At 59.8% G+C, this 57671-nt stretch carries 43 protein-coding genes and 2 pseudogenes (1 of these 45 running past the window's edge); 15 read left to right on the top strand and 30 right to left on the bottom strand.

The window, feature by feature from the left end:
- From AB4Y35_RS35200 to AB4Y35_RS35175, 6 genes are all read right to left on the bottom strand, one after another.
- Positions 1 to 978, bottom strand: partial view of an NAD(P)/FAD-dependent oxidoreductase gene (locus AB4Y35_RS35200; RefSeq protein WP_368708024.1) — the 5' portion only. It extends 291 nt beyond the left edge of the window; 978 of the gene's 1269 nt are visible here — the first part of the coding sequence; the start codon lies at positions 976 to 978; its stop codon lies off the left edge, out of view.
- A 63-nt stretch (positions 979 to 1041) separates the two neighbouring features.
- Positions 1042 to 2631, bottom strand: coding sequence for an amino acid permease (locus AB4Y35_RS35195; RefSeq protein WP_368708023.1), 1590 nt, complete (start codon positions 2629 to 2631; stop codon positions 1042 to 1044).
- Between the two features lie 256 nt (positions 2632 to 2887).
- Positions 2888 to 4123, bottom strand: a complete 1236-nt coding sequence (locus AB4Y35_RS35190; protein ID WP_368708022.1) for an SRPBCC family protein — start codon at positions 4121 to 4123, stop codon at positions 2888 to 2890.
- A gap of 15 nt (positions 4124 to 4138) precedes the next feature.
- Complete coding sequence (locus AB4Y35_RS35185) at positions 4139 to 5134, bottom strand: LysR substrate-binding domain-containing protein (RefSeq protein ID WP_368708021.1); 996 nt, start codon at positions 5132 to 5134, stop codon at positions 4139 to 4141.
- Positions 5134 to 6267, bottom strand: coding sequence for a porin (locus tag AB4Y35_RS35180; RefSeq protein ID WP_368708204.1), 1134 nt, complete (start codon positions 6265 to 6267; stop codon positions 5134 to 5136). Before AB4Y35_RS35180 ends, AB4Y35_RS35185 begins: the two co-directional genes overlap by 1 nt.
- Positions 6268 to 6309: 42 nt before the next feature.
- Positions 6310 to 7755, bottom strand: a complete 1446-nt coding sequence (locus AB4Y35_RS35175) for a cytosine permease (RefSeq protein ID WP_368708020.1) — start codon at positions 7753 to 7755, stop codon at positions 6310 to 6312.
- Positions 7756 to 8153: 398 nt separating this feature from the next.
- On the opposite strand from AB4Y35_RS35175, the gene AB4Y35_RS35170 reads away from it, so the two are divergent.
- The 4 genes from AB4Y35_RS35170 (at position 8154) to AB4Y35_RS35155 (ending at position 13141) form a co-directional block, all read left to right on the top strand.
- Positions 8154 to 9302, top strand: a complete 1149-nt coding sequence (locus AB4Y35_RS35170; protein WP_368708019.1) for an aromatic ring-hydroxylating dioxygenase subunit alpha — start codon at positions 8154 to 8156, stop codon at positions 9300 to 9302.
- Positions 9303 to 9311: 9 nt separating this feature from the next.
- Positions 9312 to 10772, top strand: a complete 1461-nt coding sequence (locus tag AB4Y35_RS35165) for an NAD-dependent succinate-semialdehyde dehydrogenase (protein ID WP_368708018.1) — start codon at positions 9312 to 9314, stop codon at positions 10770 to 10772.
- An 80-nt stretch (positions 10773 to 10852) separates the two neighbouring features.
- Positions 10853 to 11821, top strand: a complete 969-nt coding sequence (locus AB4Y35_RS35160; protein ID WP_368708017.1) for a 2Fe-2S iron-sulfur cluster-binding protein — start codon at positions 10853 to 10855, stop codon at positions 11819 to 11821.
- A 222-nt stretch (positions 11822 to 12043) separates the two neighbouring features.
- Complete coding sequence (locus AB4Y35_RS35155; RefSeq protein ID WP_368687822.1) at positions 12044 to 13141, top strand: PAS domain-containing protein; 1098 nt, start codon at positions 12044 to 12046, stop codon at positions 13139 to 13141.
- A 51-nt stretch (positions 13142 to 13192) separates the two neighbouring features.
- On the opposite strand, the gene AB4Y35_RS35150 is transcribed toward AB4Y35_RS35155, so the two are convergent.
- The 6 genes and pseudogenes from AB4Y35_RS35150 to AB4Y35_RS35125 form a co-directional block, all read right to left on the bottom strand.
- On the bottom strand, positions 13193 to 14272 hold the full coding sequence (locus tag AB4Y35_RS35150; RefSeq protein ID WP_368708016.1) for a tartrate dehydrogenase: 1080 nt from the start codon (positions 14270 to 14272) through the stop codon (positions 13193 to 13195).
- Positions 14273 to 15034: 762 nt separating this feature from the next.
- Complete coding sequence (locus AB4Y35_RS35145) at positions 15035 to 15169, bottom strand: hypothetical protein (RefSeq protein WP_368708015.1); 135 nt, start codon at positions 15167 to 15169, stop codon at positions 15035 to 15037.
- A gap of 635 nt (positions 15170 to 15804) precedes the next feature.
- Entirely contained in the window at positions 15805 to 16404 is a 600-nt protein-coding gene (locus AB4Y35_RS35140; RefSeq protein ID WP_368708220.1) for a hypothetical protein, read from the bottom strand.
- Between the two features lie 61 nt (positions 16405 to 16465).
- Positions 16466 to 16660 (bottom strand): annotated as a pseudogene (locus AB4Y35_RS35135) (PAAR domain-containing protein); the annotation flags it as partial.
- Between the two features lie 399 nt (positions 16661 to 17059).
- Positions 17060 to 18208, bottom strand: a complete 1149-nt coding sequence (locus AB4Y35_RS35130; protein WP_368708014.1) for a hypothetical protein — start codon at positions 18206 to 18208, stop codon at positions 17060 to 17062.
- 46 nt (positions 18209 to 18254) lie between these two features.
- The gene (locus AB4Y35_RS35125; RefSeq protein ID WP_368708013.1) at positions 18255 to 18743 is read right to left on the bottom strand and encodes a hypothetical protein; all 489 of its coding nucleotides are present in this window, start codon (positions 18741 to 18743) and stop codon (positions 18255 to 18257) included.
- Between the two features lie 994 nt (positions 18744 to 19737).
- On the opposite strand from AB4Y35_RS35125, the gene AB4Y35_RS35120 reads away from it, so the two are divergent.
- Entirely contained in the window at positions 19738 to 19944 is a 207-nt protein-coding gene (locus AB4Y35_RS35120; RefSeq protein WP_368708012.1) for a hypothetical protein, read from the top strand.
- A 497-nt stretch (positions 19945 to 20441) separates the two neighbouring features.
- Here AB4Y35_RS35120 and AB4Y35_RS35115 read toward each other — a convergent pair whose 3' ends face one another.
- The 5 genes from AB4Y35_RS35115 to AB4Y35_RS35095 all read right to left on the bottom strand — a co-directional run bounded on the left by AB4Y35_RS35115 (position 20442) and on the right by AB4Y35_RS35095 (position 27097).
- Entirely contained in the window at positions 20442 to 22106 is a 1665-nt protein-coding gene (locus AB4Y35_RS35115) for a phospholipase D-like domain-containing protein (RefSeq protein ID WP_368708011.1), read from the bottom strand.
- Positions 22107 to 22120: 14 nt separating this feature from the next.
- Positions 22121 to 23320, bottom strand: coding sequence for a ferritin-like domain-containing protein (locus tag AB4Y35_RS35110; protein ID WP_368708010.1), 1200 nt, complete (start codon positions 23318 to 23320; stop codon positions 22121 to 22123).
- Positions 23317 to 25020: a GMC family oxidoreductase gene (locus tag AB4Y35_RS35105; protein WP_368708009.1), complete on the bottom strand. Its 1704-nt coding sequence runs from the start codon at positions 25018 to 25020 to the stop codon at positions 23317 to 23319. The genes AB4Y35_RS35110 and AB4Y35_RS35105 overlap by 4 nt, the downstream gene beginning before the upstream one ends.
- 3 nt (positions 25021 to 25023) lie before the next feature.
- Positions 25024 to 25443, bottom strand: coding sequence for a hypothetical protein (locus AB4Y35_RS35100; RefSeq protein WP_368708008.1), 420 nt, complete (start codon positions 25441 to 25443; stop codon positions 25024 to 25026).
- Positions 25444 to 25585: 142 nt separating this feature from the next.
- Complete coding sequence (locus tag AB4Y35_RS35095) at positions 25586 to 27097, bottom strand: Dyp-type peroxidase (protein ID WP_368708007.1); 1512 nt, start codon at positions 27095 to 27097, stop codon at positions 25586 to 25588.
- Positions 27098 to 27832: 735 nt separating this feature from the next.
- Here AB4Y35_RS35095 and AB4Y35_RS35090 point away from each other — a divergent pair.
- From AB4Y35_RS35090 to AB4Y35_RS35050, 9 genes are all read left to right on the top strand, one after another.
- Positions 27833 to 28777, top strand: coding sequence for a hypothetical protein (locus AB4Y35_RS35090; protein ID WP_368708006.1), 945 nt, complete (start codon positions 27833 to 27835; stop codon positions 28775 to 28777).
- Between the two features lie 16 nt (positions 28778 to 28793).
- On the top strand, positions 28794 to 30458 hold the full coding sequence (locus AB4Y35_RS35085) for a hypothetical protein (protein ID WP_368708005.1): 1665 nt from the start codon (positions 28794 to 28796) through the stop codon (positions 30456 to 30458).
- Complete coding sequence (locus tag AB4Y35_RS35080) at positions 30458 to 31822, top strand: radical SAM protein (protein ID WP_368708004.1); 1365 nt, start codon at positions 30458 to 30460, stop codon at positions 31820 to 31822. The genes AB4Y35_RS35085 and AB4Y35_RS35080 overlap by 1 nt, the downstream gene beginning before the upstream one ends.
- Before the next feature lie 22 nt (positions 31823 to 31844).
- On the top strand, positions 31845 to 33545 hold the full coding sequence (locus AB4Y35_RS35075) for a ferritin-like domain-containing protein (RefSeq protein ID WP_368708003.1): 1701 nt from the start codon (positions 31845 to 31847) through the stop codon (positions 33543 to 33545).
- 146 nt (positions 33546 to 33691) lie between these two features.
- Positions 33692 to 34696, top strand: coding sequence for a hypothetical protein (locus tag AB4Y35_RS35070; protein WP_368708002.1), 1005 nt, complete (start codon positions 33692 to 33694; stop codon positions 34694 to 34696).
- Positions 34697 to 34813: 117 nt separating this feature from the next.
- Positions 34814 to 36055, top strand: a complete 1242-nt coding sequence (locus tag AB4Y35_RS35065; RefSeq protein ID WP_368708001.1) for a hypothetical protein — start codon at positions 34814 to 34816, stop codon at positions 36053 to 36055.
- A 1350-nt stretch (positions 36056 to 37405) separates the two neighbouring features.
- Positions 37406 to 37801, top strand: a complete 396-nt coding sequence (locus AB4Y35_RS35060) for a hypothetical protein (RefSeq protein WP_368708000.1) — start codon at positions 37406 to 37408, stop codon at positions 37799 to 37801.
- Positions 37731 to 40109: an NACHT domain-containing NTPase gene (locus AB4Y35_RS35055; RefSeq protein WP_368707999.1), complete on the top strand. Its 2379-nt coding sequence runs from the start codon at positions 37731 to 37733 to the stop codon at positions 40107 to 40109. The genes AB4Y35_RS35060 and AB4Y35_RS35055 overlap by 71 nt, the downstream gene beginning before the upstream one ends.
- 2 nt (positions 40110 to 40111) lie before the next feature.
- The gene (locus tag AB4Y35_RS35050) at positions 40112 to 40828 is read left to right on the top strand and encodes a hypothetical protein (protein ID WP_368707998.1); all 717 of its coding nucleotides are present in this window, start codon (positions 40112 to 40114) and stop codon (positions 40826 to 40828) included.
- A gap of 829 nt (positions 40829 to 41657) precedes the next feature.
- Here AB4Y35_RS35050 and AB4Y35_RS35045 read toward each other — a convergent pair.
- Genes AB4Y35_RS35045 through AB4Y35_RS35035 form a run of 3 tightly spaced genes read right to left on the bottom strand, consistent with a single transcriptional unit; the run spans position 41658 to position 45741 of the window.
- Entirely contained in the window at positions 41658 to 42506 is an 849-nt protein-coding gene (locus AB4Y35_RS35045; protein ID WP_368707997.1) for a hypothetical protein, read from the bottom strand.
- Positions 42507 to 42513: 7 nt separating this feature from the next.
- The gene (locus AB4Y35_RS35040; protein ID WP_368707996.1) at positions 42514 to 44049 is read right to left on the bottom strand and encodes a hypothetical protein; all 1536 of its coding nucleotides are present in this window, start codon (positions 44047 to 44049) and stop codon (positions 42514 to 42516) included.
- Between the two features lie 18 nt (positions 44050 to 44067).
- Positions 44068 to 45741 (bottom strand): OmpA family protein, encoded by a 1674-nt coding sequence (locus AB4Y35_RS35035; protein ID WP_368708203.1) that lies wholly within the window; start codon positions 45739 to 45741, stop codon positions 44068 to 44070.
- Positions 45742 to 46751: 1010 nt separating this feature from the next.
- Here AB4Y35_RS35035 and AB4Y35_RS35030 point away from each other — a divergent pair.
- The gene (locus tag AB4Y35_RS35030) at positions 46752 to 48356 is read left to right on the top strand and encodes a choice-of-anchor tandem repeat GloVer-containing protein (RefSeq protein ID WP_368708202.1); all 1605 of its coding nucleotides are present in this window, start codon (positions 46752 to 46754) and stop codon (positions 48354 to 48356) included.
- Between the two features lie 166 nt (positions 48357 to 48522).
- Here the strand turns inward: AB4Y35_RS35030 and AB4Y35_RS35025 are convergent, their stop codons facing one another.
- The 10 genes and pseudogenes from AB4Y35_RS35025 to AB4Y35_RS34980 form a co-directional block, all read right to left on the bottom strand.
- On the bottom strand, positions 48523 to 49194 hold the full coding sequence (locus tag AB4Y35_RS35025; protein WP_368707995.1) for a hypothetical protein: 672 nt from the start codon (positions 49192 to 49194) through the stop codon (positions 48523 to 48525).
- A gap of 31 nt (positions 49195 to 49225) precedes the next feature.
- On the bottom strand, positions 49226 to 49546 hold the full coding sequence (locus tag AB4Y35_RS35020; protein ID WP_368707994.1) for a cyclic-phosphate processing receiver domain-containing protein: 321 nt from the start codon (positions 49544 to 49546) through the stop codon (positions 49226 to 49228).
- A gap of 1297 nt (positions 49547 to 50843) precedes the next feature.
- Entirely contained in the window at positions 50844 to 51602 is a 759-nt protein-coding gene (locus AB4Y35_RS35015; RefSeq protein WP_368707993.1) for a hypothetical protein, read from the bottom strand.
- 65 nt (positions 51603 to 51667) lie between these two features.
- Positions 51668 to 52915, bottom strand: a complete 1248-nt coding sequence (locus AB4Y35_RS35010) for an MBL fold metallo-hydrolase (RefSeq protein WP_368707992.1) — start codon at positions 52913 to 52915, stop codon at positions 51668 to 51670.
- Positions 52916 to 54422: 1507 nt separating this feature from the next.
- Complete coding sequence (locus tag AB4Y35_RS35005; protein WP_368708219.1) at positions 54423 to 54896, bottom strand: hypothetical protein; 474 nt, start codon at positions 54894 to 54896, stop codon at positions 54423 to 54425.
- Positions 54832 to 55041: a rhomboid family intramembrane serine protease gene (locus tag AB4Y35_RS35000; protein ID WP_368708201.1), complete on the bottom strand. Its 210-nt coding sequence runs from the start codon at positions 55039 to 55041 to the stop codon at positions 54832 to 54834. Before AB4Y35_RS35000 ends, AB4Y35_RS35005 begins: the two co-directional genes overlap by 65 nt.
- Before the next feature lie 189 nt (positions 55042 to 55230).
- The gene (tssG, locus tag AB4Y35_RS34995; protein ID WP_368707991.1) at positions 55231 to 56313 is read right to left on the bottom strand and encodes a type VI secretion system baseplate subunit TssG; all 1083 of its coding nucleotides are present in this window, start codon (positions 56311 to 56313) and stop codon (positions 55231 to 55233) included.
- Positions 56314 to 56328: 15 nt separating this feature from the next.
- Positions 56329 to 56604, bottom strand: coding sequence for a PAAR domain-containing protein (locus tag AB4Y35_RS34990; RefSeq protein ID WP_368707990.1), 276 nt, complete (start codon positions 56602 to 56604; stop codon positions 56329 to 56331).
- Positions 56605 to 56669: 65 nt separating this feature from the next.
- Positions 56670 to 57410: a putative type VI secretion system effector gene (locus AB4Y35_RS34985; protein WP_368707989.1), complete on the bottom strand. Its 741-nt coding sequence runs from the start codon at positions 57408 to 57410 to the stop codon at positions 56670 to 56672.
- Between the two features lie 21 nt (positions 57411 to 57431).
- Positions 57432 to 57671, bottom strand: a pseudogene (locus AB4Y35_RS34980) (hypothetical protein); the annotation flags it as partial.

Genomic DNA, 57671 nt, shown 5'->3' with positions numbered 1-57671 from the left:
CTTCACGTCCGCCAGTTGCGGATACACGCGTGCGAGGTCGCGCTTGAGCAGCCGCGCGATGGCTTCCGGACCGCGGTCGAGCACCGAGATCCGGCCACCCCAAAGAATGCGCGTGTCCTTCAGCGGCCGGTAATAGTCGAACGCGAAGCGCGTGTCGTAGACCGCATAGGGCGCGTCGATCGCATCGGCGAGGCGCGCACCGAGCGGCTCGGTGGCGATCACATAGGTCGCGATCGGCAATACCGCGCGCTCGATACGCGGTGCGACGCCGCGCGCATAGCCGCCACCGGCGAACACGACATCCTTCGCGGTGACGGTGCCGTGCGGTGTGCGCACGACGAAGCCCGCGCCGTTCCGCTCGATCGCGCGCACCGGCGACTGGTCGTAGATTCGGGCGCCGCACTGCGCCGCGGCGTTCGCAACGCCGAGCACATACTTCAGCGGATGGAAATGAAAAGCGTTGGGCTCGAACAGGCCGCCGTGATAACGCGTGGTCTTCAACTGCGCGCGCAACGCGTCCTTCGTCACCGGCTCCCAGTCGACGCCAAAGTCGCGCTTCATCAGCGTGCGCGTGGCGTCGAGCCGCGACGGATCATCGAACCAGTTCGCGAGCATGACGCCACGATCGACGATCTCGCAATCGATGCCGTAGCGCGCGATGCGCGTGCGGATCAGATCCACGGCGTCGACCGTGAGCCCATACAGGGCGCGCGCCTGGCTGTGCCCGAGCGTGCGCAGCAGATCGGCATTGTCGAGGCTGTAGCCACCGAACACGAAGCCGCCGTTGCGGCCCGATGCGCCGAAGCCCACGCGCTCGGCATCGAGCACGACGACGTCGCGCACGCCGCGCTCGACCAGCCCGAGCGCGGTATTCAGGCCGGCGAGGCCGCCGCCGACAATGCAGACTTGCGTATCGGTCTTGCCGGTCAGTTGCGGGTAGGACGGGCGAGAAACGGTGGATTCGTAGTAGTTATTCATGCGATTGCAGAATTTCGATGTGCGAAAGGAAAACAGGAGAAGGTCGACGCCAGCAGCGCGGGATCACACGTCCGAAGCCGCCTTCACCTGATTCACCTGGCTGGCAATGCTCGCGGGATAGCCGGCGCTCGACGAAGTCTCGGTCGAAGCCGCCATCTGGCGTTCGATCCACGGCGCGATCTCCATGTCTTCGTAGCGAACCCGCCGGCATTTGCGCACGATCGAATAGCCCAACCAGACCACGAGAAAGAGCGGCAGGCCGATATAGGTCGCAGCCACGTCTACCCAGTCTATCTTATTGGCAAGGAAAGCCTGATAGTTCTGGCCGAGCGTGACAACGGTACACAGCACGGCGGCGAGAATCGGGCCGAACGGGAACCATTTCGCGCGATACGGCAATTGCTCGAGGCGATAGCCCTGCTTCAGGAATCCCTTGCGGAATCGATAATGGCTGACCGCAATGCCGAGCCACGTGATGAAGCCCGCCATTCCCGACAGATTCAGCAACCAAAGGTACATCGTCTTGTCGCCATAGAGCGACGAGAGAAAGCACAGTGCCCCGACCGCGGTCGTCGCGTACAGCGCGTTGCGCGGCACGCCGCCCGGCGAGAGCTTCGCAAACAGCCGCGGCGCGCGGCCTTCCATGGCGAGGTTGTACAGCATGCGGGTCGACGCGTACATGCCGGAATTGCCGGCGGACAGCACGGCGGAGAGGATGACCGCATTCATCACGCCGGCCGCGAAGGCAAGACCCGCACGCCGGAAGACGAGCGTAAACGGACTCACGCCGATATCGGTCACGTCGCTCTTCAGCAGGTTGGGATCCGTGTAGGGAACGAGCACGCCAATGACGAAAATCGCGAGCACGTAGAAAAGCAGGATGCGCCAGAAGATCTGTTTGACTGCGCGCGGAATCGTCGAGCCCGGATTTTCTGCTTCGCCCGCCGCAACGCCAATCATCTCCGTGCCCTGGAACGAAAAGCCCGCAATCATGGCAACGCCGAGCATCGCGCTCCAGCCGCCGGCAAACGGCGCGTCCTTGATCGTGAAGTTTTCCCAGCCATTGCTGGGGCCGCCATGCAGGATGCCGAAAATCATCAGGAGGCCGATCGCGATAAATGCAAGCACGGTCAGCACCTTGATCAACGCGAACCAGTACTCGGCCTCGCCGAAGCCGCGAACCGACAACGCGTTGAACGAGAAAACCACGGCGAGAAAGAGCGCGCTCCACCAGATGCCCGGCACGTGCGGGAACCAGTAGCCCATCACGAGTTGCGCCGCGACGAGTTCGACTGCGATCGTCACCGCCCAGCTATACCAGTAGTTCCAGCCAATGGCGAAACCGAAGCCCTCATCGACGAACTTTGCACCGTATGCGGCGAACGAGCCCGAAACCGGCATGAACGCCGCCATCTCGCCGAGGCTCGTCATCAGAAAATAGACCATTAGGCCGATCACCATGTACGAAAGGATCGCGCCGCCGGGGCCGGCCTGCGAAATCGATGCGCCCGTGGCCACGAACAGGCCCGTGCCGATGGAGCCGCCAATGGCGATCATGCGCAAGTGGCGCGCTTGCAGGCTGCGATGGAGTTTGGGCTTCCGGGGTCTCGAGCTGGATGGATTCTCAGAATGGTTGCCGGATTGTGAACGCATGACGTGCGCTGTCTCCATGTCGACTTTCAGAGGCGAAGCACGTCTGGCCTTCCCGCTTCCCTCTTGCGGGATTCACGCACGGGACCGACTGACGTACGTGCCGTCTTCATTTTTTTGGGGTGGCCGCACGCCTGAAACGAAGCGGCCGGGAATACGTCAGCGGTGTGCAGCACACACGCAACGCCGGACCGAGTATAGGGATGGGGAAACGCAGGCTACAAACGATATTTAAGAACTAATTGATGCACTTTTTTCATCAAGCCTGCGAAATCGCCCACCGTGCTCGCTTTACGTACTCCGCCAGCTTCCGCGCGTACCAGTTGGTGAAGTTGGTCAGCATGAACTCCGAAGGCGCATAAGGCCCCGGCGCATACGCCTTCGAACTCACGCCGCGCTGATTGTGCATCACCAGCGTGGCGTCCTGCTCGTTGGTTGCGCGCCATACCTGTGTGAGCGATGCTACGTCGTAGTCCACGCCTTCTACGGCATCCTCGTGCACGAGCCACGTCGTCTTGAGCGCCGTCTGCGTGGCCGACAGGGGCAGCACGCGAAAATGGATGATATGGTCCGAGAGGAAGTGGTTCCAGTTGTTCGGAACCCTGAACATCCGCACCGAACCGATATCGGGCTCGGTCAGACCGCCCAGCAACTTCTTGCACGCAGGGCGCCCATCGGCGGTGAACGACACCGCGCCGCGATGGAACGGCAAGCGGATGCAGCGGAATTCGGTTCCGCCGTCCGCGGGCAAATGCGGCAACGCGAGACGCTCCCAGAGCGCCGTCTTTTCCTGCATCAGAAGCTGGAAATCGCGGTTCGCGCGCGGATCGTCCGGCAGCGCGAATTCAATCAGCGTAGCGAGCAGTTCCGGGTGGCTTCCCACGCAGTGATAGCACTCGCGATTGTTCTCGATGACGAGTTTCCAGTTCGCCTCTTCCACGAGCGTCATCGAAAAGGCGACCTTGGTGCGATCCGGCCGGTGCGGCGCGATATACGGCGTGACCGCTGCCTTGAAGCGTGAGATGTCGGGTGGCGTGTCGGCGATGCAGACATAAACCATCCCGCAGATGACCTCGACATGAACCGGACGCAGGCCATGCGCCTCGCGATCGAAACCGGCGGGCATCTGGCGCGCGCTCAGCAAGCTGCCGTCGAGCTCATAGACCCACTGATGGTACGGACAGACCAGCCGCTTCGCGTGCCCCGCCGGCTCGGTGCAGAGCAGCGATCCGCGATGGCGGCAGGTGTTGAAGAACGCGCCGACCTCCCCGCCCTTCCCGCGCAGCACGACCACCGAAGTCTTGCCGATATCGAGCGTGATGTAGTCGCCTTCGCGCGGAATTTCGGCCACGTTGCACGCGAACAGCCATTCGTTCGAGAAGACCGCCTCGATGTCGAGTTCGTGCATGGCAGGGTCCGTATAGAAGTCGCCTGCGAGGCTGTAGCCTTCGCGCCGCGCCTCGAGCAACGAACGAACATGGGCAAAATCGATCACGCCAAATACTCCTTTTTAGTCGGATTCCACGAAACGTTCGCCTGCACCCACATCGCGCCAGGCGTTATCGGCGATCTCCGGCACCGGCCGCGCTGCGCCGCCGAACCCGGCCTGCGCGAACGTTTCGACCAGAAAGTCCACGCACACTTTCACTTTCGCCGACTGCGCGAGCCGCTCCGGAAACACCGCCCAGACGTTGGCGGGCTGCGTAACCTCGGGCAATACGCGCTGCAGCCGGCCTTCGGCCAGTAGCGGCCCCACGTCCCAGATCGAGCGCAACACGACGCCGCGCCCGGCCAGCGCCGCCCATTGCACCGCGGCTTCGCCATGATTCGTCGAAAGCGGGCCCGTCACCTTCACGGCAGTCGTCTTGCCTTCTGCATCGAGCCGCCAGACGCCGAACGGATGATCGCGCTCCTTGATCGCGAGGCAAGCATGCGACTCCAGTTCCGCGATGGTCTGCGGCGTGCCATGTTGCGCAAGGTACGAGGGCGCGGCGCAGAGCACCCGGTAGTTCGCCGCGAGGCGCTTCGTGATCAGATGGCCCGCGATGTCGTCGCCGATGCGCACATCGAGATCGAAGCCCTCGCCCACCACATCGATCACGCGGTCGAACAAGTCGAGCTGCACGTTCAGTTGCTGATACCGGTCCGACAACGCCGCGAGCGCCGGCGCGACGAACTTGCGCCCGAAGCCGAAGCTGCTCGACACGCGCAACGTGCCGCGCGGAATGCGCCGCGTGCTGGAGACGTCCTCGACGAGCTGGTCCACGTCGTCGAGGATCTTCTCGGCCCAGGAAAAAACGCGCTCGCCCGCCGCTGTCATCGCCACGCGGCGCGTCGAGCGATGCAGCAAACGCGTGCCGAGCCTTGCTTCGAGTATCCCGACGCGCTTGCTCACGTATGCCGCCGAGGCGGAAAGCGCGTCGGCGGCCGCACCGAAGCTCGACTTGCGGGCGACCGTGCAGAAGACCCGCAGGTCGTCCAGCTCCGGCGTGGTAGCCGCTTTCATCAGAACGTGTGGCGCATGCCGATGCGCACATCGGCCTGCGTGGTCGTGGAAGACGGCGTGAAGCTATAGCCGATCACCGCATCCACGCCTTCCGACGCCTTCAGCCAGTCGCCCGAGATATAGACGTCCGTGCTCTTCGACAGCAGATAATGCATCGCCGCCGAGAGCTGGTTCCAGTGGTGGCCGTCGAAGTGCGTGTACTGGTAGCCGCCCACGAGACTCGCTGCGGGCGTGATCTGCCAGTTCGCCCCGCCCTCGGCGACCTGCATGTGCTCGCTTTCGCCGAACGCCTTGATCTGCGTGTACGTGAACGCGCCCATCAGCGTGACCTTGTCGACTACGTAGCTCGCGCCTACGCCAAAGGCGCCCTGCTTGTCCACGGGGAACGGCGTGCTGGCATAGAGTGAGCTGACGGCGCCCGTGGCGGGATCGACACTCACGGTCGGCCTGCCGAAGAACGTGCGCACGCCGATCATGTTGTAGGGATCGAACGCGTAGATGCCCGACGGGTTGTTCAACTGCGTATAGGCCGTACCCATCGAGAACGCGCCGTGTTGATACTGCGCGCCCACGCTCCACGCGCTGCCCGTGTGGAAGTCCCCCGGCGTATTGCTGAACGAGTACATGCCGCCGAACTGGAAGCCGCCGAACGTGCTCGACATGAACTTCACGGCGTTCGGCAGATGGTCGCCGTTCATGCGGTCGAAGTCGCCCTGGTTGATGGCGTAGCCACTCGCCCATGACGAGGCGTTGTACAGGTAGACGAACTCCTGCGTCATGTCGATCTGGTTGCCGAATGTGAGCGTGCCCCAGTCGTTTTGCAGACCTACATAAGCCTGGCGGCCAAAAAGCGATCCGCCGTTCGTGAGCTTGCCGTTGCCAATGTGAAAGCCGCTCTCCAGCTTGAAGACGGCCTTCAGGCCGCCGCCCAGATCCTCGGTGCCGCGCAGGCCCCAGCGATTTCCGTACGAAACGCCGTCGTCGAACTTCACCTGATACGAGCCGCCGGCGTTGCTCACATAGGTGACGCCCGCATCAAGGACGCCGTAGAGCGTGACGCTGCTTTGTGCACGGGCTGCCACCGGAAGCGCGGCGAGCGCGAGCGCAGCCGCGTGCAGTGCGGCAAGCCGCATTGTGTTCATCGATTTCATCTTGTAGTCGCTGTGGTGGCGCAATCAGTTCAGGCCGCGGTCGGCTTCGCGCACGAGTTGGCGTTCTTTTTCAATGTCGAGCGAGCGGCAGGTCCACAGATAGACCAGCGCAGCAACAGGCAGACCCACGAGCATCGCGATGTCGGTGCCGCCAAGCGCATTGGCAACCGGGCCGGTGTAAAGCTCCGTCTTGAAGAACGGGATCATCGCGACGAAGCCCACCGCGTAGGCGGTCAGTCCACGCCAGTTCCAGCGGCCGTAGATACCGCGCGGGTTGAAGATCTCGCGCACCGAGTAATGCGAGTGACGCACGATGAAGAAATCGACCAGGTTGATCGCGGTCCACGGCGTGAACAGGTAGCCGAGAATGCCGAGGAAATCGCCGAACTTGCCCATGAAGTTGTCCGACGCCGCGAACGCGAGCGACGTCGCCGTGAGGGCTACCACGATGAGGCTCACCACGCGCTTGGTCGCGTTCGACTTGAGCGGCTTGAACGAGTCGGTGATGCTGAGCAGCGTGAGCGAGGCGCCGTAGAAGTTCAGGCCGGTAATGGCGAGCAGCCCAAGCAGCGAAAGCAGCAGCGTGACCGTGCCGAAGCCCGGAAAGATCATGTCGCCCGCGCGCTGGACCGCATCGGAAATCTCGATCTGCGCATTGAGCGCCGCCGCGGCAGTGCCCACCAGCATCATCCAGACGCCGCCGATGAACGCGCCAAGGAAGGTCCACCAGAAGGTGGCACGCACACCGGTATTGGGCGGCAAGTACCGCGAGTAGTCCGAAACGTAGATCGACCACGAAAGCTGATAAGCCGCCGCCGAAAAGAGCTGGACGAGGAACGGCGTGGTCTTGAAGCCGGCGAGGCTCAACTGGCCCGCGGGGAACGGCACCTTCACGCACATGCCGATGCTGAAGATCGTGAGCGCGGCGAGCAGCGCGAACGCGAGCCAGCGCTGCGCCTTGTGGATCAGGTCATAGCCGAATACCGCGAGCGCGACCGCAATCACGGTGAAGACGATGTAGCTCAGATGCGGTTCCGTGCCCAGCAGATGATGCGCGGTCTGCCCCGCCATCAGCTGGTTGAACGAGTTGTAGCCGATATAGGTGACGAGCGCGACCACCCACACGAGCAACGCGCCCATATAGCCGAACTGCGGGCGCGACTGGATCATCTGCGGCAGCCCGAGCTGCGGCCCCTGGCTCGAATGGAACGCCATGAAGAAGGTGCCGAGCACGTTGCCGAGCACGATGGCGATCGCGCTCCACAGCAGGTTGCCGCCCATGCTGATGCCGATCGCACCGGCCGCGATGGTCGCGAGGTTGGCATCGCCCGTGAACCATACGGGCCACAGGTGCCACGCCCGGCCCTTGCGTTCGGCGAGCGGCACGTAGTCGATCGAGCGTGATTCGATTCGCGATTTGGCGCGCGACGGCTCATTGGCCAGCGCTTCGGCTATTGCCTCTTGGGACATGTCTCCTCCAGTTGTGGGGTGGCTCGCGCGGGCCCGCATGACGCGGCTGCGCTTCCCGCGCCGGCCCCGATACCAGAGGTTCCGGTTTCCAGACACGGCGCGGTTATCCTGCGGTTAATCTAAAACCAACAGTTAACAATGGTACGCACCGTAGAGGGTTTCGTCGCACTATCGCATCCTCCTATTGACGCCCGGGGAGAAATCGATTTGCTTTGCCGAACGTCAATTGACGTTGATTTATAAGAACAAGAATAGGCCACGTGCATCAATGCAAGCCGTACATCCGACAACGTCAAGGGATAACCCTGATCCACCGTCGCCGAAATTTCACTTATATTTTCGTTAACCTTTAGTTTCATCGTAACTGTTAGTTAACCAACCCCAGTACGGCGGACCCCATGACCTACCTCCCGATCGAATTCCACAAGAAACCCGAACAGCCGAAACTGCCGGCCGACTTCTGCGCCAACCCGGAACTCGCCTGGACCATCCCGGCGAGCTACTACACCTCCGAGGCGGTATACAAGTCGGAAGAACAGAAGATCTTCGAGAACGCGTGGATCTGCGTCGCGCACCGCAGCGAGCTGGCCGAAGCGAACGCCTACGTGACGCGCGAGGTGGTGGGCGAAAACATTCTGCTCGTGCGCGGCAAGGACGGCGTCCTGCGGGCGTTCTACAACGTCTGCCCGCACCGCGGCCACCAGCTGCTCGAAGGCAGCGGCAAGGCGAAGAACGTCATCACCTGCCCGTACCACGCCTGGGCGTTCAAGCTCGACGGCGCGCTCGCGCACGCCAACAACTGCGATCATGTGGAGTCGTTCGACAAGGAGAACTCGACGCTCGTGCCGGTGCGCGTGGAGGAATACGCAGGCTTCGTGTTCATCAACCTGAACCCGAATGCAGACGGCGTGGAAGCCCAACTGCCCGGCCTCGAAGCCAGCCTGCGCAAGGCTTGCCCGGTGATCGACGACCTCAAGCTGGCTGCCCGCTTCGTGACCGAAACGCCGGCCAACTGGAAGTCGATCGTCGATAACTATCTGGAGTGCTACCACTGCGGCCCGGCTCACCCCGGCTTCTCGGACTCCGTGAAGATCGACCAGTACACGCACACGCTGCATGGCAACTGGACGGTGCAGTTCGGTCATGCGCAGTCGTCGGAGCGCTCGTTCAAGCTCGATCCGTCCGTGAAGGACCCGAGCTTCAGCGGCTACTGGGCGTGGCCGTGCACGATGTTCAACGTGCCGCCGGGCAGCGACTTCATGACCGTCATCTACGAATTCCCGATGAGCGCCGAAGTCACGCTCCAGCACTACGACATCTACTTCCTCAACGACGAGCCGACCGAAGAGCAGCAGAAGCTGATCGAGTGGTATCGCACCGTGTTCCGCCCGGAAGACCTGCGCCTCGTGGAAAGCGTGCAGAAGGGCCTGAAGTCGCGCGGCTATCGCGGCCAGGGCCGCATCATGGTCGACAAGCAGCGCAGCGGCATCAGCGAGCACGGCATCGCGCACTTCCACAATCTGCTCGCGCAGCAGTATCAGGACTAAGAGGCCAGCATGACGAACCTTCAACATCCCGGCCTGCTGCGTGAGCAGGCCTATATCGACGGCCAGTGGCGCGGCGCCGACGACGGCGCCACGCTCGAGGTGACCAACCCCGCCACGGGCGAGCGCATCGCGAACGTGCCGAACATGGGCGCGCCGGAAGCCCGCGCGGCCATCGAGGCCGCGCACCGCGCCTTCCCCGCGTGGCGCGCCACCACCGCGAAGGAGCGCGCGCGCCTGTTGCGCAACTGGTTCGACCTCATCATGGCGAACCAGGAAGCGCTGGCCCAGATCATGACATGCGAGCAAGGCAAGCCGCTCGCGGAAGCGCGCGGCGAGATCGGCTACGCGGCCTCGTTCATCGAGTGGTTCGCCGAGCAGGGCAAGCGCATCGACGGCGACGTGATCCCGAGCCCGAACCCGGACCAGCGCCTCGTCGTGACGAAGGAGCCGATCGGTGTCTGCGCCGCGATCACGCCGTGGAATTTCCCGGCCGCGATGATCACCCGCAAGGCCGCACCGGCGCTGGCCGCCGGCTGCACCATCGTCATCAAGCCCGCCAACGAGACGCCGCTGTCCGCGTTCGCACTCGCGGCACTGGCGGAACAGGCCGGCATTCCGCCCGGCGTGATCAACATCGTCACGGGCAAGTCGCGCGAGATCGGCCTCGAAATGACGTCGAGCCCGCTCGTCAGGAAGCTCACGTTCACGGGCTCGACCGAAGTGGGCCGGCTCCTGATGCGCCAGTGCTCGGACACGGTCAAGAAGGTCTCGCTGGAGCTGGGCGGCAACGCGCCGTTCATCGTGTTCGACGATGCGGATCTGGACGCCGCCATCGAAGGCGCCCTGCTCTCCAAGTATCGCAACGCCGGGCAGACCTGCGTGTGCGCAAACCGCTTCTACGTGCACGATGCGGTCTACGACGAGTTTTGCCGCCGCTTTGCCGAGCGCGTGAGCGCCTTCAAGGTGGACGACGGTTTTGCCGATGGCGTGAACATCGGCCCGCTCATTACCGAAGCCGCACGCGACAAGGTCGACGGCCTCGTGCGCGACGCCGTGGCGCAAGGCGCGCGCGTGGTCACGGGCGGCGCACCGCACGCACGCGGCGGCAACTTCTATGCGCCCACCGTGCTCGCCGATGCGAAGCCCGGCATGGCGGTGCTCGCCGAGGAGATCTTCGGACCGGTCGCGCCCATCGTGCGCTTCTCGAGCGACGCCGAAGTCGTACAGCTCGCGAACGATTCGATCTATGGCCTCGCCGCGTACTTCTACAGCCGCGACATCGGCCGTATCTGGCGCGTGGCCGAGCAGCTCGAGTACGGCATCGTCGGTATCAACACGGGACTGATCTCCAACGAGGTCGCGCCGTTCGGCGGCGTGAAGCAGTCGGGCATCGGCCGCGAAGGCTCGAAGTACGGGATCGAAGACTACCTGTCGATCAAGTACCTCTGCATGGCGGGTGTCACGCGCTAAGGCCGGCGCCCAGCTTCGAGCGGATGCGGGCCGTGCCGCATCCGCTGCTTTTTCCGGATTCAGAAGTCAAGGAAGTCAACATGAACGCCCGCGAATCGATCACTGTCGACGTCGTCGCCGTCGAACAACTCACTCCGCTCATCAAGCGCTTCACGCTCGCGCTGCCCGATGGCGCACCGCTGCCCGAATTCAGCGGCGGCGCCCACGTGCTCGTCTCGATGCAGGACGGCGAGCAGTGGCACCACAATGCGTATTCGCTCCTGAGCTCGCCGCACGACACGCGCCAGTATCAGATCGCCGTGCGCCGCGAAGAGGCGTCGCGCGGCGGCTCCGCCTTCATGCACGACAAGGTCGAGGCAGGCACGCGGCTCGCGATCGGCTCGCCCGCCAATCTGTTCGAACTCGCGAGCACGAACGGCCCCAAGCGGCATGTGTTCATCGCGGGAGGCATCGGCATTACGCCTTTTCTCGCGCAACTGGCCGAGCATCGCCCCGAAGATGTCGAGCTGGAACTGCACTACGCGTATCGCAGCCCCGAGCACGGCGCCTTCGTCGACGAGCTGAAGACCGGCCCGCACGCGGCCAGCGTGCACTGCTACGTCGACAGCGAAGGCCAGAAGCTCGATCTCTTCAAGCTGTTCCATGATCTGCCCGGCGACGCGCATGTCTACGTCTGCGGCCCGCAAGGCCTGAACGACGCCGTCTACGCGAACGCGGCGCTGCTGGGCTGGCCGAAGGCGCAGCTGCACTCGGAGCAATTCGCCGCGACGGACACCGGCGGCAAGGCGTTCACGGTCGTACTGGCGAAGTCCGGCATCGAACTCGAAGTGGGCGAAGACGAGACCATCCTCAAGGCCATCGAGCGCGCGGGCGTGACGGTCGAGTCGCTGTGCCGCGAAGGAGTATGCGGCACCTGCGAAGTCCCGATCCTCGAAGGCGAGGCGGATCACCGCGACCAGTATCTGGACGACGACGAGAAAGCCGCGCAGAAGACCATTTTGCTGTGCGTGTCGCGTGCGCGCACGCCGCGCCTCGTGATCGACCTCTAGGGCGGCTGCGTATGCGGGACACCATGAGTCGTGCGTCCGGAACGGCCCGCTTGCCGATCCGTTAAACTAGCGGGAGTTACGGAGCGGACGAAACGTCCGGGCCGCGCGCCCGATTCATCAGAGGCGGCATATGCCCGGCCCCGATCGGCGGCCCTGGGGTGTATGCCGCCCTTTTGCGCTTGATTCTTTCGACCGCGCGAGATTCGTCACAGAGGGAAATGGATGTCCGAGGATACGTTCGCGTTCCGTCTGAAAGTGCTGCTCGAGCACAAGAAGCTGAGCCTGCAGCAAGTCGCCGACGCCGTCGGCATATCACGCCCCGCCGTGCACAAGTGGACGCGCGGCGGCGAGATCGACTATTCGAACCTGCGCCGCCTCGCGGCGTTTCTCGACGTGAACTGGGTCTGGCTGCGCTACGGCGACGAAGCCGTGAAAGACCTCGGCATCGCGGGCAATACCGAGCTGCCGATGACCGACCTGCGCCGCCGCTATACCGCCGAGATCATGTCGAACGAGGCGCGCATGAAGCAGGCGCAGGAACTGGCGGGCATCGTGACGTGGGAATGGAATCTCGTCACCGACGAGCTGATCTATTCGAGCAACTGCGCGAAGCTTTATGGCCGCGAGATTCACAGCAACGCCGAATTCTGGGAAATCCTCCATCCCGAGGATTCGATCTGGCTGAACGACGAGACGCTCAGGGAGCTGGTTGCGAGCACGGCGCCGCGCGTCTGGGACTTCCGCATCATCTTGCCGGACGGGCAGATCCGCTGGATCGAGTCGCGCGTCGCCACTCTGCTGGACGACGCGGGGCGCCCGGTGCGCGTGGTGGGCACCACCATCGACATCAGTGCGCGCAAGGAAGTGGAATCCGCGGAGCAACGGCGCCTGCAACTGCTCAACGACGCCGCGCGCATTGCGGGCTTCGGCGCCTGGCGCTGGCTGCGCGCGCAGGACGAGCTGATCGTTTCGGACGAGTGGTGCCGCCTGTTCGGCGTCGATCCGGCGCACGCGCCGCGCCACTATGTCGAGCTTTCGCGGCACATTCACCCGGACGACCGCGCGGCGCGCGAAGCGGCCGTGAACGAAGCGCTCGCGCACCGCGGCGACTATCGCGTGCTGTATCGGGCGGCGCTGCCCGACGATACGTGGCGGCTGGTGGTGGAGCAAGGCTACGCGCGCGTGGCGCCGCATGGCGAGGATGTGTGGCTCACGGCACTGTGCCGTGCCGCGCAGCCTGCCGACATGGCGGCAGGCGTCTCCGCGGCTGCACAGCCGGGCGCCGAAGAAAACGCGGCCACGGGAGCCGCGCCGCACTGAGTGCGTGAGAAGTAGCGAGGTGTCCCGCCGGAACACCCCACGCCTACGTGCTTAAAGCGCGGCGGCGACTGCCCTGCCGATCTCCGTCGTGTTCGCCGTGCCGCCCATGTCGGGCGTGCGCGGGCCTTCCACCAGCACCTTCTCGATGGCCTGCATGATCGCGTCGTGCGCGGCCTTGTATTGCGCGTCGCCGTTGCCGAGGAACTCGAGCATCATCGCGCCCGACCAGATCATCGCGATCGGGTTGGCGATCTGCTTGCCGAAGATGTCGGGCGCCGAGCCGTGCACCGGCTCGAACAGCGACGGGAACTTGCGCTCGGGATTCAGGTTCGCCGAGGCCGCCAGACCGATCGTGCCCGTGCAGGCGGGGCCGAGGTCCGAAAGAATGTCGCCGAAGAGGTTCGAGGCGACGACCACGTCGAAGCGGTCCGGTTGCAGCACGAAACGCGCGCACAGAATATCGATGTGCTGCTTGTCCCATTTCACGTTGGGATACGCCTCGCCCATCGCGGCCACGCGCTCGTCCCAGTACGGCATGCTGATCGAGATGCCGTTGGACTTCGTGGCCGCCGTGAGTTTCTTGCGGCCGCGCTGGTTCGCGAGCTCGAATGCGTACTTGAGAATGCGGTCGACGCCGTGGCGCGTGAACACCGACTCCTGCAACACAAACTCGCGCTCGGTGCCTTCGAACATCTTGCCGCCCACCGAGCTGTACTCGCCCTCGGTGTTCTCGCGCACCACGAAAAAGTCGATATCGCCGGGCTTGCGGTTGGCGAGCGGGCACGGCACGCCGGGCAGCAGACGCACCGGGCGCAGGTTGACGTACTGGTCGAATTCGCGGCGGAACTTCAGGAGCGAGCCCCACAGCGAAATATGATCGGGCACCTTGTCGGGCCAGCCGACCGCGCCGAAATAGATCGCATCGAAGCCCTTGAGCGTGGCGAACCAGTCGTCGGGCATCATCTTGCCGTGCTGCAGGTAGTAGTCGCAGCTCGCCCAGTCGAAATGGGTGATTTCGAGGTTCAGACCGAACTTCGCGGCCGCCGCCTCGACCACGCGCGCGCCCTCGGGCATGACTTCCTGGCCGATACCGTCGCCGGCGATGGCGGCGATTTTTAATGTCTTGCTCATGTCGCGTTCTCCGTTGCGCGGCGCGCCGGAATGGGTGCGCGCTCGATAGGTGCAAGGATGCCGCAAAGGGTGGTGGAAATTAGCCCCTCCAGCGTTGAGGCGTTGTACACGGGGTGTGAATAATTGGGCGGGGGGTGTGGTGTTCCACGGGCATTAGGATAAGTATTCTTATCGTAATGTGTATATTTTTTAATCAAACTATTGCGCGTGAAAAACGACCTCACCGTGATGTGTCACGCGCCCGGAGGTTTATTGCGTTTCCACTCGTAGACGTAGAGCACATTAAATCTGTCAACTTTGCGACATGACATGTGTCAATTCGACATCAGGCTAAACATCCAAGTAGCCTAAGCTTTCAGCGACCAGGATTTAGCAACGCGACCAAAACTTGCCGTCGACCACATTTGGAAGCACTCCTTCTGCCGTGCAGGAGCGCAGCTAGCGTCTGCCGAGGCAGCGGCGATGCGCGCTCTATCAAGAGTTAGCTTCAGCACATTCATTCACACATCGCATCCCAGTAAATAGAAATTACTACATTTTATGAGGAACATTTTCACGCTACGAGTAGCGGGTATTCCGATCTTCTAACCTCGGGTACACGCCCTGGGGATTTTCTTTATCGCCTTACTCCGGCCTTCCGATGGGTGACGCTTTTATCGTGTTTTCAGTGGCAACAAAATTGTCAACACGTATCGCTCTGATCGCATCGGAGCAAGGCCGAGCCGGTGACAAAATTATCGAGTCTACGCCATCCCCGCGCATCTAGACCCACAAGGCAGTCGCAATCGCCCGAGCGTTATCGAAAATGCCCGAATAGGCGATCATCTCCGCGTCGACAGTGATCTCAGCCAGGTCGTGGCTGTCGTCGCAGCCTCCGGAGTTGTTCGCGAAGCTCATCGTTCTCGCCGCGAACTTGCAATAGTTGTGTTTCAAGGGCGGCGCGCCGCTGCTGTTCTGTTTCCGCGAGGGATCGCGCTTGAGCCACCTCCTGGTGAAGTTTCGTTAGCTTGGCAACAACGTGGTCGCGTAAAACCCTCTTTTTCTCGGAGGACAGGGGTGAAAACGCTGCGCTGTTCAACCACTCTCCACACAAAGACTTGTAGGTAGACAGGGCGAGGACCTTTGACGACCCCGCTGGCATGGCGGGAATGCTTGCCCCGAATTCGCATAGCTCAAGGAACACGACGCACTGTTGCACCCAATCATCCATTTCAGATCTCCGTGAAAATAAGGCAAGACCCAAGGCGAATTGGAGAATACGCGATCATGCATGCACGCCACTCTCGCGCGCGGACCGCTATGCTTTTTGTCGTTGTTCGGTGACTACTTCTATTGTTGTGGCGAAAGCGCATGAGGTGTCAAAAAAGCGGCTCACCGCGCTTCATTGAGCTTAGGCGAGTGTGCGGGATACGGCTTTCGTAGCATGGGCAATGTGTGCGGCATCACACATATTCGCCAACCCCGGTTTTCCCGAATACTGACGCGTAAAGACGACCGCACCGGCTCGCTTGCCGCAAACTATTCGGCAGCGCCTAATCGTGCGGATTTCTGACACCGCTCCGTCGAATCTCATTGATATCGAGCGCAAGCACCGATATCGCGCGCGAACTCTTCCATGACAGCGGGTCATTCCTTGCTATCCGAAGTAAAATCTTATGGATTCCTCTTTCCATGTTTGCGTCTGATCGCGCGAATGCTCGCCTCGATCGCCCGTGTTTCTGCCCAGCTCGGATCATTTTCAGGAATGTTCGGTTGTTCGTGCGCCATGCATGGATTTCCGGCATCCCGCTCACAAACTTTAGCGGGATAGTGTTCGACGGACGCAGGAAAATCGTCCACAGTCCACGGACCAGATGAAAATAAGCGATCCATGCGGCAATCGCCTTCGCTTCTGTCGACTCAAGTGAGAATCTCAACGTTGCTTGACTCATTTTGCGAAGGCTAGTCGCGCGCCATGCGCCGCAGTCTCCGTGCGTGCAATCGCTGGGAAAACCTTTGAACACGCTGCCCTCGTGAGGATCGCCAAAATGCAGCAATACCGTGCTGCGTACGCTGGTGGGCAAACAGGCCTGATTGGCATGCAGCGAACGCATGCCCCAAAAGGAGTAGAGATTGCCCGGCGTCAGGCGCACGATTTTCGCCGACAGCCATCGCTGTACACACGGCCCTGCGCCATATCCGCTTCAGCAGCTTCCCGCACGTTGCCCGGTGGCCATGGCGAGCAATTGGGACGCCGTTGTCTTTCATCGACGGATCGCCTTCCTCGACACGTTCGGCAATAGGTCGGGATGCCGCAGGCAAGGACACACGATTGCCATTTCGAGCTACATAGCGCCCCTCGGTAAGTTTAAATTGGTCACCCAGGGCGTCGGCAGTGATGAACTTGATTCGCGTCGGTGACGACACCGACCACAATGCCAAGGTAGAAACCGGCTCAGCGAGCAAGTGTACTATGCTATTGACATGAATTTACCGCCTCGCACTTGGCCCAGTCCTTGAAATTTTTTCCGCCTTTCGTCAGATACCTTACTCGCCACCCATTTGATGTATTTCGCGTTTATTTCATGTTCGTGGCAGTTTGCCGTGTACGCGGCGGTTACTGCATTACGGGTTTAGCTATCTCGACTAAATCAGACAAGGAGATAAGGCGCACATCGGTGCCGACATTTGGCCCTCATTTATCCCATTCAGTTGTGCCACGTCACCAGTACGAGGTCGTCGGGGAGACCAAGCCTGCGGCGGCACTCCCACCACTGAACGACGCACGGCCTCGGTTCGTTGAGAGCGTCAGACTGGGTCGAGGACCATGTTGTGCTTGCTCGCGGCCCAATTAAGAACGGAATCAGCGAGACATGCGTAACCACTGAAATCGTCGACCGCAACCAGCGTTCCGCAGTAGGCATAGTTCCCTGAAGCGTTGGCGCACAAAATCCATGCCCCTGAATCACCGGAGGCGGGGCGAACGGCCATCTTTTGGGGTAGCCAGGGCGAGCGGCCACTCGTGCTCAAAATCTGGAACATTTTATCGAAGCATCGATAGAAGCCGTCGTTGAAGAGGACCCGGTAGATCGCGCAGTATGCGCCAACGTAGTAGTCGTGTTTTCCGGATGACATGCCTCTCATGACGACATCCGAACCTGAGCCAAACTGGCTGGGGTTATAAATTTGATCAACAACCCCAATACCGGATACGGAATTCATCCCGGTATGAATTCTATCCGGTTCAATCAATGCGATATCAACATGTTCTGGAAGGAACGGGATCGTGATGTCGCAAGGCCCTCCGGGCCTTGTATTGAGCGTAGCGTAGTTGCTATCGAAAACACTTCCAGCATTGGCGTATTTTGTGCCGGACACGTCGTTTAGGGTCACTGGACGGCCGCAATTCTGCGCAACGTGAGCGCAGGTAAGCCCGTATGTGCTTCCGGTGTTTCTATCACGTAGAAATCCGCCAAGGGTGCCTGCCTCGTCGGCAATCATGCCGGTACTCCCCTGAACCGACGCAGCGGCTCGCGCAATCGGGCGCTCCTCCAGCGTGCAGAAAAACTCCACCTGTCGATCCGCGATCGAGCGAACTATCCTCGCGCGCGTGAGGTCTGCGCCGGGGACGATGCTGATCTTAACCAGGAACGGCGCAGCGCCCTCGGCTCTTTGGCATCTTCGGCAAAAGTCCTTCCATTCGTCTGGCCGCCACTCTGAGTCCGCCATGCCTGAGAGGTACTGCCAGTGCTCAAGGGCCCATGCGCCGTCGGGCATGCCGTACGGATAACCATCGGTCATGCCAAACTTGCTGTAACAAATCCAGAGTTGGATCCAGTAAGGATGGTAGTCAATGAAGACACCCTGAACGATCTCTGCCTGATAGCCTTCGCTAAATAGTTGGTGCAGAAAATTCTGGAATGGCGATTGCTGAGAAAACTCAATTTGGGCTTGCATTGTCCTCTCCGCAGAATGTCGTCAGGCATCGGTTGATGTCACTAGCTCATTGGCCTGTCGTTGTACCCGGGCTCTGCTGCTTCTCCGCCGCCGTGATCGTCGGCACATGAATGCCTGCGAACATCACGAAAATCCCCGTGGCGATGATTGCGATCGGTGACTTATACAAGCCACCCCAGATATACGAATTAATCGAATAGGACCACACGAGGAGCGCGATCACGGATATGGTGAATTGCGACAGCAGGAGACGTTGCTTAACGTTTGCTTGAAGCGCCTTAGACTTCATCTGTCTGTTGAGCAAGACGTAGGTTGCCGCAATGCACGCGACCAGAATCGCGATCCCAAGCGTGCTCGCCGAAAGTGATGCCAAGGAGTCTTTTGAGTAACTTGCAAGTGCCGCCTGGGCAACGGCGTAGAAACCCGCAACGTCAGGCGGAACGTATTTGAGTAGTCGGTCACCTGCAGACTCGTGGGGACCCGCGACCGCTTTTCCACCCTTGTCTTTGACGACTGGCTCCACAATTCTATCCACGAGGCTCTCCTCATACGTTTATTCGCGGCGACCTCTGAGAGAGTGCTGGTTAGCGCACGTGCTGCACAGATCTCGGCCAAGAGAAGGTCTGAATTCGCTACAATTTGTTTCTCGTGCCACCGGCGCACTGCTGAGTTGGCGGCAGTATTGGAGTCGAACAAAGCAAGGAGAATGAAGCCGTAGTTTCTGGAGGATTAAGCGTCCTCCGCTTTCCGGCGGACAAAGTGACTTCGCAGTGCGGCCGGCTTTCCTCGACAGGACACGAATTGTTAATAGTCGGCTGGGTCAGCGTTCTTCACAATTGCAGTGTTCAGTCTAGAAAAGCATAGGCCGCCATTTACTGCTTGAACAATCGCATCGTCACGGCTATGTGGTCTAACAGACGTTCTGCATATCCCACTTGGGCGTGCGGCACACCGGCCGTCGCTCATTGCGAAGACGCAGGTGCCCGGTAACGATGGCGCCCGCGTCGTCGCCTGGGAAGATGACTGGCGGCATGAGATCGACAACCCCAACGGCGACCTAGCGTAGCTGTTTATTCATGGAGCTATCAGTCTTTGTTGTTGTCATCGGCGAGATGATTTTACAGGCGCGACGCGGCTACAGCTCAAGGCAACTGTGGGGTCAATGCCGATCGTAGGAATCCAGTGCTGGGACAGTCGGATTCCCGACAACTGCATTGTTGCTCCAGATCCGAGACTCCGAGTGTCGCTAACGGGTCGAGAGTACTAATCCGACCGCAGCGACAGCCGCCATTCGAGGTCGAGCGAGTATGGATGGCTCAAGAGCGACCTGGTGCTGCCCTACGAACGGCGATATCTGAGCGACCGCAAAGGCCTCAAGGTTACTTGCCCTTCAGGGAGGGTATCGAATGACTGCTCCGCTCTGATAGCTGCTCTTTCAGCTCCGACTGGTGGCAACAGGTCGTTGGATGTGTGTGTCTGTTCGCCATTCGAATCTCGACATTACAGATCCTAAAGTTGGACGGCGCCTGATGCGCAACGTCCAATTGCGGGTGCTGACACCGATGCACTTCAGTCTACAGATTTTCACCGCTGCCGTGGAAGCAGGACGGAGCGCGATGGCCTACCTGTTGGAAACGCCAGGGTACCTGGGTTTCAAACCGAAGGGTTTTTGGCGAGAACGCCCATTTGCGCGCGGGAAAGTCGAACGTCAGGAACTGGCGGCACCAGTTCAATGAAGGTTCTGTAGAGCTGCCGTTGCAGTCGTCATAGTCACCTCTCGGGCGGCCTCCGCGTCTGAGCATAGTCGAGCATTTTCGGCCGTTTGGAAATCCCGCAGCCACGAGATTCAAACGTCTCATCAATCTAGCAAGCAATCGTTGGATTCGCGTGCAGAGACGCCATCACAACTTATGCAACGAGACGAGCCCGCTGGCAACCCCCGCGGATTGCGCTGGATCGGAAATCAACCGACAAAGCGGAAAAAACGGCGGTCGCTCACGCCGCCCCCGGCTGTGAAATCGTGGCCATCGCCATTACCAAGTATTGCCTCGCAGCTAGCCGACGACGCTCCCCGAAAGAGGGCGTCATCGGCGGGACCCGTTGTTCCGCATCTACCGACTGGAACTTGCCATTCGACTGGCTGAAACACGCAGTCCTGACTGGATCGATCTTGATGACCGCGCGGGCAACCTCCTCGATCTCGCGATCCGTTAGCGACCTGCGCGCCTCTTTTCTACCGGGATGATTGGGGAGCCTCGTCCGGTATGGTCATTGTCGACCAATCGCTTTCAAAGATTCCGGCCCAATAGGCCGTCACATCGGCATGGCGTATGACCAGACTGGCATCACGGTTGGTGTCAACGCCCTCTGTTGACCAGTTTTGGCTCCCGACTACAACGGTGTCGTCATCAATGACCATGCCTTTGTTGTGAACATTGACTTGACGGAGAACGCGCGTTCCATCGATGCCGCCATACTTGTCCAGATATTCGATCATCGACGCTGTGACACGGGCATCGACAATGATCCGTACGTCCACACGTCGCTTGATCAACCCGCTTACCGCATTGATTAATTGTCCAAGGATCGTACGTTGCGCCAAAGGCAGCGTTTCGTCACTCTCAAAGCGCGAGCTTGGCTTGATGTACTGAGTCTGCATCCAGAATCTCTTCTTGGCCTGCTGGATCAAAGGCAAAATGACCGCACCATAGTTGTCTGGTGTCAGCGCTGGTTGAATCGTCATGTTGCCACTGAACGTCCTGGCCGCTGGGAACTCCTTATAGGGCCTTCCGACGCGCTTAACGCTGTCATTCAGGATAGGAGCGCTTGCCTCCTGCTGACCGGGAAGCGCCTGATCCAAGTCTCTCAAGATTATATTTTCAAAGGTCGTGGATAGCCCTCCGTGTTCGACAATGACATGCCAGTCGCGATCGCTGATGCTGGAGGTATTTGCGTCGGTAGATTTTGGCGCGTTGATAGGATCGAAATCCGGTTGGTTCGATGTATTGAAGTTTCCGCTCGAAAGGAAGAAGGACTCCTTGTCGGCTACCGCAACCTTGATGTGGTATGCGGCGGGAAACAGGTGAATCTTATTGTGCTCGTCCCTCCCCTCTGCTGCCCAAGCGAACTTCATGCCGTCACCAAGGGTGCCGGCTAATTGTTGATGTGTCACGTCATTTGTTTGCTCACGATGAGTGGTGTCGTAATCTGGATCGTCCAGAACCAGATTCAGTGTCTTTCCCGTCATACTGTTTTGAACGGCGGCAACGATATGCGGCGCGGTGAACTCGAACATGCCAACCGTGAGGGTTTTCTTTACGCTACCAATAAACGGCCCAAGCGTCTGCCAGCCCGCGGCAGGGCTCGCAAAGCAAGTCACCTTGAACGTGTCTGTGACGGCCTTGAGGAGTTCAGGCTGCAGCTTTTGATAAGCATGGGCAGCCGCTGCGCCCGGTATCGGCTCGCCAGGCCGACGCGGGCGCACGCGAGCGACCGCCGCGTCGACCAGTGGAGAGATCAGCTTTCCGTCGAGATTACGCTCGAGAGGAAAATTCGCCGTTTGCAATTCAATTGGCACATTGCCGCGGGGCACATCAGCCAGTTCTTGCGCGAAGGCCTCCGGGTCGGTGGCTCGAAGTGCCTCCGTTGGACTCACGGGACGCACGTCGACGGGAATACCTTCGAGCTGGCGTGGCAACATCTCTTCTGGTGGGATATTGCTCGTCTTCTTGCGCACGCTGACAACGATCGCGGGACTCTTCGTCAACTTGCCGCCTGTAATGCGCAAACCTGGGCGGACGGATACCACCCCCGGTTTGCGGAACAGTCCGAGATGCTGAAGAATGACCGAATCAATCTGGTGATCGTCGGGGCCGGAAGCGGCGGGAGTGGAAGGCATGTTATCGAGTCCTTTCAATTGGACAATCGTGCTGCAGTTTCATTGAGCCGCCCGGCTACAGAGGCGATTTGCGCCATCGATGGCAGTTCAGCCGCAAGTGCATCGGCTTCGTTAGCAAGTTCTCCAAGGCGTGAAACGATCCGATCGACAGCCCGAGAAAGGTCCGCCGGCAACGCGTTGAAGCGTGTGATACCAAAGCCCGGGCCGCCGTTGAGGCCATTAACGTCCGCGGGCATGCAACAGAGCGCGTCGCCAAGAGGGCGGATTGTCGTGACCATAACTTCGATCGCGGTTCGTACAATTTTCGTTGCGCGTTCCGCATCCATGGCGTGCGAGAATCCAGACGCCAACGATTGAAGCATCAAAAGATAGATTTCGTCGAACAATTCCGCACAGCGCCGGGTCAACGGATTCTTGATCGGATGTGCAGCGGCGCCATAACCATCGAGCGACTCGGCAACGGGGTTGCTCATGACTGGTCGCACGGGTTGAAATTCAGGCCCTGCCGTATCTCGGAGTTGCCTGTACTCGTTGAGTATGCTAATGAACATGCCATAGTGACAGTCTAACCGGTCGACGACAGCACCCTCCCCCTGATGAACGATATTCCCGATCGCCTGAATTGCCGAATGGACGCTAGTCACCCTGACGATGTCGTAAAACTGCGCACGGCGGTGATCGATCTGGTTTTCAGAATTCTCCTGAATCAGGTTCGCGATATACCGAAATCCGTGTTCAATTGCTCCGTATAGCTCCCCGATCGTGACGTGTCCTCTCGTCGCTTCGGCCGCAGTGAAGCTTGCACCCTGTCTCACCCATTGCACTTCTGCCTCGTGGGGCGTTTCATAAACGATAAAGCGCTTGAGCACATTTTCGCTGAACGGCTCAAGAGCGATGCTCGCGCGCAGGGGGTAATAGCGGGTTCCCTGCGGCAGGTTCGGCCGAAGGCAGTGTGGCGTACCTCCGATCGCAATCAAAAGATTCCACGCCTGCGCCAGGTGCATCATTTCCTGCGAAGCTATGAAAAAGATCTGCGATGCCCAGAACCGTACCTTTCTGCATTGGTCAACGTTGAGTCCCGCCTCGGCGGTCCGTTGCTTGAGTGAGAATGCCGTGTACAGATAGCTGCACGCCAAGCCGTGTTCCAGCTCGCATGCCTCAGTGAGCAGCGCGATAAGCTCGGTTCGATTCTTCGGCGCAGGCAGCGTGCTCATGTCAGGCTCCCCAGCCGCAGGCCGAATTCCGTCGTTGCAATGTGATCGGCAGCACGCAGGCTGAGTGCCGCAATGGTAAGCGTTGGATTAGCGGTGCCGCAAGTCGGCCACAGGCTCGATCCCACGATGTAAAGATTGCGGTGGTCAAAGGCGCAGCAATTGGCGTCGGTTACGGCTTGACGACTGTCCGTGCCCATCCGGCAGGTTCCCATAATATGGCCGGCACCACTATAGTGATGGCCTCCCGCCTCGACCGAAACATCCTCCTCCACAATTTCGCCCCCTAGCGCGGTCGCCATCCGGTTGACTATGTATAGGGCTGGCAAGAAAGCGTCGCGCGTGTAGGTGCCAACATTGAAGTGAATTCGCGGCCGTGGCAAACCATCCCTATCCGTCAGTTGGGAGAGCGTTACGCGATTGTCGGCATCTGGAAGCAGTTCAGTAGAAAGGCTGAAGCGGAGTTGGCGACTAACGACATCTAGAAGGTGGCGCCGAAGTTTCGCACCAAAAAGACCCTGCTGTACCGCGTCACGAAGGTCCGATGCCGGTGACGAATTCGACGCACGATAAAAGCCGTCGTTGTTCAGCGAGAATCGCATTGCTGCGCGATTGCGCCTAAATGCACCATCCCGAAACGTCTCGATTCCTGAGGTTGAGGGCGGCCCGCGAAACGGGTAAACCGGATCTCTGGTTCTTACGAACACCGACTTCTGCATGTGGTCCATCAAATTTCGTCCGACCTGGTCGCTCGAATTGGCAACTCCCAGCGGCGCGCCCGCGCCTGCAGACATCAGGAGCAGCTTGGCCGATTCGATAGCATGTGCGCAGAGGATCACGACTTTCCCGCTTGCCCTCAAAAGCAGCCCTTCTTTTTTATACTCCACCGCCGTAATACGACGATCCTGTCCCAGCACCAAGCGCGTGGCAATCGAATCCGCGATCAATTGGACTTTGCCTGTGGCAATTGCCTTTTTGACGTGCACCGAGCCGTCATACTTGGCGCCGATCGGGCACACTGGAATGCAGCTTGCGTTGCCGGCACACGGAGGCCGCCCGTCGTAGGGCCGCGAATTGCGCGCCGCCGGCGTTTTGAGCACTCGGAGCGCCTGCCCGTCGACCTCGATTCCGTTCACCGCCCGGGCGACATAGTCGTCCGACCAGCTGGGCCAGATTGGCGTCATGGGAAACGGTGCAGAACGGAAGGCGCCGTGCACGCCGTTCCATTCGGCGTCGTCCCCTGCGACGCCGAGCGCGGCCTCGGCGTCGCAGTACCACGACTCGATGTCGTCATAACGTATCGGCCAATCCACTCCGACGCCGTAAACCGAATGCATCATGAAATCATTGGGCAGAAGGCGCGGCGTATGTCCTAGCCAATGCCAAGTCGACCCCCCAGCGATCCTCTCGTAAGTGGAGAGAAAGTCCTCCGGGCCAGCCTGATCGTAGTATTCGTTCATTGGACCAGGATGCTCAGGGCCGGCCGCGCCAACCGCTTGGTAAGGAGCGCCGAGCGGTTTATCTTTCGAGGCGCCGAATGCTGCAACCGCCGCCGCGCGATCGACCGTGCCGGCGCCCGCTTCAATCAAGCCGACGCTCAGACCCGCGGCGCCAAGGCGCCAGGCTAGCAGTGCTCCAGCCACGCCCGCGCCAATAATCACAGCGTCGAAATCCGTAAGTTCACATTGCGTGGCGGTTGTCATGGTTTAGCGCCCGGTATCCGGCGGATAGCGCCACGAGCCGTAGTACCCATCCGAGTAGGCCGGCGGATGGACGCCAATGGCGCTCCACACAAGAGACTCAAAGAAATCGGCTTCGCTGGCTGGACCCGGGGCGCCTGGACTCAGGTCCGGGACACCCGCAAACCAGATCAATACAATCGCTTTGGCGACTGGCCCGAATCCTCCGCTGTTAATCAAGTCTGACCCGACAGCAGCGACGAGATCGCCCCCGGCAGCTTTCAATGCTGAAAATTGCGCGAGCACTGCGTCCAGCCTGTCCTGCCCCACATATTGCTTTACTGTGGCCAGGTGGCGCCCGGCGGTCGACGCAGCGATCATCGGCTCGTCAGTCAGGATAAGCGAGAGTTCGCTAAACAGCGCCAATTCGGAGGCTTCGTCAAACATGGCGCTGCCGCCTCCTCGAAGGCTTCACTGCTTTCGTTTCGTCACCAAAGCAAGGCGTTTCGGGTCTGCTTCGCAGAATGCGGCCTTCCCGAAACGCCTTCTGGCATGGCGGCTACTCGCGTGCGCTCCTATCAGTCGGAATCTAGACAATCCCGTGCAGCTTTCTGATACTGGGCGCGAAAAAGTAAGCACCACCTTCCAGAGTCACGAAACTTTCCAGCTCGAGTTGCGGCTTGTCGCTTTGCTGTAGTGATTGTGGCGCGGCACCGGCAAAAAACCGGTGCGTTTCATGGGACTGGCCGATGATGGGATCAATACCGCTTTCTGGTTGTGAGAAGTTGACGTTGTTCGCCCACGATTGCTGAACGAACTCGAACTGGTTCTCAATCGACGTAATGTAGCACTTGAAAAGCAAACCACGCGTTTTGTCGCCACCTGCCGATTGCTCGTTCAGCGCCTCCTCTTCAGTCACCTCAGGGCCGAAAGCAATGCCACGTCTTAGCATGCGGTGAGACTGCGTAAACGCCTCTGCCGCGTCGATCTCCTTCTTGTCCTTGACGTTCGGCTTGCCCGGGACGTCGTCGCGTGGATACGCTTTGCGGATATGCGCGGCAAACGGGCACTTGAAGCCCTGCCGGTCGCCGTCGAATTCGAAATCGTTGACATCGGGCGTCCCGTCGGCGATGGTGGGATTGTCAACGAGCGGCGCCTTGATGATGGCTGCACCGCTTTTCCATCTGCCAACCATCTGTGCGCCGAGTAAATCTGGATTCATCGGGTTGGCCGCACTAGTGATGCTTTGTGCGGCAAGCTTGACTGAGCGATTGAACTCAGGAACTTTCTGCGCGAGACGCCGGAACACGAGATACGCACCGTTTTCCATGAACGGCGAGGGGGGCTTTTTATCGTCTCCCTTGACTTCCAGCGAAGCGGCTTGAGGATTCTGGCCGGGAAACCCAAAGACGAACTCACCGGGCCACAGCAAATCCTGGCCTTTCTGGCCTTGCGAGGGATCCGCACCAGTAGCTGTCGGTGTGAGTGCAACGTTGGCAGAGGTTCTCCCCTTCACACCCGGTTGCGACACGCCATCCGCGTAGCCGAAATGTTCGTGACCAGCAACAGGTGCAGGACGTACCTGGCCTTCCTCCGTGTGCAAGAGCGTCCAGCCATTCTCGTTTGGTGGAGCGAGACGCAGAGAGATAATGTCCGCCACTTCAGCATGGCTGGCGCCGGTCACAACGAAGACTCCGTGGAGATTCGCGTCTGGGCGCAGGATAGTCCACGACGTTGTGGGCGGATCGGTCATCTGGTCCGCCCGCTTGCCCATGCCTTCGATGAAAGCCTTCGCCGATCCTGGGTCGATATCGCGAATGCCAAGTACGCTCAGTCCAGAGAATGTGAAAGCGATGTTGAGACCCGGCGTGGGCAGCAGTTTTCTACGGGTGCCGTTCCTGCTCTTTCTGATCATCTCATCCTGTGCGAGTACTTCGTCGACGCTCGTCAGATGCAACGAACGAAGGAAAGCTTTGAAACGCTTCACGTCCGATATCTTGAAGAAAAGAAGATGTTCGTTTTGCTTGATGAGACCAGCCAGAATATCGCCTTGAATGTCATTTGTCGGCAGCAAAGGTTCGTCGCTCAGATTGCGTGACATGTCTCTCTCCTCATAATTTCTCGATACACGATCTGGACGACATCCTCGGGCGAGACTCGTCCTCCTCAGCAGATTCACGCAAGCGTGACGAACACTGGAGTGGAACGAAGAATGCCCCCCAGAAGCACTCCCGCACCAGTGTTCCGGGCTTGATTTTTTGGATGGCCTTCGACGAGAAGATTAGAAAATCGCGAGTGGTGATACACAGAAAATCTATTCTCTGTGTGCGGAAGCGAACAATAGCGCTCGTTGTTAAATAACTTTCTCTCCGATTTAATATCTGGTTCAGCACCTGCTTCTGATCGACATAAGAAAAACGACGCAACTTTGTCAGTACGCGCGACAATCTTTCGCGCGGCATGCTCGCAGTCCGACTCCATGGGAGACGAAGGACAGGAAGTCTGTGCGGACACACACATAGGTTGATGAATTAATCGTTTGCCGGATAAAAAAGCATCGCTTACAACAAACTCTAAATTGGCACTAAAGATCAATTTTATTTAAAGAAAGGTAACGTATTGAATGGGCGATAGCATCATTGCTTCGAAAGCTTCTATTCCCGGATTGCCGAGAATCCGCCGTTGATGCGCGGCAAGTGTCCCTTCAATGCGACGTCATGGCTTTCGCCAAGTTTTTTTGCTGTGCTCAACCCGTCGTCGATGTGACTGTGAAAACTGTCGCTCGCCGTAAGTCCTGCCGCATTCGATCACGCCCACATCAATCAGGAGCGGAAATATGGCCGCCTATCCAAAGCAAATGCCCATGCGAATTCAAGCGAGGCCTGGCTCAAAGGCAGAGCGCGAGTATTTCGTGAGTTCCAAACTCCCTGGCCAACACTGGCCGGAACCGCAAGCCATTGCACCAGGCGTCAATCCTGCACCGCTCGAAGACCTGCTGTTTCATGGCGGAAAAGTGATTCCGAGCATGGAGTTTCAGAACATATTTCTGGGTGGAAGCGGTTCCTGGGTGCAGAGCGATATTCAGTTCATCGACGCGGCGATCGGGCATGCCATGCAGCACAAGCAGATGAACAACGTCATGCATCAGTATTTCCCCGGCGCCACGCTCGCGTGCGAACAGCGTGAGTTTGTCATTCTCAACGCAGCGAAGCCCGAAAAGATGACCGAGAAGAACGTGCAAGACCAGGTGGTCGCGCTGCTGGAATCAGCGCTCATCCAGGACAGCAACCTCGATACGTGCCTCTTCAATTTGCTGCTGCCGGCTGGAACGATACTCGAGCTTCAGGGGGCGAGTTCGCTCGAAGGGCTGGGCGGCTATCACGGTTCAGTTCACTTCACCCAAGGCGGCGCCACACGCACGCTGTACTACTCGGCCAGTGTGTACTCCGAAATGCTTCCGGGCAACAAGGAGAACGGAATCGTTTCGTTTGATCAGTCGTGGAAGAGCGTAGTGGGAACGCTATATCACGAAGTCAACGAGTTCCGCACCGACCCGGACGTCAACGACGCGATCGAGAAGAACAACAATGACTTTCTCGGCTGGTCCTCCAGACAAGGCCGGGAAGTCGGCGACCAGCCGATCTTCCAGGCCGGCTCAAACCTGGCGCTGGTCTTCAAGGAGATCAGCGACCCGCCGAGAACGACCCTTCTGCCGGTGCAGCTTCTTTATTCAAACGCCGTTCACGGGGCCGAAGGGCCGATCGCGAACCCGCGCCCATGACCCAGGAGGATCGAACATGGCCGAAGTGATTCAGGACCTGTTCTTGAACCCGCCGTTCGCCGTTGCGCGGCTCGGCGGGGGCAGCGTGCCGCAGGATTCGTATCGTTGGGAGACCGCGCCCGATCCGAGGTCGACCGGCGAGACGGTGGCGGCACCTGACTGGTCGCTAACCGTGGAAGCCGACGCGACGGTCACACCGCACCTGCCGGCCAGTCTGCGCTTCAGGGACGGCGCCATGATCCGCCCCGTGGCGCCCTTTGTCGAAGTGTGGGCGCTCGTCGGCGAACCGGGCAGTGCGCCCTCGACGTGGCGGGAAGTCTCGCTGACGCCTGATCGGCTGACTGCCGAGAACATCGCGCTCAGCGCGCTGCAATTCAGCGTGACGGCAATGAACGGCAAGGCGGCGCGACGCACCGGCAACCCGGCGCTTCGGTTCGGCACGTTTGCGCCGGTGGATGTCGGGGCGGACGATCACGGCGCGAAACTGCTGCTTGCTACGAGCCCCCCGGACGCACAACCGAAAATGATCCCGGGAGGCCGCAGCATTCCGCTTGGCTCGGTGCAGGTGCTGCGTTCGCGATCGCAGCCGGCGCCCGGAAGCACGCCTTGGGCCGATGTCGTCGACGTCGCCGTCATCCGGCTTCGCTTCACACCGGCGCAGGGTCACTTCTACGGGCCGCCCAACACCGCGACGCCTCAGCCCACCACGCGCCGGGGCAACCGTTTCGCACCCGTGGACGCCGCGCGCGCCTTCCTCGACCCCTCCGCGGGCTGGGCCGGGTCGATCGCCGTAACCAGGGCGCCCGACGCGCCATCCGACACTTACGACGGCGCAAGCGTCGGCAATCAAGCCTCACTGGGCGTCGTCGACGACACGTGCGAAGCGCGGATCGAAGTCCGGCTCCCGCTACCGCAAGGCGGCCGCACGCTGACGGCGGCGGCGTCGATCTTCGTTGCGCCGCCGGATTTCGCCCCGGACCGGCGACCCTTCGTCTCCCTCGCTGACGAGATCAACGACCGCGCGGGCGACGCCGCCGCGCGCTCTTCCGCGATGTCGGCGCCGGAGCGGGATGCCTGGGTCGAGAATCTCTTCGAGCGGATTTACGAAACCATGTCGCTGTTCAACGTCGACTGCTGGCGAGCCGAACGCGCGGCGACGCTCACCGGCGCCCAGCTCAAGCCAGAGCCCATCGCCAACGATACGACGCCCGACGCAACGCATGCTGCCGGCGGCCGCGACGCGCTGCGCAATCCCATGTACGCACTGCTGGCTCCGAGCAACGACGTTCCTTTGCCGATGACCCAGCACGCGCGGTCGAGACACCGGGATCTGTCCGATCTGCAGGCCCTGGTCGCATTCATCCTCAAGAACCCGGGGCGCCTGCGGGCCTTGATTCGCGGCCCGTTCGAAATCAGGGCGAACGAGACCGCCGATGTGACCACGATGGCCATGCCGCCTTTCATGCGCCAGTCCAACGCCCTCCCGCTCAGCCTGTCCGCCTGGCAGTACCAATTATTGATGGACTGGGTAAGCCAGACCGAGACCGGAACGGCCGCGATACCGCAAGCGGTGGCGCAAGCCGCAGCAGCTGCTCCGCGTCCGGCCGGCAGTCCGCTCTCCGCGCGCGCGCAGCGGCGTCGCGATCAGGTGCTCGCGCGCGTACGCAGGGTGCAGCCGTGATGGAGCGACTCACCGACCCGCCTGCGCCGCTGCCTTCACCACCCGACGCGCCACTCGTACGGCGCTTTCGCTCGCGCGTTGGCGACCATGTCTTGCTCGTGCCAGGCTCGCGCATCTACGACCTCACCGGCGCGGATGGTAACGGCGAGCCAGACGAAGAGATCGACCATCTCGTGAGTGCCGTCGCGGATACGCTTCTGCTGGACGGCGCCGCGGCAGGCTCGCTCTCGCAGGTCGTCGTGCCGGCTCCGCAGAGCATCTCGCTCAACGTCAGTTCGAGCTGCAACCTCGCTTGCAGCTATTGCTACGCCGCGCGCGGCGGCTTCGAAGGCGCGCAGCCCAAGCCCATGCGCTGGGAAACGGCGCGTGCGGCAATTGACCAGTTGCTCGCCGAAGCCGACACCGATGCGCCGCTGACCATCGGATTCCTGGGCGGCGAGCCCTTCGTCAACCGCAACCTGCTGCACCAGGCCGTCGCGTACGCAACGGATGCCGGGAAGCGCGCCGGCCTCGATGTGCGCTTTTCAGTCACAACGAACGCCACATTGCTCGACGACGACGATCGGCAATTGCTGCGCAGCCATCCCTTTGCCGTGACGGTCAGTGTCGATGGCGACGCGCCCACTCACGAACGCTTGCGCCCGTTCGTTCGCGGCCCCGGCAACGGCGCGGGCAGCCACGCACGGCTGCGGGAAGCCATCGCGCCACTGCTCGCCGACCCCGGCCAGGCGCATATCGCCGCGCGCGCGACGATCACGCGCATGCAGCTCGACTTGCCGCGCGCGTTCGATGCGATCCTGTCGCTCGGGTTCGAAGAAGTCGGTTTCGCGCCGCTGCGCCGTGGCCCCGAAGGCTCAGGCGCGCTGCAAGACGCGGACTGGCCCGTCTACCTGCGCTCCTTGTCGGACCTGGCGCGCAGAGAGCTCGCGCGTATTCCAGCCGGAGGCGCGCTGCGGCTCACCAACCTTGCAGTCGCACTGAAGCAGTTGCACCGCGGGGCGAGCTCCCCCTACCCGTGCGGCGCGGGCGGCGGCTATCACTCCGTCGCCGCCAACGGGGACTGGTACACCTGCCATCGCGCGATTGGCAACGCAGACTTCAAGGTCGGCGATTCGAACAGTCTCCAGCGCGAGCGCCGCACGCGCTTTCTACAGCAGCGCCATGTGCACGCGCAGACCCAGTGCGCGAGTTGCTGGGCTCGCTATCTCTGTGCGGGCGGCTGTCATCAGGAGGCCGCGCAGCGCACCGAGGCCTCGTGCGACTTCATTCGCAACTGGCTCGAATTCTGCCTTGCGGCCTATTGCGAACTGGGCACGAGCCACCCGGACTGGTTCGACGCCTGCGCGTCGACCTCCCACACTTGACTCATCTTCGAAGGGGGACGCAGTGAGCAGCCCTGTCAAACTGTTGCCGCGCAACGTCGCGGCGCTGCGCCGCGGTTCGAGCGCGAGCACGCCCTCGGTGCTTGCAAGCCCGGTTACTGGCAATCCGGTCTCGACCTTGCTCGAGTCCGGCGTCGGCAACTGCTTTCCGGGACTCGAATGCGACCTGCGCAACCTGGAGCGGCGCTTCTTCCCGTTCCTCGAAGTCGATCTTCTGGGCGACCGGATCAACGTGATTTCCGTGGATAAGGACGGCGTTGGCGCCGCACAAAACGCCGGCGCACTGGACGCGGCGAGCGCGAGCACCTACGGCGCGATCGCCAGTGACCTCGAGCAGAGCCGCCATTGGACCATCACTGCACTGCAAGGCACCTTTGGCCCACTGGGTCAACGCACGTTGAAGATTGCCGACCTCAACGCCACGAACTCCAATGGCAATCCACCCGATGTCTGGACCGCTGTTCGACTGCTTACGGAAGGCACGCCGGTGACGGTCACGCTCAAACGCGGGGCGACGTCGCGAGCGCTGACCGGGCCCCGCCAGCGCTACCTGGACGACAAGGGCGCGCTCGCCGGCATGTTCGTGCCCGGAGAGCTGACTCAATCGCTGTGCAGCCCGTGGACGCACGACTTCCGGGACTGCGCCTGCTTCTACTGGGCCTCGAATCACCCTGACATTGCGCGACCGCCCGAGCCGGCGGTAGGTGCCACGGCTCCCGAATGGAATGCCGATGTGCCGTGGGAGCGCGCGGCCCGTGTCGCAGACGTACTGCCGCAACCGGCCACGGTCGATCTGCCCGATTCCGAGTTGGACCACTACGAAATCAATGCGCGCTGGCAAGAGCTGAACTTCGTTCTGGAAGGGCGCGAGAATCTCGGCCCCTACCTTGCCCAGGTGCGCACGGCGTCACCGTTCGATAACGCGCAGCAACTGATGGCACAGTTGCGCTACGCGTCCGGTGTCGAACTGGCCGTGATGCAGACCTACCTCACTGCGGCGTTCTCGCTGCGAACCGATGCGCCGGTCGGCACACTGCGCGATGACATCACCGCGGCGCGCGCCGAGCTGATGCGGATCGCCATCGGCGAGATGCAGCATCTGCGCGCGGTCAATGGCGTGATTGCTTCGATGTCGCAGCGTGCGCAGCAAGCGTTCGAGCCGGCGCTGCATGTTGCGCGCGTGCTGCCCGGACAAGGAAGCACGCCGTGGACGCCGAGCGCGGCCACGCCCGAGGCAATTGTCGGGTACCTTGCGCTCGAAGCGCCTTCGCAGTCGATAGACGGCCTCTACGCGCGCATCCTTGCTACCCTGGCGCGCGACGGCACCAACGAGGACCAGCAGACGGTGCGCACGGTCATGGCCGAAGGCGAAGATCACTTCGAGACGTTCGAGTTCATCCAGGAGTGGCTGGGCCGGCATGCGGTCGCCGACTACCTGGTGAGCCCGAACCTCGCCGCGCCGCCGGCGGACAACGCGGCGCACGCGGCCCTGCAAACGCTCTACGTGCAAACGCTGGGCCAACTGTATAGCGGATACACGCAAGGGCTGCCGGCCGGCGCGGCCGAAATCAACGAGGCGAGGTCGGCAATGATCGCTGAGCCCGGCGGCTTGTTGCCGGCAATGCAGGCAGTTGCCGGCGCAGGCTTCCTCGTGGTGTTCGACGCCATCGGCGATGCGCGCTTCACGCCCATGGATCCGCCTTGAGCACGCGTCGAGCGAGAACCGGCGCGCCGCGCGCGCCGATGCCGGACGATGATCCGCTTTCGAACGAAGCCGGCCTCACCATCATTGGCGTGGGTCCGGCAGCGCTCGCCTGCGCGCTGTGGCGCGCGCGGCACGAGCGCGTCTTCGTGACGCCGCCGCTCAAGGCGGCCTCGCAAGCCGACGCGCGCTGGATCGAGGCCGTGCCCATGAAGTCAATTGCGGAGCTCGTTGAACTCGGGGTTCATCCACATGATCTCGGGGTGCGTGAATTCGTTCGCACGAGAGCCATCGCGTGGCGCTCGCCGGAGCCCGAGATCATCGATACGGCCCCGGCGGCTCATCTCGAGCGGCCAGCGCTTGAGCGCGCATTGCTCGCCCTCGCCATACGCAACCGGCGCATCGAATTCCTGCCGCGCCGTGCGCCGGCCTGGCCGGCAGAGCAAGATTCGACGCACCGGCGGCGCGAGAGCCGCATCGTCGACGCATCAGGGCGCCGCGCGGTCGCCGCGACGCATGTTTACCGCTGCCGCCGCCCCTGGGTCGCGCGGACGTTCGCAATCGACTGCGACGCGCGGCGCGCCATCGCCCCGCTCATGGTGGCCGCGCTGCCGCACGGCTACCTGTATCGAGCGGCTGGTGCGCACTTCACGACGATCGGAATCGTCGGCCGCGGCCACATGTTGGCCGGCAGCGGGGCCGAAGTATGCGAGCGTTTGCTCAATGGCGCTGCGCGCTGGGCTGTCGCCGATCTCGCCACGCGGACATGGCACTGCACCGGCTCCCGGCCTGCGTCGATGCAGTGGGCCGAGTTCGGCAATGCCGTTGCGATCGGCGACGCGGCCTTCGCGCGAGACGCGCTGTCCTCGCAGGGCCTCGCCTCCAGCCTGACCGACGCTCGCTACGCGGCGCTCATCGAGACTGACGACGATTGCCGGACGCTCGCCATGCGATCGCGCCTCGCCCGCGACACACATGCGGCGTCGCTTTTGCGGATGCTGCGAGAAGTCTGGTGCACGAGCGAGCACTGGCGTCAGTATCAGGCGGAACTGGGCTCGTTGCGCGTCGCGGTGCGCTCCGCACCGACGCAATCGGCCGAACGCATGATCCGAAAAAGCGTTGGTCGCGAGGCAACACCTGGCACACCGATTTGAATGATGCGCCAGGCATGTCCGCTGGATCGACGCTTTGGCTGATTGGCACGATGGATGCTTAAGGGATGCGATCCAAGGTCTCGCACCTTGCCAACAGCGATCACTTCGAGGTTGATCATGTCCAGTCCTAACTTTATGGGGCCATCCGTCGTCAAGCTCCTTGAAGACTCCGAAAGGATGCTGGCCTATGCCGCTCGCGCCGGAAAGCCGATCCAACTCGAGATTTCAGAAACTATTGCGATGGCTCGCGAAGCGCAAATGCGCGGCGAATGGGCCGCTTCACTTCAAGCGAAGCTGTATTGCGCGCAAAGCGATCTGGCTAACGCAATCAAGCCCGTCACCGCGGAGGCGCTCGATCCGAAAGTCATGAAGGCGGCGAGGAAAGCGGCACGGCGTTATTTCTCGCTGGCACTCTTACTGACGCTGATCATCGTGCCCGCATCCATGGTCATGTTCGTCGACTCGAAGCTTTCCGAGAGCGGCAAGGCGTTGATCGATAAGAACGACAAAATCGCCATTCCGCTCCACGAGGCCCTGGAGCGGCAGCGCATTTCCATTACCACGAAAAGTCGAGGCGATGCCTTCGAATCCCTTCAAAAAACTCCGCTAACGCCAGTCTCGGCCAAACAAGGCATGTCGCGTGTTTCCGGGGAGATACCCGGGATCGACGCCGAGCTGGCGCTGACACCCTCTGTTCTCGTGATCAAGGAACAGCTTCAGGAGTTCGCGCGCAACAACCGCCAGCTCTACGCGGAAACAATCTGGCTCGAACGGCTCTCCCTTCATGGCAGCGAGAACCCCTACGAGTCGCCGTGGATGGCGAACGCTTCGACCCGTAGAGAAAATCTCGAAGTCACCCTGCCGATGCTGCTCCCAAAGAATTGGTGGAGCGATGCCGACACGGACGACCCCAAGCCCAAAGGACCCGAGCACGCCATCGACGATGGCATGGAAAAACTCGCGGTGTATCAGGACATTCGGGCAATGGCGCAGAATGCTGAACACACCAGCGATTTTTTCTGGAGCGCAATCATCGCGTATTTACTGCCGGTGTTATACGCGGTCCTTGGCACGTTCGCATTCATTCTTCGGGACTTGTGCGCCCGAACCCGAAGCTACACCTATCACGCGTCGCATGCGCGCTGTTCCAATCACGCGCGCGTGATCGTCGCTGCGATCGTGGGCACGGTGATCGGGCTATTCGACAAGTTCATGGACAGCTCCATTTCGGCTTCGCCTCTCGCACTCGCGTTCATTGCCGGGTATGCGGTGGACCCGTTCTTCGCGCTCATTGACCATATCGCCAATACCGGAAGAGGACCGTCTGTCGCTTATGGTCCGGCCGACAAGCCCGAATAGAAGTAGCGGGAGATGAGAAATCAGACCTGTCCGTTGCGGCGAATACTCAGTGACTGCACCAATTCCCAAGGGGAGACCAGAATAGCGCGCTGTGTGCTGGTCGCGGACCCTGCTGTGCGCGCTTCCTGGAGAGCCGGCAAGGATGGCGACGACGGTACGTGTGCCGGCATCGCGACATTGGTGCGGCGAGGAAAGAGAGCAAGCAGTTCAACGACTTCGCGAGGGCTGACTGGCACCACACGATGTACATTCGCCACCGGCACGTCATACTGGTCGTGCCGGTGTCCGCTGGTGCCACGGTTTATCTTATTGGTGGCTGTCCCGATGATGGTCGTCGCCATTCTTCGTAGTGCGGGCGGAAACCGCAGCCCGCAGCAGTTGTACGCGCTTTCGACTTGGAGCTATCAACCAGCTCTACGGCGTAACCTGGCTCGCGAAAGCGGCGCCATCCGCACCGCTAGCGGCACACCCGTAGTTCGCAATAAATCCGTCACAGTTGCGACAACAATTGTGTCACTGCGAGATCGACGGCAGGCGCGGATTCGGTTGAAAGATCTGGCGCCGAAAGCGCTGCCGGTGTAGTTAAGGGTTATTCGATGCCTGCCATCGGCCACAGGAAAGTGACGGTGCCTCCGCGCGTGTCGGCAGGCGTCGAACTGAGCCGGACGTGTCGACCTGGGTTCGGCCACTTTCCGACATTCATTCAGCACCAAAGATTGACACTGGAACGACTCCTTGATGCCTGGTGCCATCGGAACCGGTCGACGCTCCGCCCCTGCATTGTGTGCGTCAGAGTCATGCAGGCAGAGATTCGCTGGCATTCGCCTGAGCGGATCCTTGAAACTGCGATCACTTGGAGAATTACCCGATTGGTTGCCACTCCCCGTTGAGAAACATCGCATAGGTCACGCGGGCTTCAGGATGCTCACGGCGTTCCTTCGGTACCTCCATCACACCGTATTCAGAGCTACGACCGAGCGGTTGGCAGCACATGCGATGCCGATCGGGACCTCCGGCCGATCGATAAGTGCCGCGGTGCATTGCGCCATGAACGGGACGGGGTCCATCTCGCCTTGCGGATATCCAGCGCGCTGACTAGCTCGATTGTGGCCGTTCAAGACGAAGCAACTCGCATGGCTCCCGGGCGGGGTGACGCCGGCGTGGATTACTACCCGTACAGTCGTCAGGATGTTTGATTACCAACTTCTGTCGTTTAGTTGACTGGATAGCTGGTCGCGTATCGTCGCATACATAGCGACGAAGAACACAGGCGTCAGGCACTTGGGCTGGACAACGCACGGGTGCCCACTATAGTTCAAAGTTGTCTCGTCGCCATTTCCGGAGGCGCCCATGTCCTCGCTTGAATTGCTTGCTATCAACGTTGGCGCGGCAGTCACGAAGGCTACATTCAAAATCTGGCTTGACGGCCACAGCATCGCGCCGGCAGGCATCGAAGGCGCCCTAGACATGTTGAAGGAGAAGGTGAAGGACTACCGGGCGCAGCGCGGCGCGAAGGCGCTCTTCGAGAATCTCACTGACGAGATCGGTACGCGTTTGGAGCCGCTCGTCGAAACGGAATTCCCGTCGCTGCAGGAACACGATAGGGAAGCCGCGTATGTCGCGGTGTCCCGGTTGTTCGACTCGCTTGATTTAGCAACGGAGGTCGTGACAGCTGATGTCAACTCCTCTGTGCTCGAGACCAGAGCACGCGCGCGCCAAGGAAGAATTTTCCACGCTGGGCGGTGACGCGCAGGCACTCGCGTATCGGCTCCTCACCGAAGCATGCGCCTATGTCGTATCGTTGGCACCCAAGATGCCCGACTTCCAGCACGCGGCGACCATTGAACTATTGCGCCAGAAGAAGGATCTGCCTGACCTTCAGGAGTCGCTAGCCAACGTGCTGAAGATGCTTGATGCTACGCGCGTTCAGGCCAGTGAAAAGAAGTCGTCCGAGATCGCCGAGTTCGAGACCGAGTACCGGCGCCTGCTGAATCGCAAGCTGGACAAGATGGAATTGTTCGGCGTCGAATTCGTCGGACCGGCGATCCGCGAATATTCGCTCTCCGTAGCATATATCACGCTAACGTCCACCGTGGGCGGTAACTCGGGCGCCGTCGATGTGACCCTTGCCCGGCGCCGACGCATCTGCCTTCGAGGCGAGGCGGGTTCAGGAAAGACGACTTTGTTGCGCTGGATAGCCGTCCGCGTCGCGAGAAGGGAGCTTCCGGTGTCACTGCAAGAGTGGAGCGCGAGAATGCCTTTTTACGTGCAACTTCGCGATTACGTTGATCGCGGGCTTCCCTCTCCCGATGATTTCCTCGAACGCAACGCGCAGATGATCGCCAGGCGCGCGCCAGACGGCTGGGTGCACGGGCAATTGAGAGATGGCGCTGTCGTCTTGTTGGACAGCATCGATGAGATTCCGGTCAGGCAGCGCCCGAGCTTGATCACATGGATCGATGAGTTGATCGAGACGTTTCCACAATCAATCTTCATCGTCTCTTCGCGACCCGTCGCTCTGGATGCCAGGCCGCAGCACGGGGCGCCGATCTCTGAGTTTCTGGAGAAGGCGCGCTTCGATCAGGTGACGCTCGAATCCATGTCGCTCGAAGATAGCGATTTGTTCGTGCGACAATGGCATGCCGCGATCAGGAGCGGCCAGCTTCATGATGCTGAGATCAACGAGCAGCTCGACGACTACGAACGTGCGCTGTGTCAGACGTTGCGTGACCGTGCGGCGATTCGCTCGCTCGCTTCGAATCCGCTGCTATGCGCTATGACCTGCGCGCTTAACTGGAACCTGCGCCAGCGACTGCCTGATAACCGGATGGCGCTCTACAGCCATGCCTTGAATATGTTGCTGTTCGCGCGCGAGGAAGCACGTGGCATCAAGGCGATTCATTCAGAACAACTTCAGCCGAACCGCAAACAGATCCTCCTGGATCATCTTGCGTACTGGATGCTTCGCAACGACCAGAGCGAGGTCGAATACGACGATGCGCTCGAGCGAATTAAGGAATCAACGAGCCGAATCGATAAGAGAGCTTCGGAGGCGCCCGAAATCCTGCTCGAACTGCTCGAAAGATGCGGCGTGCTAAGGCAGCCGGAGTTCGGCATGATCGACTTCATTCATCGGACCTTTCTGGAATACATGGGCGCACGGCGAGCGGTGGAACTAGGTGACATCGGATTCCTCTGCGAGAAGGCGCAGAATGAGAACTGGCGAGAGGTCGTGGTGTTCGCCGCCGGACATGCAAAGGGCACCATGCGCAACAAACTGATTAAAGGTCTTCTCAAAGGCGGGGCATTCGGATTGCGAGCGCCTTCGCTTGACGCGAAGACGACGGCCGTGTGCTGTCTCGAGACCACCGGCACCGATCTGGACGAGAAGCTTCTGGCAGAGATCAAGGTTATTGCCAGAAGCGTGTTTCCGCCGCGAGATTTAGACGTTTCGCGCAAGCTTGCGCCCGCAGCCTCCCTGGATCCCAAACTGCTACTAGACCATCAGAGCGCAGGCGAAGCGGTCGTCGTTGCATGTATTTGCTGCGCCTCTCTCGTAGGCGGTCAAGCGATGTTGCCCGTGATCGAGAGCTACGCCGACATGCCCGGTTCGCTGGTGGAGAATGCGCTTCTCGAAGCTTGGTCTGTCTTCGATCCAGATGAGTATCTTCTGCGCATCATCCGCAAGCGAAGTCCTGGGAACTGGACGGTCAGATTTCACGGACCGTGGACGGAAGACACCTACAACTGTCTCATGGCTTACGCGCTTGCCAGGGAGCATCCGAAGACATCCGGACTGATCGGAGCGGTAATGCTTTACGACAACTTTGGCACGATCCAAATTAAGGAAATGCGGGAACGATTTTCACCGATGCTCGTGCGATATTTCGGCAAACTCAAGAGGCTCAAGTCGCTTGAGATTTATCGCGACATCGGCGCTGGCGCACTCGAGGCACTGTCAAACCGAAGCCAGATCAAGGATCTCACGATCGTGTCGACGCAGTGCTTGATATCGCCGCGGCCCTCAAGCACTTCACCTCTTTGTCGAACCTAAAGATGCTTTTGATCGATTCGTCGGCGTCGATCGATTACAAGAAGCACATTGATCTGACGTGTCTCGGAGAGATCTATGCGCTCCGGCGGCTGGAAGTAATAGCCGAGCCGCATGAAATAAACGTGGACATGTCGTTCGGCCCAAACGTGCTCGATGTCTCGCTCTACGGCATTGCTCCGGAAGACCTGAGCCGTTTCGAGTGCGTCGAAGGAATACGCAGCTTGGACGTAAAGGCGCGTGCTGTTGATGCTGGGGCGTCGCGCCGCCACTGCAATGTCTCTGGATTTACGTCGCTAAAGGAATTGAGCTTGGCTGTTGGAAGCGGTATCGTGATTGAACTACCTCGCTCAATCAACGTGGTCGATTTCTCCGGATCGCATGAAATCTACCTCCCCGAAGGCAACGTCATGAATTTGCAGGAGCTCAAGGAAATCAAAGTCAGAAAGCTCGATGATCTGATCCATGCGCTCACTTTTTTCATGGCGTGGAATTTAGAAACTATCTTGACGCTCGAAGAGCCAGAACCCGACTTGCAGGTGTTGCGGGAGATGTCGCGTTACGCGAATCCGGACCACGACGTATTGTGCACTCTTGACATATTTGAGAAACACCTGCCGAAAAAGCCGTGGCACGAACTCGTTCTGGATCAGCGTCGTCGGTGCCTGAAAGCGAACCGCAAAGTGGACCCCGATGCCAAGACAGAGTGGACCGCGTTTTAAGCTGTATTGATATCACACGCAGCTGAACGGCGCTGCCCCTTTCCCGCCGAACCTGTCGACAATGCCGGACTTGCCATCGAAGCCAGTCAGATAGATCTCGTCCGGGGTCCGGTACAGGAGACGTCGTCACTCAGACACAGCGAATATGCGGCGTCGGCGTTGTTGATGAGCATCGGAGACTGGCCGTTCCAAGTTCGATAGCGGTCGCCGTGACTGCTCCAATCCGAATGACAGCATCGGGTCGATATGACCCATTCACTCTCTCCGGGAGGCCGCGTTAGGGATCCCCGCGAGGCGGCGACTTGATCGAACTCGAGGTTGCTCGCCCACCAAATCTTTACACTACAGATCCACTGCCGAAATCAAACTAGCGGCTCCGATAGTGATAGCCGCGCGGCCTTTCATGCACCTGTAAAGAAGAAGGGAAGGAGCTTCCTCCTTCTTTCTCCTCCTCTTCCTTCCCTTTCAGGGGAAAAAGGCCCTCGGGGCGGGCGGTTACGAATGGCCAGTAGCAGATCGAGATGCCGTTACGAGCAACGGAAAGGTCGACTCGCCGCTGATCCAGCGACCGATGGTGCTGCGGTCGTAGCCCGACGAATATTCCGCGAAAGTTGCCTGGGTTCAGGCTCTCCCAAAGCCGAACCAGCGCGCATAGCCACGTGATGACAATCGTCGCTGCCTTCTCGGAGCGCTCCTGCTTCGTCTGTTTAGCGGGACGCAAACCATTGTCTTCACGACCTAACGGTTTGGGCGAAACCCGGGCCGAGCCGATTTCGAACGGAAAATCCGCCGTGACCCGAAAGCCTCCATCAACGGTAGATTGGTCAATTCAGTAATCGACCGGGTTCAGCAGCGCGGGCGCACCAAACTCCTGCAGCTTCCCGTTGGAGCGCTCGAAATACAATGTCCAAAATTCCTTCAGAGCGCTCATCGTCTGCGGATCACGGTAGGCATTCTTCACCTTCACATCGCCCGACAGCAGACCTGCGCCGATTACGTAGATGCGCGCGCCACCGAAATCGCCAACCATGCCCGCGGCTCTAGCCTTCTGAATCTCTGTCTGCGGGTCAATGTGGCGAACCGCGTTGTGCGCATAGAAGCTCGAGATCGAGCTGTTTTCCAGCATATCGGACGCGAGGAAAACCACACGGTCCTGTGCCGGTGAGGCGCGCACCTTGTCTCCAATATCCTTCAATGCAGCGAGGATGTCGGACCTGGCGAGCTCGTTGGTTGCCGTTGATTCAACGTGCGTGATGGCTGCGAGCAACGACTTGCGTGCGAAAGCCGTTTGCCCCGTCATGCACGCATCGAAAGTGCGCAGCGCACGCTCGCTGATATCGTCGCGATGTTTCTCTGGAATCGGAGGGTCCACGACACCACGCGTCACAACTTCAGTATAACGGCCCTGGGAGAATGCCGAGAAGTCGAGAAGCGTGTACGCACTTCCCGGTTTGATAGCCGATGACGCGGTCGCTGCGATCTGTGCTTGCAAGCGTTCATCGAACACGGTCGTCTGGTCGACAGCGATGAACATCTCCTGTCCGATCGCGCCCGTCGCAGGCTTGATGTGATTCGCCGCATAGCAACTCGGAACATCATTACTGATTCCCGCCAGCGCGGTGCCGGCGCACGTGCCCAGTGCTATCACTGCGGCAAGATATCTGATTCGTGGGATCATGAAACGGTTATGCCTTAAAGAGGTCGTCAAGCTGTGAGTCCAGTGCGTGCTTGGCAGCCTCAGCCCGCTCCTTGCGTTGTTTTATCTCACCTATGACCTGTTGGCGCACCGTTTCGTCGAGGCGATAAATCAGTTCCTTCTTACGCGAAACATCGGACTCACCCTCGATCTCGGCAATGATCGCGCCGATACTCTGGCCAGCCGAAACCGGAGGAACCGTCGACGGAGCAACCGGTTGCAGCACGGGAATCGACGAAACCTCCGGCCTCTTGCCTCCTTCGATAAGAATTGGTGCCGTCATGGCGCTCTCCGGCGTCACGACGGCTTGCACATGACCTGCGCCTGACTCCAGATCCGAGAAGGCGCGTTGCTCGATTACGTAGTCCCGGAACGTCTTCGAAAACGTTTTGCCCGAAATATCGGCGTTCTCCGCCAGTCGCTTCTGGAGGTTTTCCAGCTGGGACTGGGCGATTGCACGCAATGGCGCAAAATAGTTGTTGTAGTCCTCAAACGTCGTGAAGCCCTTGGTGGTTCGCCATGCGGCAAGACTCTCGCGTCCGCCGAAGCCCCAGGCGAAGCCACCGAAAATACCGACGATCTGGGTCACAACGAAAATCACTGCGAGCGTGATGAAGGCGGCAGCACCTTCGCTGCGGGTCGAGGAAGATTCCTCCGCACGGGCCCGGTCATCTGCAGCCTTCTGGCTTGCGACGAGTTCGGCTGGGACTGCATTGGTCGTTGCAAAGGGATTGCCAGCGTCTGCTGACTGGCTCACGCCCATGGCTTCACGCGTCTGCTCCGCGTTGAGGTTGCTCCAGCGCATCCATGTAGAGGTAACAGCGATGACCAGAATTACGGATACGGTCAGGGCAACCATGAAGTAGCTGTGACTGGTCCCTACCCGGTTCACTATCTGCGTGTAATCCGGCTCCGCATCGTCCACAGACTGATCAGCGTCAAGCTTGACCTTGCGGCTGGAAAAGCGCTCCTGGCTTTTGTCCTGCTTCCATTGCCTGCGGCAGCGTGCGACCAGATTTGATCGATACAACTGATGACCGGCGAAGTGGGTCAGAAAAACCATAATGACGCACAGCACCAGCACAATCGCAATCATGAGCAACGTGTGCGTATTGGCGCTGCCATCGCGCGCCATCCAGCTACCAAGAAGATACGAAAAGCCGAGGCCCTCCGCGATAACCAATACCGTCAACAGGACCATCAACCAAAGCGGCGTAGGCGAGCGCCCGCTGTCGTCGGCCTTCGCAAGGTAGTCGTTACGCTTGTTGAATTCCGCCCTGGAAAGATAGGAGATGAACTTGTTGTAGTCACCACAAAGCGTACGTTCTGAATCGGTCCAGCCACCCTGCCCATGGATCCCATGGCGCGCGAGACGTGCGGTCTTCCCCAATATCGGGAAGGTGTACTTCCAGTGGTTCAGCCAGAACTCGAGTGTCGACCTGAACGAAAACGCGCCAACCGCCAGCAGCGCAGCCACGAGACACCAGATGATGGTACTCATATTGGCTTGGATAATGTCCATCATGATTGTTTTTCCCCGATTTTATGAGCGTGCGATGATGGGCACGTAGTCGACTGTGAAGAATTGACTGCTCTTGTGACGCACGAGCTCGCCTGCGGTCACCTTCCCGTTCGAGAAAATGATGTCCGCGCAATCGAACACGCCAGCGCTGTTGACGAATACCCGGTACAGGACGCCGTCCTTGACCGCGTATGCGTTCACGTCGGGAGACAGTCGTACCTCGGCAGGCCCAGACAGGCCACCGCGCTTCTCATAGTCCTTCCAGACCAGCAACGTCGGCTTGCTGCCTGCGGTTGAGCCATTTCGAAGCACGGACACGTCCTGAAGCGCCAGATATTGTCCGTTGACCGTCGCGCCCCAACTGCTGCCGTATAGATTCTGCAGATGGTCACGCACCGGCACGGCGCGGTCATCTGCAACGGACTTCATCGCGTGAGAGATGCGCGGCCGGTCGTTCGTGCAGCTTTTTGAAACGGGAGCCTCGTCGGCGACCGCAGTGGACAGAGGCGCGAACGTCGAGGACTGCGCTGGAATCGCCGCAAACTTCAGACCGACCATCCCCGGTGTCGTTGGACGCCAGCCGAAATCAATGCCGTCCGTCGACGCAATGGTCTCTTCCGCGACGGTAGTCAATGCCGGCTTGCCAATCGGGGCAGGTTGCTCGCCCGAATCGGATGCGACAGCCTGCGCTTTCGTTTCGGCGCCGCTCTTCGACTGCCTCAATGCCGGAGTGTTTTTGGCTGTCTTCGCAACCGGCTTTTTAGGTTGTGCTCGTGCGACCTGTTCGTCAGATTGCGAAGCCGACGCGCGGTAGTACTGATACTGTGGCACCCGACTGCTCGCGTAGCTCTGGAGGATGTCCGGTTTCGCCCCTGTTAGATCGACGATCTCGACCCGCCGGTTCTTCGCGCGGCCCTCTTCCGTATGGTTGTCAGCAATGGGGAGCGTTTCACCGGCTCCTTGATAAAAAACGTTTTCGGACGAGACGCCATGGTCGGCGAAGAGCCGCGCCACCGCACGTGCACGTCGCTCCGAGAGATCCGCGTTGAGTTCCGAACTCCCCGTATCATCGGTATGTCCGATCAGCAGGATTTTCGTCTGAGCAGCCGCAGCCTTCTCCTCAGCGCTGGACGCTTCGGCAATGCGCGTTGACGTGCGGTATTGCTCGGCTATCTCGCCGAAGTAGATCTTTGCTTCAGGCGTCAGTTCAGCCGAGCCTGTTTCGAACTGGGTGTGTCTGGCGGTGTCCACAATCGTGAAGGAACTGCCAACCTGTTCTGCCTTGCCCGTATCCGACGCTTTGACTTCGAGCGGCGCAGCCCTGTAGGTAAGATCGTGTCTGGCCGCGATCCTCGACAAGGCACAACGTCGGCTGTCCACGGCATGACCGATCAGGCCGCCCGCCAGGCCGCCGACAGCTCCCGCGATAGCGGCAGCCGCAACCTTGTTCTTCTTCGCGATTACCGCGCCCAGTATTGCGCCGACGCCTACGCCGACAGCAACGCCGATGTTCCGGTTGCTGTTCGCGCACGGGTCCGGATTATCAAATGTGCTCTCAAAGATGTTGAGATCGCCCTGGCCTTTTGAATCGTTTGCGTTACCACCAGCCTGCTGAAACCCGCCCGGATTCGCGCACCCGGAGACGGCAAAAGCGACGATCGTGGCAAGCCAAAGCGGCCGTGCCTTAACCTGCATTCTCAATGGAAACCCCTCGTTGATTCATTTTTTTATACGCTCAGGTGAGCGGTGGATTCCGATTCGCTCATCACGCAAAGATAACAAGCTCACCTAGATCGTTTACGGCGAGCACTTAATTAACTTTAGGGGCACCCGCACTATCTAGAGGCGTAACGCTAGCTCGCGTCGCCCGCATTTGATGCATTTCGCATAAATTCGAATGAACGCTTAGCGTAGACAAACATGGCGGGCCGCCGAGCACCTCGGCAGCATCAATGCCCGCTGAAACGAACGAGCAGTTCGATCGACGGCCGAACGTCATACTCTTCTCGAGCCTGGCGCCATATAGAAGAAGCCGGTGTCGAGCCGATCTACCGACGTAAAACCGATTCGAACCGGAGAGCGACAACGGCCGAGTCCGGGCCATCTACGGCCATTGACGTGCGCTATGGTGCGGACATCCGGGTGTCGGCTGCGCGCCAAATTGCGGCCGCCAGCAGCGCGCCTCGCTCACAACCGTTCTGCATGGCTAGTCGCAGTTTCTGCGTTGCTGACGGCAGTTATACGGATTCACACGGGATGCAAGAGTATGTAAGCACATGTAACAATGCGTAAGTTTCGTTATACTTCTACGCGCCTATCAAAATAATTCCTGAAGGACAACCAGTGAAGAAGAATAACGATTTCCGCATCGGGGTAGTTGCGCTCGCAAGCGTATCCTTGGCGCTCGCTGCGTGCGGTGGGGGTAGCGGGAGTAGCGGGGGTAGTTCCACTCGGGCATCTAGCCCGACGATCAGTGGAACCGTGGCAACGGGGTCTCCGATGGTCAATGCCAACATCGTGATCGCTTGCAAGAGCGGTTCGGCGACGACCTCAAGTTCCAGTACCGGTAGCTATTCGGCGTCTTTCGACTTCCAGGGGCCATGTGCCCTGACCGTAACCCAGGCTGCCACCGCCTCTAGCCCGACAATCACGCTGCACTCGTTGGCACTCAGTGCCGGTACGTCCAACGTCACTCCTTGACTGAGATGATGATGACGTATCTGGCCACGCAGACGGGGCTTTCCTCGGCTTCGGCGCTTGTCAGTCAGATCGCGAGCGGTTCAATTGCCCCTTCGTCATCGCAGGTCACGCAGGCTCAAGCCGCAGTGCTGAACGCGGTGAGGAACTGGGTGGCCGCTTCGAATTCGGGTTCATTCCTCACCACGTCGTTTGTGGCCAATAACACGGGTCCGGATGCCGACCTCGATGAGCTGAGGGAGGCGAATCTTATCGACAACACGGGCAAGGCCTCCGCCGAACTCAATGCGCTGCTGGGCGTCAACACCAACACCGGGGATACGACTGGCACAGGTGGCTCAACCGGCAACACTGCGTCGGGATCCGTGTTCTCCGTGCTCTACTCCTTTGCCTTGGGTGAGGCGCTGGGCACGAAATACTTGACCCAGGCATCCGATGGTAGCTTTTATGGTGTATCGGCGGGCAACATATCCCCGGGCTCGGTGTTTCACTACGCTAATGGAGCGTTCTCCACGCTCTACACGTTCCAGCCTTCGACGACGCCTGACATCACAACCGGTCGATGTGCCCCTGGGTATGCGGATAGCTCCTGCTTCTACCTCGGCCCCGATGCCGAAATCGCTTCAGGTGCGCTCACTCTAGATGCTTCCGGCAACCTGTTTGGGCTCTCGACCTATGGCGGGGTGCCTAAACTGAATTCGCTTCTCATCAATGGCGTGGTCACAACTGACTTTTCGCAGGGAACGATTTTCGAAATGCAGAACGGGGCAACGTCGGATACCGTTGCTCACTCGTTCTACACTACTGGAGTGGAAGGCATCGCCCCATCGGGTTCGCTCATTCGCGGCGCCAACGGCCTGTTCTACGGAGTTACCGCAGGGGACCCGTTTACCTCTGGTACCGCGTTTAGCTTTGATCCGGGCACGGGAGCCCTGGTTGTGCTTCACGTGTTCGCTGGGAGTTCCGGTGACGGGAAGAATCCGGCCGGTGGTCTTGTTCTGGCCTCGGATGGCAACTTCTATGGCGTGACCACCAATGGCGGTGCCAATGGTACTGGCACGGTCTTCAGGCTGTCTCCGAATGGGACGGAAACGGTGTTGCACAACTTCGGCCCACAGACCGACAACAGCAGCAGCACGTCGTCATTCATGAACCTTGACGGCGCAGGCCCCAAGTCTGCACTCGTCGTGGGCTCTGATGGCGCGCTGTATGGAACCACGTACACAGGTGGGGATACGCTGGGCTCGATCTTCCGCATTGACCCTCTGGGCAACTTCACTGTGCTCCACGTGTTTGCGCCCACAACGAGTACACAGGCAGATGGCGCATCGCCCACGAACGCACTGGTTCTCGGTCAGGACGGGGCCCTGTATGGCACGACATCCACGGGTGGCGCTAACGGCTTGGGTTGCGTCTTCAAGATAACGAACTCGGGTGCCTTCAGCATCATCCATTCGTTTGCGGGGTCCGATGGTCAGCTGCCGGGTCAACTGGTGGTTGATTCCACAACCGGCGCGCTAATCGGCACGACCTTCAATGGTGGCGACAATACGAAGCAATCGTTCAGCAATGGCTATTGGGGCAACGGTGTGATTTTCCGCATAGTGCCGTAATCCTGGTCCAATAAATCAGAAAGGCCCACTGCCAGTGGTTGGAGTGAACTGCGCCCCAGAGGTTGGACATCGATCCAATCTCTGGGGTGTTTTCCGACCTCCTAATCCAACTACATTGTCTCGGGGGACGCAACTGGACGCGAATGCAGATAATCAACGGCAAACTTCAAGGCGGTGTCTCGCCATCTATTGTGTGCAACATAGCGCGGATGACTCGGAACTGCCACAGGCAGCGCGGCTCAATTGCCACGCTATCAGCCCGATCAGGGAAACAGTCACGCAGGTATCGATCATACGCGGCGGCGCCAGTGGTGAAGAAGATCACATCCGGATCCGTCACGGCGATGTGGGCACGAAGCAAATCCTGCGGCAAAGCTTGAATGCAATCGAACGACTCGGCCCGCGTCGGCGAACTCCCGGCATGACTCACGCAGAACAGATTCGCCCAACCGACAGCGACGTCAGCATCGGGGAGTTGGACGCACATCGCCCGCTTCACCTGCCATAGGAACTGCAGAAATTTATGGCGTTCGGGCGGACGCTCCAGCCACCGGGCGTGCGACCGCATCGACTCGAAAACGGCGTCAATTGTGGGCACTCTTCCCTGCTTAAACTTACATTCTTTGTCTCGCCAGGCCTTCGTTTCCATCCCCACAACGAATAGACGGTGCTTAGCGCCCCCGAAGTTCGCTGGAACAGTAGGAAGGAATAGCCCCGAAAGGCCCTGCGCGCCACCGAATACGGCAGCCAGGTCACTGGCTGCGAGAATTTCGAGATAGCTATATGCCAACGCAAATGCGCGGCTGTCGGCTTCGCTGCTTGTGATAGCTTCGTCCATGTTGATAGATTGCCTGCTCGATTCGCGTTACTCAACGCTGGATGTCACGATGGGCAGAGCGCTCGCGTACGAGCCTTTCAATCGATTGGACGCCGGCTTTCATCTTCTCCGCGGCAGACGGATTCGCCGAATGAATCCTGATCGCTGGGAGCACGAATCCTCGAAGCGCGACCGCTTCTTCGATCCAGACGATGACGTCGTATCCCGTCCCGCGCGCGTCATCACCTAGGTCATGGTCCAAACTGAGTTCCGTGACGCCGCCAGCTTCGAGTAGTTGAATCGCTTCGATCGGCCAATAAACCCGATGCCAGCCCACTGGCGTCGGGCGCTCGTCATCAAGAAACAGTTTCATGGCGCTCTGCCTGTCTTCCTGTTCGCGGTGCGTTACTTGCCGTGCCGGGCGTTGTGGGCTTCGACTACCGATTCAATCACCCTGGCAAGCCCCATCGCGCGCTCCGGCGACACCCATTCGCCTTCGTCTCGACAGCCGATCCAGATCAAAGTCGTCGTGTGCGCGAGGGCCGGTGGCCGTCGCATCAGCAACGTTGAACGCGCCAACCTCAATGGCCTTGTGTTCCGTGTATCCGTATTCGTCCATTGCACGATTTTCCGTTTCGTCTGACACGTTGCCTACCTGATCCGTAGGACGTCGCGGACCAGGCGATTAAATCTTGCGGAGTAGCCAAACCAGATCCCGTAATAGCTACTCAGCAAGAGCGGAAAAATCAGGATCACCCACCACGGCGAGTGTGGTAACACTAGTGAAAGCTTCGACAGAACCCAAATCTCACCAAACACAACCTGTGCCCCCGTATACGGCGATCTCGAGCAAACCTTTATAGTTGCCCGTCGCTCTATTTCTCGCATAAATACTCGGTTTTAGTTGACGTATAAGTAATCGAAATTTTAGCAGGGGGCACGCCGGTGGTCGGACTGAGGTCCACCGCGAGAGCGGTGGGGACGCCGCCAAAGCGTACCGTGTGCGCGCCAGTTCTCGAACCTACCGGGGACGAGTGGCGGGGAAGAGCTCGACTACGCCCTGTCTCTTACTCAACTCTCGACATGGCAGGGCTGGCCGTACCTGGCGCTCGTGACCTACATGTTTGTCCGTCGCAACGAGCGTGATGCATCAAAGTTCCATCGTCGCCCGGTTGGCGCGCATACAGCGTCTTTTTGTCGGTGGGCAAGGGGCGCCTTCTCCGCGCGCAGGTGTGCGGTTCCAGGGGCAATATCCCAGCGAATATAGCCGGAGGACCTATGGCGAAAATTGCTTGCTCGGGCTGGAGAGCGACCGCAGCCGGGACGCGGAAGTCCGCGCGCGACTCCTCGGTCACGCTACGTCAGCTCGACCCCATTGAGTGGTACGTGCACCAATACGATGAAGGTTCCGGCGCGTGCCTGATCGTTCTCGGCATCGAGCCCGAGCGTGGCTGTGCTGAAGAGAGCCGCACGGAAGACGTCTATGTCGAAGACGACGCCACGCGCGATGACGAGTACCAGCTACACGCGCTCAAGACGGGGGCAGCAGAAGTTTCTCGCCGCTTTGCTGGCCGCCTACCGCGGCTGTTGTGCCGTGACGGGCGGCCGGAAGCGGACATCAATTCGCGGAGTGTCCTTAGATCGTTTGCAAACGGCCATTCGCGAGCATGTCAACACTCAAGCCTAAATACGAACTCGCCTGGCAACGGCTCCTCGAAACCCACGGTGGCGAAACCTTTGCTGCGAGCGTTCGACACGGCGGCGCTTTCTTTCCCGTTTCCACGGGTCGGCCAGATGATCAGGCGTAGTGGAGTCATTTCGATCTGGCCAGCGACGATACCCGATGCCGCAGCGAAAAAATCGGATGCGGCATAGGGTCGCGTCGCCATCCGGTTCGTGATGCCTTCAAGTTGGTCGATCACCCGTTTCAACGTTCGGGTCGCCTTGAGTTCGATGAACACCGGAAAGTATCTTGATCCTTTCCTTCCCAAGGCGATGATATCGGCGCGGATGTCATCCAAACGGAACTCGTCAGAGAGGAATAGCAGTTCGTCGAAAAGATCCGTGCAATCCAGCAGTGCTGGGAGTTCGCCCGGCTGCGTGAGCACGCGATGGATCAGATGAGCCTGCACGCGATGCTCGCGCTTCCCGTTACCCGGAGGACCGACACGGTGGCTCGCGACGATCGCCTGGTCGAACACGGCGTCGAGATTGGACGTGCTGCCGATCGGCCGGTTGTCGATGTAGACGCTTCCGCAGGGGTTGTCGAGATGGATCGAAACTAGCCGGAAACCATTACCTCCGATACGGATGTAGTAGTGGTTTTTGGCGATTTCAGCGAGTCGCTCCTGATGCTGACGTCGTTGACGTGCGAATACAGTCATGTTGTTCAGGTGACGAATCCAGCTCGGCTCTTCGTCTTGATTCATGCTCTCCATCGTGTTTCCCCATCCTCTCAATTAATAGGTCGTCAAAAAATCCGTCATTTTTTGTCTCAGACACACCACCATTCGCCGTCGGCATGCGCTTCCACATTGGCGAATAGCTCCGGATACAGCTCAGGTCGAACGCTATGAATCGGCACGACCCGTTTTGGAGCGATGGCTCGCACGAAGGCCTTCAGATCGCGAGGCGAGGCGTGCCCGGACGTGTGAATGCACGTTCTGGGAATGCGGTGAGATGCCATCCACGCGCGCAGGTCATCGTACATGCCCAGGTCCCAGTAGCCTTCCCACTGCGAATAGATGTAATGCGCCCCAGCGAGGCACTGTGCGCGCTCGAGGTCGGTGCGATGAAGTGGCCTGAAAAGGAGGGCGTAGCGATCAGCAGCTCCGCTCAGATCGCGTTCGAACACGCGGTTCGTCGAGTGTTTCGAAAGGAGATCGAAGAGAGAATTTTTCTTGATGTGCAGTCGCTGTGCATGCGGCACAAACAAGGCCACGTTGTCCCAGTGCGATTGAGGCAGGTTGGTGTTTCCGGTCGCGTCCAGAACGGCGGCAGCGTAGAGGTCGATGACCAAAGTCCGGCCCATTCTTTTCGCCGCGCGAAAAATGGAGACGATCCGATCGACGTTCTGCGCAGAGGTATGCACCAAGGCCAACCCCGGCGTCTGGCGGAAGGCCTCGACAAAGTGTGCTTCCATCTCGCTCTCGGTCGGGAATGTTTCGTCAGCGCTCAGTCTGCTCAACGATGACCCTTCGACAAGAAGCGCATCGATGTCGCGCGGCGCATCGGCGACCATCCTCTCGAACACGGCGGACTTTCGTCCGTGACCTCTGAAGTCTCCGCTATACAAAAGCCGTTTTCCCCCACCTTCGATAAGCAACGCATATGCGTCGTAAGCGGAGTGATCAACGAGATAGGGCGTCACACGGAACGGCCCAACGTCGAAAGTCCTGCCCGAGCGGTAGTCCCAACCGGCTGCGGGCAATGGCCAGTCTCCCGGGACGAAATCGGATGCCGCGCGCAGCACCCGTCGGGCCGATGCCCCGAGGCCGATCTTCACGTTGCGCGAGACGTGGGCCAGCAAGCCGTAGTGATCGAGATGAGGATGAGAGATCAGAATTCCGAGCAGCGATGGATCGCTTCCGTCGAGTCCACGTAGCGCGGGCAGGAGCTGCGCTGTATTGGATTGCGCGTCCAGCGGCAACCCAAGGTCGAGCAGGATGCGCTGACCGGATTCCTCCAGTTCGACGCAACTGCCCCCAATCTGTTTGCTTCCCCGATGTATGCAGACTCGCATGTTTTCTTATCCTGAACTAGTTGAACTATAAGGTCATTTGTTCGCCCCTTATAGATTCAAATTCAGCGGGTTTGAATTTACACTTCAAGCTATTTTATTTTTCGATCGGCCACCCATTCCGATAGACGTCGGACGCGTGGTGCTTCGGCGTGGCCTGGTGGAGTCCGTAAGCGGCTGGAACCTAGGCACCGACATTGCCTAGGCGAGCATCATCGACGCGAGCATGACTTTTCTCATACTGGGCAAGCCACACACACGTCAGCACTTGCATCTGCCGATTACCGTTCAAACGCGCACTTCGCCGATGTCGACTATTGTCATCCGCACTAGTTGGCGACGGCGCAGTCTGCATCGTGTATCCACTGCTGCTTCGAATCGAGCCGTTCAAACGTGCGTATCAAACGGCTGTGATGGGTCGATATTTCCCGTTCGCTTTCGCACTGAACCGCCGTTCTCTGAGAGGCCGTTGGCCGTAGGCACGCCCCGGCCAGCGAAGTAGTCCTGCTACTTTTGACACTACAGGTCGAATGTTTAGGATTTGAACGGCCGCTCCACGGGGCTCGTCACGAAAAACATGGAACGACAATGGAATCCCCCCGGTTGTGCTTGGCTTTCCGGAGAGGGATTCCTCACTGTTTCGCGTCAGCTTCGCTACGCTTCACGCCCAGGGACGGCAGACGCTCTACGCCTTCTCGCATCTGGGTACCACATCCGCTTACACTCCCGACATCTGTAGAAGATACGTTGAGTTCTTGCCTCGTTAATCTTCGCAATATTGAGACCGTCACAGTGCGGGCAAGCTACATCCTGCGGCACAGGTAATCGATGCCGATGTTTCGCAAGCAGATACGTCTGGTACCCGCATGCGACACATTGAACGCCGGGATTGTCGCCATCGCTTCGGTGGAAATACTTCACGTGTGAACCGCAGCGCAGGCACTGGAGGCCTTGGTCAGCAGGCGAAAAGCCCAACCGGTAGCGGGGTCGCGAAACAGGTAACGTCCCTGCCTCACGACACTGCTCCAGCACCTCGCAAAACAGGATCGCCAGCCGCTTGCGGTATCGCCTGAACAGGCCCGCATCACTGGCCCCCGAGACTCGCCATGCTTCAAACGGCGTCCATGAGGCCCACAACAAAACGGCCGTTGCATAGATGCGTGGATAGCTCTGACGCCGAAGGCGATAAAACGGCGTTTTCTTCGATCGGGAAAAATTCGAATCGCAGGCGTCGCAGTGATAGAACGCCTGGGCGGCTTTTATCAGTGTGACATTCCGGTTCTCGCAATTTGGGCACGCAATCGTCGCGAGATGTTCCGGTTGCAGCGCTGACAGCGTTGCGACCATGCCCCGCAACACAGACTCCTCACTCCAGACCTGCACGAGTTCCCGATACTCGTCCTGAGTGACGTGCGCGAACGCTGACTTAAACCAGACGGGCAGGCTCGTACCGGCGTCTGGGATTGTCCGTCGCTCACATTCGCTCGACAAATCCGTCATGGCGTTCCGATCACTTTGTGATGTGCCGGAGCGCATCGGTGTTCGTGCCGAGCACCGGAGACTTCGGCGATGCCGATTGCGGCGCGACAGACTGCACGGGCGTCGCAGAGGGTTGCTTCACGGGGACCCCGGTCGACGTCGATCGGAACGCATACCACAGTGCGTCGGACGAAACTGGCGTAGTGTTCTTCAACGCAGCGGGCGCGCTGGTGACATTTGGCGGCGTGGCCAACTGGTTTGCCTGCGTGCCGCCTGATGGCGAACTTGCCTGCACAAGATTGCCGAGCGTGTGTCGCGCACGCGCCTCGTACACGCTCATCTGAAATGCGAGCGTTTGCTCCGCTCGGGAAATGACCGCATAGACAACACTGCTGTCCATGAGTGCATGGACTACCTTGTGAACGCTATTCCATATCGCGCTAAACAGACTGCCCCCGAGCGCGGACAGCACGTAGATCGAGGCAAACCGCCATGGACCAACCATGCGTTCCGCCCAGCAACACGAACATGTACAGATTGGCAAGGAGGTGGATCCAGTTGGCATGCAGAAAAGCATCGGTGAATAGCCGCCACGGCTCTCCGGTAAGTGTCAGGGGTACGTAGTTGGCGCCCCAGTCCAGCAGGCGCATATTGTCCGGACTGCCATACCTAGATTGCACCCATAGGCTAGTGAAAATGGCGATGTTGAGTATGGCAAACACGCCATAGACGGTCCGATAGACAGCGACTCTTTGCATGAGGGAAATGTCAAAATTGGGGGCAACTGCGTTACCCTCCCGAAACGCGGTCTGGCTTGACTGGGCGGTTACCTGTGCCCATCACGCCACCGCTGGCGCGGGCACCCTGCGCAGCCGGTAGGACATGTCGCGACGGTCAACTGCGGCTGGTCGTGTTGACAGGAAGGCATCGAAGCCGAGCCGTCCTGCATTACCCAGTTCAGCAGGCTTCACATCTTCGCGTTTCAGTACGAGACAGACTTCGTATTCGATCGTCATGCCGGCCAGCAGGTGCAGCATGCGGGCGAGTGCCAGCGCGCGCTCCGAGCCGGGCAGGAAACCGTCGTACTGCGTTGCCGACAGTGGTCCAATGACGAGACGCACGCGCAGATTGCGCAGCCATATCCGCTCGCCAGCCAGCGCAGTCGCCCCGAGGACCATGTTGTGCTGCCCGAGTTGCGACTGATGTTCGCGCGGGACGTCGTACATGTGGCCGACGAACTGCTCCACACGAAACCTCACGTCGAAATAATCGGACAGCGTGCGCTGCAGATAGATCGCCGATACGGCACGATGGCGTGCCGCAGCGCCATGGCCGGCGATCGCATCATCGACAAGCGCGCCGGGTTGACGGTGCAACGCCTTCTGTGTGCCAGCGTCGGCTACACCGGCCAGTGACTGCAGCAGTGGCAGATAGCGCTCGTTGCGGTCGAGTTCGTAGTGATACGGCAGCCGGTACTTCTTCCATGCGGCATAAAAGTGGGCCGTCGCCCGGTTCGAGAAGATGTCGAGAAAAGCCCGTCCCGAGCCGTCACGGTGTTCCTGCTCCTGAGCCGCGATCTGTTCGGTATACCGCAGCGGCAAGGCCCCCTGACTACCAAGCAGCCCAAAGAATGCCGGAGTGATGTCGACCCGGAACACGTCCGCCGCGGCACGCTGCTGTTTGTCGCCCAGCCTCTCACCCGAGGCACTAAACGACACAACCTGTTCGATTTCACTCGGTGGAAATGTCGTTGACAGCGTCGTGCGAAACATAATGCGGTAAGGCACCGTATCCTGTTGCCGCGCGCGACCGTACCCGACGAACCATCGTTCGAGCAGGCGCACTGCCTGGAAGAACTCCGTACGCCAGGGTTCAGCGAGCAGGCGTTCGAGGGGATGTGAATCTTCGGGCCAGGTCGACATGGTGCGTATTCGGCGTCAGTCAGTCGCGCACCCGGCGGCGGCGCCAGCCTTGACGTGGTTGTCCTTGCACGGACACAGCACGAGATCGCCGTCGAGCACACAGGCCCGGCCATCTTCCTCCATGTCTGTCCCGGTGCCCTGGATCGGATGTTCGCCCGGGCACTTGCCGCACGTGGCCATCTCGTGATCAAGGGCGATACGTTTGTCGCCGTCGTACATGCTAGATGCCGTCGCGATGACATGTCCGCCAGTCGTGGTCGGGTCGCCATCACATACCAGGGCCTTGCTCATAGGACTACCTCGCTTGCCGCCGTTGCCCAAATCAGATGTCACGTTATCCGGAATTTCGGACCCCGCTATTCCTTATACCTGAAGTAAAGATTGCCAAATTTCGCAGATCTATCGCCCTGGCGATTTTCCCGTGAAGTCTTGCGGAGATCGATGTTCTTTACATTCTCCCATCCGAATATCGAGAAAATCAGTTCAGCCATCCTGACAAAACCCATGAGCTTCCACGAGACCCTCAAGGCAATGATTCCAGTAAAAACCATCAAAAATGGGATGACCATCAAGAAAAAGAATCTTGCACCGTCGTCATGAAATAATTCCCCCCCGGCCTGAATTACCATTAGCGTAGTTACCGCTAAATAACCCACAATTGTCCAGCATAGCCATGCCTTGACCGATTTCCGGAAATGCGCGCTGCGCCCTGCAGTTGCATGGGGATAAATCGCCAGCAAGCCGTCTTCCTTTCGCCTGACTGCATAGGCGACGTACCGGTTCTCGCCGATCTGTTCTGCGGCGACCTCAACAGAGTCACCGTTAAGCATCGGCATCATCCATAGCCAGCCCTCGACCTGTTTGCCGTCCAGATTGAACTGCACCCAGTCCGCCTCCTCTTCCGAGTTACCTGCCATACTGATCAGTCCAATGGCGATGGCTCCGCTTCCCATCAGCGACGCAGCCACGGCAGTCGCACCGATCTGTCGATGCTGAACCTGCGTCAGAACGAAATCACGAGTCCGGCGCGAACGTTTCAGCTCCGAGATCGTGCCTGACAGCAACACGCTGGATTGGCCTAAATCTTGGCTTCTCATATAGCAGGATACCGAAATCAGCTATTCCTTGTACCTGAAATAGAGGTTTCCGAATTTGGCGGATGTGTCGCCCATGCGATTTTTCCGGGAAATCTTGCGGAGATCGATGTCCTTTATGTTACTCCAGCCAAACGTCGAGAAAATCAGTTCAGCCATCCTGACAAAACCCATGAGCTTCCACGAGACCCTCAAGGCAATGATTCCAGTAAAAACCATCAAAAATGGAATAAATGCCCAAGCAAAGACTTGCATACCGTCTTT

This window comes from Paraburkholderia sp. EG286A (assembly GCF_040965375.1).
Taxonomy (GTDB): Bacteria; Pseudomonadota; Gammaproteobacteria; order Burkholderiales; family Burkholderiaceae; genus Paraburkholderia.
Note: the sequence above shows the minus strand (reverse complement) of the source record. Positions and strands in the feature narration are given on the sequence as shown.

What these genes read in the sequence shown, in the direction of transcription:
- AB4Y35_RS35195 (WP_368708023.1), bottom strand. Translation starts at nt 2,631, where the DNA reads ATGCGTTCACAATCCGGCAACCATTCTGAGAATCCATCCAGCTCGAGA.
- AB4Y35_RS35185 (WP_368708021.1), bottom strand. Translation starts at nt 5,134, where the DNA reads ATGAAAGCGGCTACCACGCCGGAGCTGGACGACCTGCGGGTCTTCTGC.
- AB4Y35_RS35180 (WP_368708204.1), bottom strand. Translation starts at nt 6,267, where the DNA reads ATGCGGCTTGCCGCACTGCACGCGGCTGCGCTCGCGCTCGCCGCGCTT.
- AB4Y35_RS35175 (WP_368708020.1), bottom strand. Translation starts at nt 7,755, where the DNA reads ATGTCCCAAGAGGCAATAGCCGAAGCGCTGGCCAATGAGCCGTCGCGC.
- AB4Y35_RS35170 (WP_368708019.1), top strand. Translation starts at nt 8,154, where the DNA reads ATGACCTACCTCCCGATCGAATTCCACAAGAAACCCGAACAGCCGAAA.
- AB4Y35_RS35165 (WP_368708018.1), top strand. Translation starts at nt 9,312, where the DNA reads ATGACGAACCTTCAACATCCCGGCCTGCTGCGTGAGCAGGCCTATATC.
- AB4Y35_RS35160 (WP_368708017.1), top strand. Translation starts at nt 10,853, where the DNA reads ATGAACGCCCGCGAATCGATCACTGTCGACGTCGTCGCCGTCGAACAA.
- AB4Y35_RS35155 (WP_368687822.1), top strand. Translation starts at nt 12,044, where the DNA reads ATGTCCGAGGATACGTTCGCGTTCCGTCTGAAAGTGCTGCTCGAGCAC.
- AB4Y35_RS35150 (WP_368708016.1), bottom strand. Translation starts at nt 14,272, where the DNA reads ATGAGCAAGACATTAAAAATCGCCGCCATCGCCGGCGACGGTATCGGC.
- AB4Y35_RS35145 (WP_368708015.1), bottom strand. Translation starts at nt 15,169, where the DNA reads ATGAGCTTCGCGAACAACTCCGGAGGCTGCGACGACAGCCACGACCTG.
- AB4Y35_RS35130 (WP_368708014.1), bottom strand. Translation starts at nt 18,208, where the DNA reads ATGCAAGCCCAAATTGAGTTTTCTCAGCAATCGCCATTCCAGAATTTT.
- AB4Y35_RS35120 (WP_368708012.1), top strand. Translation starts at nt 19,738, where the DNA reads ATGCGCAACGTCCAATTGCGGGTGCTGACACCGATGCACTTCAGTCTA.
- AB4Y35_RS35115 (WP_368708011.1), bottom strand. Translation starts at nt 22,106, where the DNA reads ATGCCTTCCACTCCCGCCGCTTCCGGCCCCGACGATCACCAGATTGAT.
- AB4Y35_RS35110 (WP_368708010.1), bottom strand. Translation starts at nt 23,320, where the DNA reads ATGAGCACGCTGCCTGCGCCGAAGAATCGAACCGAGCTTATCGCGCTG.
- AB4Y35_RS35105 (WP_368708009.1), bottom strand. Translation starts at nt 25,020, where the DNA reads ATGACAACCGCCACGCAATGTGAACTTACGGATTTCGACGCTGTGATT.
- AB4Y35_RS35100 (WP_368708008.1), bottom strand. Translation starts at nt 25,443, where the DNA reads ATGTTTGACGAAGCCTCCGAATTGGCGCTGTTTAGCGAACTCTCGCTT.
- AB4Y35_RS35095 (WP_368708007.1), bottom strand. Translation starts at nt 27,097, where the DNA reads ATGTCACGCAATCTGAGCGACGAACCTTTGCTGCCGACAAATGACATT.
- AB4Y35_RS35090 (WP_368708006.1), top strand. Translation starts at nt 27,833, where the DNA reads ATGGCCGCCTATCCAAAGCAAATGCCCATGCGAATTCAAGCGAGGCCT.
- AB4Y35_RS35085 (WP_368708005.1), top strand. Translation starts at nt 28,794, where the DNA reads ATGGCCGAAGTGATTCAGGACCTGTTCTTGAACCCGCCGTTCGCCGTT.
- AB4Y35_RS35080 (WP_368708004.1), top strand. Translation starts at nt 30,458, where the DNA reads ATGGAGCGACTCACCGACCCGCCTGCGCCGCTGCCTTCACCACCCGAC.
- AB4Y35_RS35065 (WP_368708001.1), top strand. Translation starts at nt 34,814, where the DNA reads ATGTCCAGTCCTAACTTTATGGGGCCATCCGTCGTCAAGCTCCTTGAA.
- AB4Y35_RS35060 (WP_368708000.1), top strand. Translation starts at nt 37,406, where the DNA reads ATGTCCTCGCTTGAATTGCTTGCTATCAACGTTGGCGCGGCAGTCACG.
- AB4Y35_RS35055 (WP_368707999.1), top strand. Translation starts at nt 37,731, where the DNA reads ATGTCAACTCCTCTGTGCTCGAGACCAGAGCACGCGCGCGCCAAGGAA.
- AB4Y35_RS35050 (WP_368707998.1), top strand. Translation starts at nt 40,112, where the DNA reads ATGCTTTTGATCGATTCGTCGGCGTCGATCGATTACAAGAAGCACATT.
- AB4Y35_RS35045 (WP_368707997.1), bottom strand. Translation starts at nt 42,506, where the DNA reads ATGATCCCACGAATCAGATATCTTGCCGCAGTGATAGCACTGGGCACG.
- AB4Y35_RS35040 (WP_368707996.1), bottom strand. Translation starts at nt 44,049, where the DNA reads ATGATGGACATTATCCAAGCCAATATGAGTACCATCATCTGGTGTCTC.
- AB4Y35_RS35035 (WP_368708203.1), bottom strand. Translation starts at nt 45,741, where the DNA reads ATGCAGGTTAAGGCACGGCCGCTTTGGCTTGCCACGATCGTCGCTTTT.
- AB4Y35_RS35030 (WP_368708202.1), top strand. Translation starts at nt 46,752, where the DNA reads ATGATGATGACGTATCTGGCCACGCAGACGGGGCTTTCCTCGGCTTCG.
- AB4Y35_RS35025 (WP_368707995.1), bottom strand. Translation starts at nt 49,194, where the DNA reads ATGGACGAAGCTATCACAAGCAGCGAAGCCGACAGCCGCGCATTTGCG.
- AB4Y35_RS35020 (WP_368707994.1), bottom strand. Translation starts at nt 49,546, where the DNA reads ATGAAACTGTTTCTTGATGACGAGCGCCCGACGCCAGTGGGCTGGCAT.
- AB4Y35_RS35015 (WP_368707993.1), bottom strand. Translation starts at nt 51,602, where the DNA reads ATGAATCAAGACGAAGAGCCGAGCTGGATTCGTCACCTGAACAACATG.
- AB4Y35_RS35010 (WP_368707992.1), bottom strand. Translation starts at nt 52,915, where the DNA reads ATGCGAGTCTGCATACATCGGGGAAGCAAACAGATTGGGGGCAGTTGC.
- AB4Y35_RS35005 (WP_368708219.1), bottom strand. Translation starts at nt 54,896, where the DNA reads ATGGTTGGTCCATGGCGGTTTGCCTCGATCTACGTGCTGTCCGCGCTC.
- AB4Y35_RS35000 (WP_368708201.1), bottom strand. Translation starts at nt 55,041, where the DNA reads ATGCGCCTGCTGGACTGGGGCGCCAACTACGTACCCCTGACACTTACC.
- tssG (WP_368707991.1), bottom strand. Translation starts at nt 56,313, where the DNA reads ATGTCGACCTGGCCCGAAGATTCACATCCCCTCGAACGCCTGCTCGCT.
- AB4Y35_RS34990 (WP_368707990.1), bottom strand. Translation starts at nt 56,604, where the DNA reads ATGAGCAAGGCCCTGGTATGTGATGGCGACCCGACCACGACTGGCGGA.
- AB4Y35_RS34985 (WP_368707989.1), bottom strand. Translation starts at nt 57,410, where the DNA reads ATGAGAAGCCAAGATTTAGGCCAATCCAGCGTGTTGCTGTCAGGCACG.